Genomic DNA, 57,671 nt, shown 5'->3' with positions numbered 1-57,671 from the left:
TCACACCAGTCACTTAGAGGAAATGTTGCCTGAAGTTGTGCCTTATCTATTTTTATCCGAAGGGACGAAATTCATTATCGACCGGGACGGGTATGAGGACGTTTGGACGAACGAGGCAGAATAGAAAAACGCCCTGAAAGCCTCTCAAGGCGTTTTAGCATAGACGGAGATATTTACTGTTAAGTTATAGTGCGACACTAAAATAATAAGCATCGCAATATTTCACATTATCTAAAATAAAATCACAGCCTATCGTGCAGCATTCAACGGAATTTCAGGATCCGGTTCGTGAGTCATACGATTACGTAAATCACGACGAATAATTTCAATGGACCAGAACCAAATGAGGTGACCTACAATCTCAGACACATGTTCATACCAAGGGAGAACAAACAGAGATGGCGTAAGCCCCATCAATGGGAATGAGATCATGTGGACAAATAATTGAGCCAGCGCGCCCGCCAGCAAGCCTTGCCATAATTTTATTTTAGGAAATACTTCTGCAACAACGCAGTAACCTACAGCAAAAACAATAGAGAAAATAATATGCGTCACACCAACCCAATTGAATACGTGGCCAGCAAAGGTATAAACCGCTGCATTAGGGTCAACGACGCCAAGCCAATCGCGTAAAAAAATGTAGGGTGGGTTAAGAAAATTACGAGAGCAGTCAATGTGATCGGCAGCTCTAATCAGTGATTCAGGTACGCAAGCACTACTAAACATATCCGTAGGGCTACGTGGAGGAAGCGGATTTTCAGCGCCCCACTTAACAAAAGATGAAACAATACCAGCAATCAAACCAATAAAAGCGGCTAATCCATAGCGTCTCCGGGATGGAGATGTTTGTTCAAAAAAGTTCATTTTTTTACCAATCTAACCATTAAAGGTTATATTCTTACATAGGTATTATGGACTGATAAAGAGGTTAATTGGTCTATCGGGTAATCTCTCTAGTATATTTTGTTATTAGGAACGCGGTTTTAAATTTTATAAAAATAAAAAGAAGACACCATGCGTTGGTTTTTTGTGAAATTTTTACTCAATAATTTAAAAACCAGATTCTTTAACGCATCAAAAATACCCAGCCAAAATAGAAAAATGAATAATAACTCACCGATAATATTACCAATAAGAAATAGACTGGTTATTTTTTTGTGAAAGCATAACAGTTTAATAACGTATTCTTTCACACAGCATCACACAAAAGCTCTATCCGGATTTTTCACTCATATCCGCGAAAACAGATATTCCATTGCTATAGTGCGACGAAATGAGGCACGCCAAAAACCTCATCCAGGCTGATTCCTTATTCTGGTCTGAGCCAATCTGGGCGCTGATGCGCCTCACGCCAGAATAGTGCGGCTATTCCCCAGGGCGTTCCATCCTGATGGCGTAATTGCAGACCACGCCACCGTAAATCGGAAATGTCTGGCCATTTTTCTTGATGCGGATTCCAGTATAATGATGGGCAATCCCCTGCTGAGACACATTTTCAAGAAACTGCTGTCGGGCTGGCTGCAAATCGGCCTCAGCACTCAGTCGGGAAGGCAACGCCAGCATTTCCGTTTCTGTGTAGCCAAAACAATCGAGCGCAAAGTGATTGGCATAGATAAAGCGAGGTTCATCCCCTGTTCCTTGTGCTAGCAGACTATAAGGAGCTTGTTCATGCAGCCATCGATAACGGTCGGCCAAACCAGTAGGGGAAGGCAGTGAAGTACCGTTCAATGCCAGATAACATGAATCAATCTTCTCAAGTAATGTAAGCAACATCGCTTCTCCTTAACGGTTTCTTCGTCATGAATGGCGCCCAGCCGTTGATGCGCATCAACCAGCACATCGATCAAGGGTAGTAATAAAAACCGATACCACCACCAAGATTCCAAAGAAAACCCGTCATCATCAGCGCAGCTAAAAGCCTTTCACATATATATTTTTATGGAATTGAAAATCTACTTTTATTCTTTTACATGCATAAGGCCGCCCTCTAGAGTAGCGAAAAGACCGCCGAGTATGGCTTCATGTCATTGGTAAAGGACACAAGGAATGGAAAAAAATCATCCGCAAGTTACGACTCTCGCTGCAGGGTTACTCTCGTTACTTTTTGCACTCAATCCTGGCGCTTATGCTGCACAAAGCGGTGAAAAACCGGTGTCTGGCGGTATCCTGAATGTCGGGCTGGGCAGCGATACGCCGATTATCGACCCGCACATTACGGCCTACGGCGTAACGGCGCTGATTGCGCGTAACGTGGTGGATTCACTGGTTGGACAGGCGGAAGATAACCGCTTTACGCCCTGGTTGGCGGAAAGCTGGAAAATTAACGACAACAACACCGAATACACTTTCCATCTGCGTAAGGATGTGACGTTCAGCGATGGCACCAAGCTGGATGCCGCAGCGGTGAAATACAACATCGAGCGTATTCTCGATCCGAAAACCACCTCCAGCTACGCGAAATCGCTGTTAGGCCCTATCGACAAGATTTCTACGCCGGATGACTACACGATTGTGCTCCACTATAGCTCTCCGTTTGCGGCACTGTTGCAGGGGCTGAGCCTGCCGTATCTGGGCATTCAATCACCGACTTACCTGAAGAACACACCAAATACCAGTAATACCGTGGTCGGCTCCGGGCCGTTTATTCTCGACTCCTTTGTAAAAGGCAGCGGCAGCAAGCTGACGAAACGCCCTGATTACAACTGGGGACCGGGTTATGCCAAACACACAGGCCCAGCTTATCTGGATGGTCTGGTGTTCAAGTATCTGCCGGAATCGTCGGTTCGCCTTGGCGCACTGAGCAGCGGCCAGATTCAGGCTATTGACGCCGTGCCGCCAGCCAATTTTCCGACGGTGAAGCGCAATCCGAAGCTGGAAGTGATCACCTATGAGAACCCGGGCGTTAACCGCGTGCTCTACCTCAATACCACCAAAGGCCCCTTCCAGGATGTCGCGGTGCGTAAGGCATTCCAGAGCGCCGTAGATACCAACGCAGCGGTGAAAGTTGCGTTCTTTGGTACGCTGAAAGCCGCCGATAACGTTCTCGGCCCAGCCACGTTGTACTACGATCCGAGCGTCGCATCCCGCTGGGGCTTCGATGTGAAAAAAGCCAATGAACTGCTGGATAACGCAGGCTGGAAACAGAAAGACGGCGAAGGCTTCCGAACCAAAGATGGCAAGCGCCTGAGCGTCAGCTTCGTGTACGCTTCAACCAACGTTGAAGCTGCGGATGTCGCACTGTTCCAGGCGGTGCAATATCAGGTGAAGCAGGCGGGCTTTGAAGTCAAACTGACACCGGTTGATGCGGGTGAATTTACTACGCGCACCAATGCCAATGAGTACGATATCGCCTCCAACTTCTTCGTGCGTGCGGAGCCGGATATTCTGCGTACCGTCTTCGATTCGGCCTATGCGCCACCGAATGGCAACAACTTTACGCGCATTAGCGTGCTGGATGACAAGCTGAGAAAAGCCATCGGTGCAGGCGAAGCGGAACGCAAACAGCTCTATAGCGAAATACAGCGTGAGGTCATCGATCAGGCGTATGTGGTTCCATTGTACATTCCCGCCTACCAACTCGCCCTGTCCAAACAGGTACAGGGCATAAGCTGGGCTACCAACGCAAAACCGAACTTCTATGATGTCTGGATTAAACGTTAATCTGTACGCGTTAGGTAAACGTCTCTTCACCATTTTGGCTGTGCTCTGGGGCGCAGCCACATTGACGTTTATTGCCGTCAAACTGATCCCCGGCGATCCCGTTGCCATTCTTAGCGGCGGCGATAACGTGGTGGATGAAGCCTATCGCGCCGTACTCATCAAACAATTCGGGCTCGACCAACCGCTGTGGGTACAATATCTGCGCTACTGCGGACAGGCGCTACAGGGTGATTTTGGCGTCAGCTATCTCTATCGTCTGCCAGTCGGCAGCGTAATTAGCGATGCGATGCATGAAACCCTGCCGCTGGCGCTCGGCGGCTTGATTCTGGCGTTGTTCCTTGCGATTACCAGCGCACTGCTGACCGCAGGGCGTTATGGTGCGCTGCGTACCACCGTTTCCTGGCTGGAACTGACGCTGCTTAGCACACCGGTCTACTGGATTGGGATCGTACTGCTGAGCCTGTTCAGCTTTCGTCTGCAATGGTTTCCGGTCACGGGCAACGACGGCGTGATGTCGCTGGTGTTGCCGGTTATCACGCTGAGTCTGCCGATTGCCGCCATTCTGAGTCAGGTGCTGCGTGACGGTCTGGAAGAGGCGCTCTCCCAACCGTTTTCGTTAACCGTACGCACACGCGGCGTCAGTGAAATCCGACTGCGTTTCCGCCACGGTCTACGCCATGCGGCGCTGGCAGCCTCAACGCTGACTGGCACGCTGCTGGCAAGCGTACTTGGCGGCTCCGTGTTGACTGAAACCGTCTTTGGCCGCGCGGGTATCGGGCAGGTCACGTTGAGCGCGATTGAAAACCGCGACATGCCGCTGGTGCTGGGCGTCGTGATGCTGTCCGCGTTCCTGTTCGTCGTCATCAACCTGCTGGTGGATGCGCTGTATCTCATCATCGATCCCCGCTTACGCAAGAAGGCGAGCGCCCATGAGTAGTGAACCGATGCCCTTTACGCAGACGCCCTCAAGAAAAACCTATCGCAGCCCGTGGCTGAGCACCGCAACGCTATTGCCTGCCGCTATCGTTTTCCTGCTGGCGCTGGCGGTCTTTTTTCCTTCGCTGTTTACCAGCCGTACCGCCGATGAAATGGATATGGGAGCGGTATTTCAGCCACCGAACGCCACCTATTGGTTCGGCACCGATCAGCTGGGACGCGATATTTTTTCCCGCATCGTTCACGGCACTTCCTTGTCGCTGGGCATCGGCGTCGGCGCAATGCTGATCGCCTGCTTCGGCGGCGTGCTATTTGGCACCCTATCGGTGCTCGCGCCGCTGCGTATCCGTCAGGTTCTGGTGCGCCTGTTGGACATCATGCTGGCGTTTCCCGATCTGCTGCTGGCGTTACTGGTGATCGCCGTACTGGGACGCGGCCCGGAAAACACCATGCTAGCCGTTGGGCTGGCGGGGATTGCAGGCTATGCGCGTTTAATTCGTTCTCAGGTGCTACAAGTCAGGCTATCCGGCTATGTCGAGCACGCGATTGCGCTGGGCGAGCACCCGCTGTATATCGTTTTCCGCCATATCATTCCCAATACGCTGCGCCCGTTGTTGATTGTCGCTACCATCGGCGTTGGCCACGCGGTGCTGTCCGCCTCGGCGCTGAGTTTTCTGGGCTTGGGCGTTGTGCCACCGACTGCCGAATGGGGCGCGCTACTGGCTGACGGACGTAACTTCCTTGATATCGCGCCCTGGGTCAGCCTGCTGCCCGCCAGCGTCGTTGCGCTATCGGTGATTTCTATCACGCTGCTCGGGCGTCGTTTACAGACCATTTTGGCAAAAGGAGAGGCACGATGAGCCTGAATACACTTCCTCACCCCGCTCATGCCGCTTCAGAAGCCCCCGCAAAGACGCCGCTGCTGCGTGTAGACGGCCTGAGCGTCACCTTTCCCAGCCCTTTCGGCCCCATTCGTTCGGTTAAAAACCTCTCTTTTCAGGTCAATGCCGGAGAAATTCTGGCGCTGGTCGGCGAATCGGGTTCAGGGAAATCCGTCACCGCTCGCACGCTCGTGGGTCTGGCCGGTGAAGTCGTTGACATACAGGCAAACGCGATTGAACTCACGCGCCATGACGGCAGTCTGTGTGATTTACGCTATCTGACCGACCGCGACTGGCGGGCGATTCGTGGCCGTGAAATCGGCTTTGTTTTACAGGATGCGCTGGTGTCTCTCGACCCGCTGCGCAAGATAGGGCAGGAAGTCGCCGAACCGATTCTGACCCACCGCCTGCTGCCCCGCCAGCAGGTTCCCGCGCGCGTCGCCGAACTCCTGACAAAAGCAGGTATTCCCGACCCAGAGAACCGCGCCGCCCAGTATCCGCATGAGCTATCCGGCGGCCTGCGCCAGCGAGCGCTTATTGCTTCCGCGTTGGCAGCCGGCCCACAGTTGCTGATTGCCGATGAACCCACTACCGCGCTGGATGCCACAGTGCAAAAGCAGGTGCTGAAAGTCTTCACCGCCTTGGCGCAGGCAGGACACGGCGTGTTACTGATCACCCACGATCTTGCTGTCGTCGCAGATGTTGCGGATCGCGTCATCGTGATGCAGAACGGATCGTTGGTTGAAGGCGGTGAGGCACGACAAATCCTGTCAGCACCGACGCATCCCTACACCCGCAAATTGCTGGCAGCGATCCCAACGGCTTCTACGCGTGGAAAGTGGCTGGCTGGCGTCGATCCCTTACAGAATGGCATTGCTCCCTCAGCCGCGTCTCTGGCGACAACGCACACTGACGATACCATCGCCCTGACGGCGGATCGCATTGCAGTGTCGTTCAAACGGCCGGACGGCAGCAGGATGCAGGCCGTCAATCAGGTGTCTCTCCAGATCAAACGCGGTGAAACGCTGGGTATCGTCGGGGAATCCGGCTCGGGTAAAACCACGCTGGGCAAAGTCATTCTGGCGCTGCAAAAACCAGACAGCGGCGAAGTCCGACTGGCGGACCATGCCTGGAGCGCTTTAACAGAGCGCGAGCGCCGACCGCTACGCGCACGCATTCAGACGATCACACAGGATCCGCTTAGCTCGTTCGATCCGCAATTTACCGTCGCCCAGATTTTGAACCAGCCGCTGCGCCTGCGCCGCGATCTGAGCGACGACGAGAAACAGCGCCGCATTCTGACGCTACTGGAATACGTTGGCCTGACGCCCGACCTGCTGAGCCGCCGCCCAAGAGCGCTGTCCGGCGGGCAACGCCAGCGCGTTTCCATCGCACAGGCGCTGGCTTCAGAACCTGAGATACTGATCTGCGACGAACCGGTATCAGCGCTGGACGTCACAACACAAGCACAGGTACTGGACTTACTCGTCGCGTTGCAACGCCAACTGGGGCTGACAATGTTGTTTATTTCTCACGATCTGGGCGTGGTACAGCACATGAGCCACCGCATCGCGGTGATGAAAGACGGGGATATCGTAGAAACGGGGCCGGTCGAGCAGATCTTCAATCAACCGCTGCACCCTTACACGCGCCTGTTGCTTTCAACGGTGGCGGAGTAGCGCTGTTGAAGAAAGATTGGGTGGTTAAAAACGCGGCGACATTGTACAATGATAAGTACATATCAGGAGGTACAAATGCGTACAATTAGCTACAGTGAAGCCCGACAAAATCTATCGGCGACCATGATGAAAACGGTCGAAGACCGTGCTCCTATTCTTATCACTCGACAGAATGGTGAAGCCTGCGTGCTGATGTCTTTGGAAGAGTATAACTCTCTAGAAGAAACCGCGTATTTACTGCGTTCACCAGCCAATGCCAAAAGACTGATGAACTCAATCGAGAGCCTTAAGGCTGGCCATGGCGAAGAAAGAGATATCATTGAGTGAAACTAATCTGGTCAGAAGAAGCATGGGAAGACTACCTGTACTGGCAGGACATCGATAAGCGGATGGTCAAAAAGATCAATGAATTAATAAAAGAAACGCGCAGAACACCTTTTGAGGGAAAAGGAAAACCAGAGCCACTTAAACATAACCTTGCTGGTTTCTGGTCGCGCCGTATCACCGAAGAACATCGTTTGGTTTATGCCATCACCGATGACGCCATGATGATCGCTGCCTGCCGCTACCACTATTAACCCGCCATTAATTCATCGCACCCAATAGCTAAAAAGCGCCGTCACTCCACATTCAGGAAGCGCTGACGATAGGCACTGGGAGAAACGCCAAACGCCTGATGGAACACCACAGAGAAGTAGTTGCTGTCTTCAAAGCCGCACAGCGCGGCAACGTCGCCAATGGTTTGCAGGTCATAACGCAGCAACTCCATCGCCTTACAGAGCCGTAACTGGCGCAGGTAGTGTGGCACGCTCATGCCGGTTTGTTCTTTAAAGCGTGAACGTAAACTGCGAGCGCTGAAGTGGTGCTGTTCGCAGAAGGCTTCAAAGCGAAACGGCGTCGCAATGCTGGCACGCAACGCATTCATCAACATATCCAACTGGTGCGCATCAGCCAGTTGTGGATTATCCGGCGTGTGGCGATAGCGCGCCGCCAGCAGCGCAATCTGCAACAGCAGCGCTTCACTCAGTTGCAGCGACAGCGCATCAGACTTCATACACTCCTGCCTCAGCGCATCCACCTTCTCACGAAGGGTATCCATGCCTTCCGAGCCTAAGCACCAGTGACGCTGGCTTTGTGGGCGTTCCCCACTCGGCAGCAGCATCTGCCAATCAGCAGATAGCGTCAGGCGATTGCGGATATAGAGGATGTTGTCCAGCTCAAGCTCGTGGACGGATTCATAGCTGTGACGATCGTGTGCGGAAACATAGAACATATCGCCACGGGTAATGCGGTAAGGCACATCGTTCCAGAGGTGCAGGCCATTGCCACGCCAGACAATCACCAGTTCGTCAAAATCATGATGATGCAGCGGAAACACCGGCTGCGGATGCCGCTCGGCCACCATCACGGCATTCTTGTCGGTGAGGAAATAGTCTTCAGTCTGTAATTTCAAACCCCGTACTGCTGTCGCCATTCCCTCACCCGCCGTTGCCGTTACCTACTCTTCACGAGAAAACGCCTGATGGCGTAGTGACTTAGGCGCCTGCGAGAATGCCTTGCGGAATTGCGTCGAGAAGTGATTGCTGTCGCTAAATCCACAGGCGTGCGCAATGGTAGTGATCGAGTCATCACTCTGCTGCAACCGCCGACGCGCCTCCAGTAATCTTAACCGATTCAGATAGCGTTGTGGCGTCATACCTGTGTGTTGTTTGAGCTGGCGATGCAGCGTGCGCAGCGGCAGTGAGAACTGATCGGCCAGGCTGCCCCAGTTCACCTCTTCACTGTAGTTGTTTTGCAACCAACCCAGCAGCGCCTGTACTCCCTGACGTTCAGATCCATTGCTCTGGGTCTGGAAACACTGCTGACGCAACTGCACCAGAATATGCAGAAACAGGCTCTCGCTGGCGGCAATCGCCTCCGGCGCATCGCTCTGCGCTAATTCAGCCAGGCTGTTCAACGACTGCTTCAACTGCTGCATCCCCGCCGCATTCACTTGCCACTGCCCCTGCCACTCGCCGTTCGGGCCATACGGCAAGAAGGCGGCGATGTCGGAAAGGAAACGAAACCCGCGCGGCGAACGGTACAGCATATTAGTCAGGCACAACCCTTCCACATCTTCAAACAGATGCCTGTCGTTATCGCGAACAAAGAACACCGAACCGCTGCACAGCGCATAAGGCTGATCGTTAAACACATGGACGCCAGCGCCCTGTTCCACCAGCACAATTTCCCAGAAATCATGGTAGTGCTCAGGAAACGCCGTTTGCGGGGTGCGTGGTTCTACCGCAACCGTTACGGCACGCGAAGTAAAAAAATCATCACCACGAAGTAACGTCATTTCAGTTCTCCATTCGGCCTCTGGCAAAAATGCGGCCTTTGAAAAAGAGTAGTCATAAGCCACAAAACCAGCCTTCAAATACCGTCACCCACGCGCCATCTGACTGCTCTTTTTTTAAGATCTCACCGCCCAATTGATTGAAGTGTGGTAAGGATCACACCGCTTTCCCCCTGATTTTTCCGTGGTTATTCCCTGAATAATTTCCCAGATTGTGAGCCCTTTCACGGTCAGCTTTGTCATTTTGCCAGCCGCCTGTTGTTGATGGCACTCATCGGAAGGTGGCTGCGGTGACCGCTCTTTACACTGCAACACATCCAACAATAAGGAGTGCGGCTATGGCGGTGAAGAATATCGTGGCGGTGGATTTAGGGGCATCCAGTGGTCGGGTCATGCTGGCAACCTTGCATACCGCAACGCAGCATCTGACGCTGAAAGAAATTCACCGTTTCAGCAATACGCTGGTGTTTCAGGACAACCACCACCAGTGGGATCTCGCCGCACTGGAACGCGATATCCTCATGGGATTACACCAAATCGATGCTATGGGTATCGCGCCTGATAGCATTGGAATCGACAGTTGGGGCGTGGACTATGTGCTACTCGATAAGGACGGGCAACGTGTTGACCTCCCCTATTCCTATCGCGACCACCGCACCGACGGCGTGATGGCTACCGTCACTGCCGAGCTGGGGCGTGAGGCGATCTATCAGCGTACCGGCATTCAATTCCTGCCGTTTAATACGCTGTACCAGCTTAAAACCCTGTGCAATGCGCCGTCTGAGAATCTGAATCAGGTGGCACACCTGTTGATGATCCCCGACTATTTTCATTATCGCCTCACGGGGAATCTGGTCTGCGAATACACCAACGCCAGTACAACCCAACTGCTTAATCTGGAAAGGAAAACCTGGGACGGCACGCTGCTGGATTATCTGGGCGTACCACGCCGCTGGTTGAGCGACCCCGTGCAGCCGGGACACGTCGTAGGAAATTGGGTAGCACCGAGCGGACGACAGATTCCCGTCACCGCCGTCGCCACGCATGATACCGCCAGCGCGGTGGTCGGCGCGCCGTTGCAAAGCCGCGACAGCGCTTATCTCAGCTCCGGCACCTGGTCGCTGATGGGCATTGAGAGCGACACACCGTTTAACAGTCCACAGGCGCTGGCCGCCAATATCACCAACGAAGGCGGCGTGAATGGCACCTATCGGGTGCTGAAAAACATCATGGGCCTGTGGCTGTTACAGCGGGTCTGCCAGGAATGTGACATCAAGGATTTAGGCGCGCTGATTCAGTCCGCCGCCGCTCTGCCTGCCTTCGACAGCCTGATTAACCCGAATGACGAGTGCTTTATCAATCCGCCGTCTATGCATCAGGCAATCCGCGACTATTGCCGTGAGCACGGCCAGCCCGTCCCCCAAAGCGATGCCGAGCTGGCACGCTGTATCTTCGACAGCCTCGCGCTGCTCTACCGCCAGGTGGTGCTGGAACTGGGCGAACTGCGGCACGCACCAATCCGCCAATTGCACATTGTCGGCGGCGGCAGCCAGAACGCTTTCCTGAACCAACTGTGCGCCGATGTGTGCCAGATTCCGGTTCTGGCCGGGCCGGTCGAAGCCTCGACGCTTGGCAATATCGGCTGCCAACTGATGGCGCTGGGCGCCGTCGCTGACCTTGCCGCTTTCCGGCACATGCTGACTCATAACTTCCCTCTGCATCGCTATAACCCGCGTGCGGAGAGTGATTTTGCCGGGCACTGGCGTCGTTTTCAGGCGCTCAGCCAGCCAGAAACCGCCCCAAAGGGCAAAAAGGAGACCACGCAATGAGCACACCGATTGAAACCGCCTGGCAGTTGGCAAAAGCGCGTTATGCCAGCCTGAATATTGACGTAGAGGCCGCGCTGGAACAGCTCGATCAGATTCCGGTATCAATGCACTGCTGGCAAGGTGACGATGTGGCCGGATTCGAAAACACCGGTGGGCCGCTGACCGGTGGCATTCAGGCCACCGGCAACTACCCCGGCAAAGCGAGCACGCCAGATGAACTGCGTGCCGATCTGGAACAGGCCTTTGCGCTGATCCCTGGCCCCAAACGGCTGAACCTGCACGCCATCTATCTGGAATCCGCACAGCCCGTCGCCCGTAACAAGATTGCCCCCGAGCATTTCCGCACCTGGGTTGAGTGGGCTAAACGCCACCAGCTCGGGCTGGATTTTAACCCGACCTGCTTTTCGCATCCGCTGAGCGCAGACGGTTTTACCCTGTCGCACCCGGACGAAAAAGTACGTCGCTTCTGGATTGAACACTGTCAGGCCAGCCGCCGGATTTCTGCCTACTTCGGTCGCGAACTCGGTACGCCGTCAGTCATGAACATCTGGGTGCCGGACGGCATGAAAGATTTAACCATCGATCGTCTGGCGTTCCGCCAACGGCTACTCAGCGCACTGGATGAGATCATCGCTGAGCCGCTCGATCCGGCACACCATATCGACGCGGTGGAAAGTAAGCTGTTCGGAATCGGCGCAGAAAGCTTTACCGTCGGCTCCAATGAATTCTACCTCGGCTACGCGGCCAGTCGCGGCACCGCGCTCTGCCTGGATGCCGGACACTTCCACCCCACCGAAGTGATTTCCGACAAGATCTCCAGCGCCATTCTCTACGTCCCCCGCCTGCTGCTGCACGTCAGCCGCCCGGTACGCTGGGACAGCGATCATGTGGTGCTGCTGGACGACGAAACGCAGGCCATCGCCCACGAAATCGTGCGCCATAAGCTGCTTAACCGCGTGCATATCGGGCTCGATTTCTTTGATGCCTCAATCAACCGCATCGCCGCCTGGGTCATCGGCACCCGCAATATGAAGAAAGCCCTGCTGCGCGCGCTGCTGGAACCGACAGAAACGCTGCGCACACTGGAACAAAACGGCGATTACACCGCGCGTCTGGCGCTGCTGGAAGAGCAGAAATCACTGCCGTGGCAGGCCGTGTGGGAACACTACTGCCAGCGTCATGACGTACTTCCGGGCAGCGAATGGCTGCAACAGGTGCGTCAGTATGAAGAAACCATCCTCACTCAACGTCAAGGGTAAGATTATGCAAGCAATTCTCTCTTCCTGGTTTGTACAGGGAATGATTAAAGCCACCAGCGACATGTGGCTCAAAGGCTGGGACGAACGTAACGGCGGTAACGTCAGCCTGCGCCTGACGGCTGAGGATGTGACACCTTATGAAAGCGACTTCTACCCGCAGCCGCGCCATGAGGCGCTATCACAACCGATGCCCGAACTGGCTGATTGCTGGTTTATCGTCACGGGTTCCGGCAAATTTTTCCGCAACGTTCAACTCGACCCGGCGGATTCACTGGTGGTATTGCAGGTTGATAGCGACGGCAAAGGCTACCGTATTTTCTGGGGGCTCACCAACGGTGGCCTGCCGACCTCTGAACTGGCCTCGCATTTCCAGTCGCACATTGTACGCATGGGCGTGACCCACGGGCACGACCGCGTCATCATGCACTGCCATGCGACCAATCTGATCGCCCTGAGCTATGTGCTGGAGCTGGATACCGCGACGTTTACCCGTGAACTGTGGGAGGGCAGCACGGAGTGTCTGGTCGTCTTCCCGGACGGCGTGGGCATTGTGCCGTGGATGGTGCCGGGCACCGACGCCATTGGCGATGCTACCTCTGAGCAAATGAAGCGTCATTCGCTGGTGCTGTGGCCCTTCCACGGCATTTTCGGCACAGGTCCGACGCTGGACGACGCCTTCGGCCTGATCGATACCGCAGAAAAATCCGCCGAAGTCATGGTGAAAGTCAGATCGATGGGCGGTAAGAAGCAGACGATCTCGACCGAAGAGCTGATCGCACTGGGTAAACGTTTTGGCGTCACCCCCATGGAAGCCGCGCTGCGCGTGTAGTGAGTTTTAAGCATAAATTATTTTCAGCATAAAATGACCTTCAACCTCAAACCGCCACGGCCTCACGTCGTGGCGTTCTGCTAACGATTACAGGGGACTCATCCATGTTGCGTAAGGCTTTTGTGATGTCGGTTTTTCCTGACTGCCACGATGAATACCAACATCGCCACAACCCTATCTGGCCGGAACTGGCCGAAGTGCTGAAAAACCACGGCGCGCACCACTACAGTATTTTTCTGGATAAACAGCGCAATCTGCTGTTCGGCTATGTGGAAGTCGAATCCGAAGCACGCTGGGAAGCGATTGCACAAACGGAAGTCTGCCAGCGCTGGTGGAAGCACATGAGCGACGTCATGCCCTCCAATCCCGATAACAGCCCGGTCAGAGATGCGCTGGAACCGGTGTTCTATCTGGACTAAGGCATACTTTGTGAGCCTCATCGTGCAGCGGTAATGATATTACCGCTGTGTCGTTATGATAGAAGAGATCAAAAAGAAATAATTTGTCATTTAATTAATGGGTTTCGTTACATATAGTTATTAGCTTTAGTAAGCACATAAATATTTATTGATTATTGATGGCAGTCACATTTTATTTCCCCTATTTGTGAATGCTTTACTTCTCACATTAAAAATAAGAACATTTATTAAAACAATGTTTAACAACCACCCGCTCAATTTAAAATAAAATAGTTAAAAATAAAAAATAATCAGAACTTACTATCGATGAAATGAAGTTTTTTATTATTAAATTCCGTTTCATCACTCCACTCTCTTTATCGAATTACGTATTATAAAGATCTTATTTTATTTGCCGTTATCACTATTACCTTCTCTCTAATAATCAATAAGAATAGCGATGAAATTCTCTCAACTCACAGTGTTCTCCAAGTTATTACTCGGGTTTTCCGTCCTGGTAGCCATGATGCTGCTATTAGGTGTGGTCTCACTACTCCAGCTTAGCGTTAATAACAGTCGTATTGTTGAATTAAGCAGCAACAGCCTGCCTGGCGTGCGATATAGTTTGGAAATGCGTGGCACATTGTCTGAAACGCGTTTGCAGCAAATACAGTATATCGACTCCAAAACCCCTGAAGAGCGCGAAGGCCATCGCAAAGAATTACTGCAAAACGCCGATGCCTTCCTGGCTGCACTGAAGAACTACCAAACCGTTGCGAATAGCGAGGATAAAAAAGCGCTGATTAAAGTGATTGGCGATAATTTCTCCGGTTTTAACTCGGTCAACGCCACGCTAATTGATACCGTGAACCGGGGCGATCTGGCTGAAGCGAGTAAAATCAGCGGCGCAAGCTCCTCTAAGTATCGTAGTCAATTAATGAAAGATCTGGCCAAGCTGGTGGATATGGAAGTGGCGACGGCAAAAGATATCGTCGCCAGCGCCGATTCGACGTATAGGACGTCGCAATACTATGTTTGGGGATTGCTGCTGCTCGCTCTGCTGACGACCGCCGTTATCGCCACCATTATCTCACGCAATATTTCACGCCAGCTCGGCGGCGACCCGAATTACGCACAAGAAATCATGACCGAGATTGCCTCCGGTAATCTCACAACGGAAATCAAACTGCGCCAAGGGGATAACAGCAGCCTGCTGGCTTCCATCAACTACATGAACCAACAGTTGATGGGCATCGTGCATACCATCATGAGCGGCAGTGAATCCATCTCGCTGGCATCCAGCGAGATTGCTCAGGGTAACAGTGACCTGTCGCAGCGTACCGAAGAGCAGGCAGCCTCGCTGATTCAGGCATCGGCGAATATGCAGCAGCTAACGCACACCGTGCGCCAGAATGCGGATAACGCCAAGGAAGCTAGCCAGTTGGCACAGCAAACCTCGGAAACCGCTTCTCAGGGTGGGCTTATCGTGGACGATATGCTCAAACGGATGCATGAGATCTCCGACAGTTCACAGAAGATCGTCGATATTATAGCCGTGATCGAAGGGATCGCTTTCCAGACCAATATCCTTGCCCTGAACGCCGCAGTGGAAGCCGCCAGAGCGGGCAGCGAAGGAAAAGGTTTTGCCGTCGTCGCGGGCGAAGTTCGGACACTGGCACAGAAGAGCGCCAACGCCGCCAAAGAGATCAAAACGTTGATCGAAGGCACCGTCGAGAAAATTACCGATGGCTCTGCGCGAGCAGACAAAGCCAGCCAGGCGATGTCGGAGATTGTGCTGTCAGTGAAAAAGGTCACCGATATCGTGGCGGAGATTTCTCAAGCCTCCAACGAGCAGCATATCGGCATTAAAGAGATTAGCGTGGCGGTAGAACAAATGGACCGCGTCACCCAGCAGAACGCAGCGCTGGTTGAAGAATCCGCCACGGCGGCGCACGCCATGACGGAACAGGGCGAACAACTGCGTGATGCGGTTCGTTTCTTTAAAGTGAATCAAGACGCTATGCTGAGAATTCATTAATTCCCCTCTGCCCCGCTGGCTACCCGGCGGGGCACACATGCTTTCAGCGCCCGCCTTTTCACACTTCGCACCGACGAACGGCGCGATACCCGCTGTTCGTCGGCAAACACACTCAATTTGTCTCATGAACAAACGTTGACGTTCGGTTTAGGCAAAAGGAGTTATTGTTGCACCACTAAACTACGTATGCTGTTTTTACGTCACGGTTTCTACGTACTCTACGTATCCTGCATCGTCAACTGACGACTATTTCGCTATCTCGCCGCACGGCGATAAGGAGACAACATGGACGAACACCCTAGATGGCCCGGTAAACCGCATCCGCTAGAATAAGGATCGTCTTCTTCCCCGACCTCTCTGTTCTCTCCGCCTGCGCCGTTTACCTCCCTTAATACCTTTATTTTTCTCCGCTTTACGTCCCTTTATTCGGGATGCGCGCTCGTGCGTGGCGGACAGGCAACATTAAGAGAGCAGCATCATGACCGATATGATCACGCAAACGGGGTATCGCCGCGCCCGTAAAACCCCCACGGCCACTTTTGCGATTGCCCGTGAGGCGCAAAACAGCCTCGATCAAACGCTGGCTAACCTGAATACCCATCTGCACGGCTTAAGCCATGATGACGTCATTGAACGTCAGCAAACCTATGGCGAAAACCGCGTCGCCCATGAGAAAGCACCACACGCGCTGGTACAGTTAGCCGCCGCGTTTAATAACCCGTTTATTTACGTGCTGACCGCGCTGGCCGCTATCAGCTTTTTCACCGATTACTGGCTGCCGCTGCGCCATAACGAAGAGACATCACTCACCGGCGTGATCATCATTCTGGTGATGGTGAGCCTGAGCGGCCTGCTGCGCTTCTGGCAGGAATTTCGCACCAATAAAGCAGCAGAAGCGCTGAAATCCATGGTGCGGACAACGGCTACCGTACTGCGCCGCCCTCACGCCAGCGCCAACGCCGTCATGCAGGAAATCCCGCTTCAGCAGTTGGTGCCCGGCGATATTCTGCTGCTTTCCGCTGGCGATATGGTGCCTGCGGATGTGCGGCTGGTGGAATCACGCGATCTGTTCGTCAGTCAGGCGGTACTAACCGGTGAATCACTGCCGATCGAAAAATACGACGTGTTCAGCGATATCAGTGCCAAAGGCTGCCAGCCCACAAGCTGCGTCGGCGAAAGCGATCTGCTGTCGTTATCCAACATCTGCCTGATGGGAACCAACATTTCCAGCGGCACGGCAACGGCCATCGTCGTGGCGACCGGTAGCCATACTTACTTTGGCTCGCTGGCGAAATCCATCGTCGGCACCCGTTCCCAAACTGCCTTCGATCGCGGCGTCAACAGCGTAAGCTGGCTGCTGATCCGTTTTATGGTCGTGATGGTGCCCGTCGTGCTGCTGATCAACGGCTTCACCAAAGGCGACTGGATGGACGCCAGTCTGTTTGCGCTGGCGGTCGCGGTTGGCCTGACACCGGAAATGCTGCCGATGATCGTCTCGTCCAATCTGGCAAAAGGCGCGATTGCCATGGCACGGCGCAAAGTCGTGGTCAAACGCCTGAACGCGATTCAGAATTTTGGCGCGATGGATGTACTGTGCACCGATAAAACCGGTACGTTAACGCAGGATCGCATCATCCTTGAGCATCACCTGAATACGCAGGGTCAGGCCGATGAGAGCGTGCTGCAACTCGCCTGGCTCAACAGCGCGCATCAGAGCGGCATGAAAAACCTGATGGATCAGGCGATCATGCAGTTTGGCCGCCATAACCCCGCCATCGCCGCGCTGGGCCGCTATCGCAAAATCGATGAGCTGCCGTTTGATTTTATTCGCCGCCGCCTCTCCATCATCGTTGCGGATGAACACAACCAGCAACGCCTGATTTGCAAAGGCGCGGTAGAAGAAATGCTGTCTGTCGCCACACACGTGAATGAAAACGGACAGCGGTATGAACTGGACGATGAACGCCGTAATACGCTGAAAACGCTGGCGGAAAGCTACAATCAGCAAGGGTTTCGCGTGTTGATGATCGGCACCCGTGAGCTGAGTCCGGTGGGCAGCACGCTGCCACTCAGCGCCGAGGATGAACGCGGCCTGACCCTCTGCGGCCTGCTGACGTTCCTCGATCCGCCGAAAGAAAGTGCCTCTGCCGCCCTTCGTGCCCTGCATGAAAATGGTGTGACGGTTAAAGTCCTGACGGGCGATAACGCGATCATTACCAGCAAGATCTGCCGCGACGTCGGGCTGGAACCGGGCGACGTACTGGAGGGGAATGCGATCGATGCGCTCAGCGATGAGCAGCTTGGCGTATTGGTGGAACAGCGCACCATTTTTGCCCGGCTGACGCCGCTGCAAAAATCTCGCGTACTGAAGGCGCTGCAAGGCAATGATCATACGGTCGGCTTTTTAGGTGACGGTATCAACGATGCGCCCGCCCTGCGCGATGCCGATATCGGGATTTCTGTCGATACCGGCACGGATATCGCCAAGGAATCGGCTGATATCATTCTGCTGGAAAAGAATCTAATGGTGCTGGAGGAAGGCGTTATCAAAGGGCGTGAGACGTTCGGGAATATCATCAAATACCTGAACATGACCGCCAGTTCTAACTTCGGCAACGTGTTTTCGGTGCTGGTCGCCAGTGCCTTTATTCCGTTCCTGCCGATGCTGGCGATCCATCTGCTGATTCAAAACCTGATGTATGACATCTCCCAACTGTCGCTGCCGTGGGACAAAATGGATAAAGAGTTCCTGCGTAAACCACGCAAATGGGATGCTAAAAATATCGGTCGCTTCATGCTGTGTATCGGGCCGACGTCATCGATTTTTGACATCACCACCTACGCGTTGATGTGGTTCGTGTTTGCCGCTAACAGCGTAGAACATCAGGCACTGTTCCAGTCAGGCTGGTTCGTTGAGGGATTACTGTCACAAACGCTGGTGGTGCATATGCTGCGTACCCAGAAGATCCCGTTTATTCAGAGTACAGCGGCGCTGCCAGTGATGTTGATGACAGGATTGGTGATGGCGATGGGCATCTATCTACCGTTCTCACCACTAGGGCCGCTGGTCGGGTTACAGCCGCTACCGTGGGAATACTTCCCCTGGCTGGTCGCCACGCTGATTGGCTACTGCACCGTCGCTCAGTTGGTCAAACGCGCCTACATCCGCCGCTTTGGCCAATGGTTCTGATCCCTTCTTGACGTTTTCACGGCGGGTGCGCTGTCGCCCGCCGTACGTACTCAAACAAAGGCTGATGATAAAGGCATATTACATACCAAAACCATCGTTTGATGCCGTACACAATCAGGCATGATAGAGGAGCATTCGATCTGTCACGATCATTTGATATTTCACACTACGGACAATAGAAAATCGGTAAAAGGAGTTCAATGATGATACCCGCACGACTAAGGAAAGCCTTATTACTCACCCTGGCTTTGGCCTCCGCGGCCACCTTCAACGCAGTGAGCGCCATAGCAAACTCAGCTTCAGCAGCGAGTGTAGAGGCGACGGGCCTCGTTGATAGCATTACCTTTGGTGATACGGCGTCAGAAAGCGGTCACGGCCTCAATGGAGAAAACAGCCAAATCCTCTCAGGCGCACTGGGCGAATCAGCCCGTAAATTACTCCCTTTCCAGCAAACAGGTATCTACGGCGGCAGCCTGACATTTACCATGCAGGTCGATCCACTGCGTCGCAATTATGTTTCTGTCAAACTGTGGGGGGAAGACGACGGCAACATTAATACGGGCCGTCTCTACCTTTATATGATCAAAGACGGTGTCGAATATCAAATAGGCTATCGTCATGAAGGCGACTATGCACCGCTCAGCGTCGCTCACTGGCATAAGCCGCTACCGGGGCGTTTTTTCTACTCTACGACGCTACTGCCTTATGCTATGACCAGAGGCAGCACGTCCGTCACGCTGAAAATCGTCTCCACTGGACGGCTCTATCCCTTCGGTTCCGGCGGGCCTGAATCTACCAGCCCTTATCAGTATGCGATGAACCAGCCAAGCCGAGGTATTTATCGCGCCTACACGCATGTTGACCCCTTCCTTAACGTCGCGGGAGAAAAACAGGGTAGCGAGCCAGCCGTAACGACACGCCCTTCACCAGGCGATGACATTCTCGGCACAAATGGTCGGTTTCGTACTGCGGTGAATAACCGGATTAAGGCGCTTCTCAATAAATCAGCAACTACCGATGCATTATCTGGGGGAGATTTACGCTATCTGGCGCGCGCCTGGTCTGTTCCCGAACTCGCGGGTTATAAAAATTCGGCTGTCGTTGAAAAAGTCATCGCAACACTTGATGCCTACGCGACGCAGTATTATGCCGACCCCAATCTGGCGACAAAAAACTGGGGCGGTAATTACGGCGATTTAGGACAGGCGATCTACTACCTTAACGATGCTTTCACATCTGCGCAGCTTAATGCTGCCGTCAACTACGGCAGTGTGGGTAATAAATCGCGCCGTCTCGCCTGGGCAGACATGCTGTTCGCCAGCCGTGAATTTGGCCGCCAGAAAGATCGCAGAACCTTGACGAACCAATCACTGATCGCCAGCACCAATATTTATTTCGCGAATAAAGGGATGCTGACATTAGGCGATTCACGCGCCTTTGCAGAGAACATTGCGCAGCGTTATATCAAAGAAGCTGCAGGCATGTTGCCCTGGACAGGGAATGATCTTAACGGACCGGAAGAAGGCGGACAAAAACCATACGGAAGCCATTATTATCAGGTGACCAACAAAGGTCAGACGCGCGAATGGGGCTATCTCGGTGCAGGCTATGGTGAAGTTCAATCGTACCTTGCCGAGTATTATCGCGTGACAGGCAATGAAGATTTTCGTAAACAGATGATCAAAATGGCTAATGCGCGTGCGCCTTTCCGTCGCCCAGCGATTGAAATAAGTAACGGCGCCAATTACCGTTCGGTGGAAGCCATCGGCCTGCTAGCCTGGCGCGGCGCACACGAGAGTGACGGTAATTTCGCGGGCTATCTCGCTTACGTCGATACCCTCAATACCAATGAACGCGCCAAAGGACTGCGCGTTGCTGCTGCCAGCAAAGATGCAACACTGATTGGGTATGCTAAACAGATGCTGGAGGACAATCAGTTCTTTGCCAACCTAGACGGCGCAGAGTCTGCCTTTGAAGCGCTGGATGTTTTTGCCGATTATCAGACGATCAAAGCCGCAAGCAACAGTGGTGCGCGTCTGCCAATGAGCGAAGGCCAGCCGGATTTTGCCTGGGCGGACGAAGAGAACGCCATCGTAGCCGTCAAAAAAGGTAATGAGCGCCTGTGGCTGACGACATATTGGCAGGCCAAAGCAGGAACCGGCATCAACGGGCTGGCGCGTTTCCATTTCAGCACTCCGGGCTATGATCAGTATGGTGTACTGGAAACCACCCCGATCTTTCGTTCAACGGCGAGCTATACACGCCCTAACCGCATCGACATGCCGGAGAAAACACCCTATACGCCTCCCAATCCGCCGACTAACGCCTATGCTGGTGAAATCCTGCCGCTCGGCATTAAACCTGAAGAGGCATCCAACGATGAACCTTTCCGAGGCAAGGCCGATTTCTATGCCGCACGTTTCGGCCACTATCTCATTGGTATTAATGCCAGCGCCGACAACCGCTACGCCCTGAAAACACCAGTCGGCTTTAAGGGCGCGGAAGATCTGGTATCACAGCGAACGCTGTCCGGTAACGTGACCGTCGATCCACGCTCTACCGTTGTGCTCTACCTGAATGACACCCGTGATGCCAAGGCCGTACCCAGCACGCCACTGCATCTGGGGTCACAGAATACCAACGGTGTAAACGCATTATTCTGGACACCATCATCAGGCAGCCAGAACTATAAAGTGATGCGATCCACCAGCGAGAACGGGACTTATAAGGCAATTGCCACCGTCACGGATAACAGCTATAGCGATCGCTCTGGCGGCGCGTCTGGTCGTTACTATTACCGGATCGTGGCCACCAACAGCAATGGAGAAAGTACTCCTTCAATGTCAGCTCACCCCTGATAGTTTTTCTATCTGCATGCGCGTAGCCCTGATTCTTTGGGGCTATGCCGCATTAACCTTTCGGTTATCCGTTACTCCGCTCGCATTCAGATCCAATCAAAATCGCTCAGTCACCGCTCGCCACATCCTGTATTCGTCACGCAAATACCCATATTGAGTTATTAAAGAGTTAGATAACGAGGTAGTACCATAGCCTAATAGTGAAATCTTCTTGTGAAAGAAGTCCAACCAGAGTAGACACACTTTTTTTATGGATGACATCTCATCAATGCTAAATCATTGCTTCATATCGCCGAAACTAAAATAAACCCCTGTCTACTTTTGCACACTGCACATGTCAGGAACGGACGACTTGCAGGTTATGGAGCACACCTATGAAATCCCTTCATCACATCTCGATCCGTAGTAAGTTCATTCTTGCCCTTCTTCCTCCTATCCTTGCCCTGCTGTGGTTCAGCTTTTCCGGCGTGATGGAACGCCGCAGCACCGAAAATGAAATGATCCGGATGGGGAAACTCATTACGCTGGCACGCGATGCAGGCGAGTTCGCCCACCAGCTACAGCGTGAACGCGGCTTGAGCGCAGGTTATTTTGGTAGTCAGGGGAAAAAATTCGGCTCAGAGCTCGCCACACAGCGGCAGGACACCGACAGGGCACAGCAGCAATTTCAACAAACGGCCACGAATCTCAGCGACAACGAACTCGGTCATGATGTAAGTGGAGAGATCGGTAAAATTGCGCAGAAAATGCAGCAGCTTGGCGAGTTTCGTCGCAATATCGACAGCATGTCGATCTCTGTCACTCAGGCGCTCGGCTACTATTCCGAGTCCGTCGGCTATCTGCTGAATATTGTCGGGGATATGACACATCTGGTCAGCGACGGCGGCATTGCACAGCGCCTGGCGGCCTATTACAACCTGCTGAATGTGAAAGAGCAGGCAGGGCTCGAACGCGCCGTGCTCTCCAACACCTTTTCCGCTAACAGCTTTGCCGCGGGTATGTTCGAGCGACTGAACCAAATGGTCGGCCGGGGAGATGCCTACACCACCGCCTATAACATGTTCGCCAATGCCGACCTACGCAGCGCTTTTGAACAGGCTCTCAACAACCCTGCTGCCCAGAACGCGCTCCAGATGCGCAACAAGGCGTTAGCCTCCCCCGGCGGCAACTTTGGCATTGATGCCGGCCAGTGGTTTAATCAGCAAACGGTAAAAATCGATGAACTGAAAAAAGTTGAGCAGCTCGCCACCCAAGACCTTACTACTCAGGTTAATGCCTTAGCCGCCGATGCCCGCCGCTCCTGGATTAGTTATCTAGCTGGTGCGCTGATTTCTCTGCTCATGGCGCTCGGTCTTGCCTCCATGATTATGCGCAGCATCAACGAACAACTTCAGCAAACGCTGACCACCATTCGTGAAATGGGTGGGGATCTTACACGCCGTCTACGCGTGCCGGGCAACGACGAGCTTTCTCAACTGAATCAGGCGTATAACGCCTCGTTGGAAAACATCGCCGATATGGTGGTGAGTATTAAGCACAGCTCGCAGACCATCGGACGTGCCAGTAGCGAGATCGCTAACGGTAATCAGGATCTGGCGCAGCGCACGGAAGAGCAGTCCGCATCGCTGGTGCAAACCGCCAGCAGCATGGAAGAGATTACCGTTACGGTAAAACAAACCGCTGACTTTGCCGGACAAGCGCGTCAGTTAACGACAGAGGTGGACGATCAGGCTCGCCGCGTCGGAACCATTACCGAATCTGCCAGCGGCGCGATGGAAAAAATTCAGGACGCCAGCCAGCGCGTGAACGCCGTCGTTACCGCCATTGATGCCATTGCCTTTCAGACCAACCTGCTGGCGCTGAACGCAGCGGTCGAGGCCGCGCGAGCAGGCCAACATGGCCGTGGGTTCTCCGTCGTTGCGGCGGAAGTTCGTCAACTGTCACAACGCAGTGCAGATGAAGCAGGCAAAATCCGCGCGCTCATCGCCGACAGTATTGCCAGCGTCAGCGAAGGAACAAAACTGGTGAACCAATCGAACCGGGGGATTAACGATATCGTCGTCGGCACGCGTAAAGTGCGCGATCTGGTGAATGAAATCGCCGTCGCCGCCGATGAACAGTCACTGGGTATCGCACAAATTAACGAAGCGCTCAGCCAACTGGAGATGGTCACGCAGCAGAATGCGACGCTGGTTTCTCAGGCTTCCGTTGCCAGCCAACTGCTGGATGAGCAGGCGATTGAAATGGAATCGCTGGTCAGCCGCTTCAAGGTTGACGACAACGCACCACAGCAGACGTTACAACAAACGTTACAACAACCTTTACCGCAAGCGCGGTTATCAAGGTAGGGAAACGAGAGCGAAATTCATGGCTATCACGGCGGTGAATGCCTCGCGCAGGTGAAACGCGCTGCTGGCCGCCAGCCACATCGCCCGTGGAAAACAGAGGCAGAACATCTCCTCAATCCCAGCAACGGCCTTTGCTTGCCCAACCAGCATGACAAAGCCTTTGATATGGGTACTCATCAGCTTCAATGATTCGCTGGAAATGCTGCTTTCTCCACGAATCAAAAAGCTGAAAAGCACCACCAGCGATGTTAACTTTGCTCAGTATGAAGGCAAACAAATCCATCTGCCAGACGCCTACCCACCCGATCTGGCACAGATGACGTATCGTCGTGAGCATATTTTTTGGGGCAGGGGGTCAATACGCTATATTACTAACGAAATCGGGTAGTTAAGTTTAATTTATGGACTATGAATTGCTTTGAAAATAAGGATTTAAATACATGCGTATCCGCTTCCCACCCAAACTGGTTCCAGGAGATCTGATTGCTATAACTGCGCCATCATCTGGGGTCCCTCAGCATTTGCATCCTCGACTGGAACTTGCCATAAAAAACCTGAAGGAAAAAGGATTTAGAGTCCGTGAAGGGGAGTGCTTACGCACCCAGCATAAAAATAAAAGTGCCAGTAAAACATCACGGGCGAAGGAGCTGATGTGTTATCTAACCGACCCAGAAGTCAAGGCTGTTATGCCACCATGGGGAGGTGATCTGGCCATCGAATTACTTGATCTCTTAGATTTCAATCTGTTAGCGAAAACCGAGCCTAAATGGTTTGTTGGCTTTTCAGATCTCAGTACATTTCATTTCCCATTGACTACACTTTCTAGTTGGTCAACGGTACATGGACCTAATCTCATGGATCTTGGTGCCAAAGAGTTAGATCTCACCACACAAGCCATATGGGATATTTTGGAGAGCGACCGGGGAACAGTAGTTAAACAATACGCATCAACTGCGTTTCAAATTGATGAAAATCAATGGGTTACCACAGCCGATGCAGGTTTTAATCTGACGCAAAAGACAAGGTGGAAGCACCTTGATGGCACCACTTCTTCTGCCCATTTTCAGGGACGCCTGATTGGTGGATGCCTGGACATCATATCAAGGTTAGCGGGTACCCCATTCGGTAACCTATCTTTGTTTAGGGCACAGCATCACGACGAAGGGGTCATTCTGTATTTTGAAAACGTGGAAATGAACCCCTGTGAGCTAACGCGAGCATTATTTAGTTTACGCTTACAGGGTTGGTTCAATGACTTGAAAGGTGTTCTGATAGGCAGAAGTGCAGCACCCGACGTAAGTGACCCCACACAACAACATTATTTAGACGCTTTACGTTCTGCTCTCGGGGATCTCACTATTCCTGTGCTGTATGATGTGGACATTGGCCATATTCCCCCTCAAATGTCACTCGTCAACGGTGCAAAAGCGGACGTAGTATTCACTGAAAATAGCGGCTCTATCACTCAGTTACTGTAAGTGAAAAGATGGGCATCGTCATAGCAACGACGTTGCACAGTATGAAGGCAAACAAATCCATCTGCCAGATGCCTACCCACCCGATCTGGCGAAGATGGCGTATCGTCACGAGCGTATTTTTTGGGGTAAAGAGGTTATCGGTAAGATGCCGATAGCTTGCGGGAGGTATGTAATATACGCAGGATATGCACTTCGTTTATCTCTCGCTTGAGTGCATAAATAATGATGAAGGGGAATCGCGTCAGGACCAATTTTCGCCGTTCCCCCGATTTTCCGATATCAAGACCGGCTTCTGGCGTGGCTTCGAGCAACGATACCGATGAGATAAATTTTTCATCCACCGCATTCGCAACATCCAACCCCGCCTCTTTATACAGATAGCGGTATATTCCTTCGCGATCTGCCAGTGCCTGCTTCTCCCACCGGACCTTAAATATCACAGCTCACCCCGCGCCGCTCGCGCTTTCAATGCCTCCATTCTCTGGCTGGCGTCCTCATTACTGACGAGCTCACCTTCACCCGCATCATACCGCGAAAACGCCTCCTGAATCTGCGCTTCAAGCCATTCATCACCTGCGTTGCGCTGATACTGACGCTCTTCTTCTGCCAATTCCTCTGCACGCTGTCGCATCAACTCCGTCAGGCTCACTTGATGACGATCAGCAGCCTGCATCGCGAGTTGCTTGGTTTCTGCATCGATTCTGAAATGGATGGTACTCATTTCCGCCCCCGTGGTGTCAATTGTGTTGTCAATTTACGCGATCCTCTCCACTTTTTCCTGTACTTTTTTCATACGAAAATCAGCCGTACAAAAACAAGGCAATATAGGGACTGTCACGCGAGATGACGTGTGGATGTTCGTCCAACAACATCCGTAAACGCGCCTGCTGTCGGGTACTCGGCATTATGCCCGAACGGTTAAACCGCTGTATCCAGTACGCAATGCCAGCCTGCGTTAGCGCCACATTATCTGGTTTAACGTTTTCCAGCAGGAACACGAGCCAATCCCATTTGTTGAGCTTGTGCGCTAAAAAGTAATACACCTCAACGTGTTCTCTGGAAGATGCACTTTCCATACAGTGCTGAAGTTCCGGCAGCGATAGCGGTATTTTCTGCTGGTAAAACAGCTTACACGCGACCTTCACAATAGCTAGCGAGGGATGCAGTAGAGCGGCCAACAGTTGCTCACGCGCATCGTCACCCGTACGCAGAATAAGAATGCGCAGAGCGCTGTAATAAAGGCTGGGATAGCGCTCGTCCAGATTGCGCTCCGCCAGCGCCACAATGCCTTCATAGCGATGCTCATCTAGCCCCCAGAGCGTGATTTTTCGCACTGTGACGGTACTCGCCCGATCCAGTGCCACAAGATAATGCGCAACCGGATCGTCGTTTCGTTCGCGCAGCAGCGCTGAGGCTCGTTGACGCACCAATGCGTTCTTATCAAACAACAGATCAATCAACAGCGACGCAGACACAGGAAACCCCGTGTCTATCACATACTGCAACGCTACCTGCTTGATGAGTGCGAACGTGTCCTTCAACAGAATGGTCATCACGTCATGATCGACATCCTTGTCAGCACTCAGCAAATACCGCGCCGCGTTCGCTCTGACTAATGGATCGCGATGCCGCATCGTCTGGCTAAAGATTTGCTTCAACGGAAATAACTTACGTTCAACCAGAATATCCAGTGATAATCTGGCGACGGTTTTGTCTTCCGCAGACAACCCCGCCAGTAGCGACGACGCATGCGCCTCCTCAGCCAGAAAGCTCACGATCTCACCCACCAGCGGCTGATGATCTTCTCGCTGGCACTGCAACAGCCAGAAAATGGCAGGCAAATTGGCGACAAAAGACGCGGTGTTATTCGGCGTTAACAGCAGCCTCACGCTCTGTTTAGCTGCCCGGCGCACCGGTTCTGCCCAATCGTTTACTCGTTCAATCAACGCGGGTAATGCCGAGACCTCGCCCATAAACCCCAGACACAGCGCCGCACGCTGCCGAATATGCCCGTTATAGTGGCGCGTGAGCACTATCAGGCGTGATGCAGAACCCTGAGCATCAGCCTGCGCGGGCCGATAGTAATTGTCTGGCGAAGCCACCAGTTTTTCCAACTGTTGCAGTAGTAAATTGTACGATGCCATATTCCCTGCCCTCTTCTTATCCTTTCACACACACCACCTGACGCAGCGTATGTACAATTTCCACCAGCGATGACTGTGCCGCCATCACCTTATCGATATCTTTGTACGCCATCGGGATTTCATCGATAACGTCGCTGTCTTTTCTGCACTCGACGTGTGCCGTCGCGCGAATCTGGTCTTCCACGGTGAAGCGTTTCTTCGCCGCAGTACGGCTCATGGTTCTCCCCGCACCGTGGCTACAGGAACAGAAGCTCTCTTCGTTCCCCAGCCCACGCACGATAAAGCTCTTCGCGCCCATCGATCCTGGAATGATCCCCATCTGGCCTTTCTGCGCCGACACCGCCCCTTTACGGGTGATCAGCACCGATTCACCAAAGTGTGTTTCGCGCTGCACGTAGTTATGGTGGCAGTTCACGCCTTCCTGCTGCGTGGTAAACGGCTTCGTCACAATACGAGACAGCGCCGCCAGCGTATGCGACATCATCACTTCACGGTTATGACGGGCAAAATCCTGCGCCCATTCCACCGCTTCGATGTAATCGTCAAAGTGCAGACTGCCTTCCTCGAAATACGCCAGATTACGGTCCGGCAGGTTCGCAATGTGCTGCTGCATATCGTCCTGTGCCAGCTTGATGAACAGCGACCCAATCGCATTCCCTACGCCACGCGACCCGCTGTGCAACATCACCCAGACGCGATCCACTTCATCCAGACAGATTTCAATAAAGTGGTTACCCGTTCCTAACGTTCCTAAATGCTGATAGTTGTTGGTTTTCAGCAACTGCGGATATTTATCCGTCAAACGTTTAAAACGCGGTTCCAGCAGCGACCAGTGCGCATCCACCGTCTGCGGCGGGTTCTGCCAGGAACCGACATCACGTTTGGAACGCGTCACGCTACGTCCGTGCGGCACCGCCTGTTCAATCGCGCTACGTAGCCCCATCAGGTTATCCGGCAGGTCGCTGGCAACCAGTGACGTACGCACCGCAATCATCCCACAGCCGATATCTACTCCCACTGCGGCGGGGATAATCGCGCCACGCGTGGGGATCACGCTACCAATCGTCGATCCTTTTCCCAGATGCACATCCGGCATCACCGCCAGATGTTTAAAAATGAACGGCATTTTGGCCGTATTCAGCAGTTGGTCGCGGGCTTCCGGTTCCACAGGCACGCCCTGCGTCCACATTTTTACTGGTGCGCTATTCACGGGCGACATCATGTCGTAATCCTGCGTTTTCATCTCTTCCATTTTCATTCTCTTTGTTTGTCGTTGTTCACTATAGATATTGCCAAAGGCGTGCCAATTTTCTGAAATAGACAAAATAAAAATATAACCAATTGATAGTTAATAGATAAAAAACGAAAAACGCAAACTGGCAACGAAACAAAAGAACAGGTAAATTTATCCTATCGGATAATAATTTATAACAAGGTATAGCATGAAGCGTTGCGTCGTCATTGGTGTGCTGGGCACCACGTTGGACAAACGAGGTAAACGGGAGAATCGCTGGACAAAATGGCGGCCTACCGTCGGCCTATGCCAGCAGCCGGATTTTCCGGTCGATCGACTGGAGCTGCTGCATCAGTCACGCAACGAGGGGATGGCACAGCAGGTGGCAGAGGATATCGCCGTGGTGTCACCCGCTACGCAGGTCACGCTTCAGACCGTTGAGTTACGCGATCCGTGGAATTTGGAAGAGGTCTACAGCGCCTTTCTGGACTTTGCGAGCCGCTACCCATTCGATACTGAGAACGAAGAGTATTTCGTTCACATCACCACCGGCACCCACGTCGTGCAGATTTGCTGGTTCCTGCTGACCGAAGCCCGCTATCTGCCCGCCAAGCTGCTGCAAACCGCTCCAGGGGAGAAGGCGGATCGCCCCGCACCGCAGGGCATCTATGCCGTTATCGATCTGGATCTTAGCCGCTACGCGACACTCACCAGCCGTTTTCAGCATGAGCAACAGCGCTCTGTCTCGTTCCTGAAATCGGGTATAGAAACGCGCAACAGCACGTTCAACGCGCTGATCGACCAGATTGAACGCGTCGCGTTGCGCTCTACCGCGCCGATGCTCCTGACCGGCCCGACCGGTGCGGGAAAATCCTTTCTGGCCCAACGCATCTATCAGTTACGTCAATCTCGCCATCTGGTCAGCGGTCAGTTTGTTGCGGTTAACTGTGCCACGCTGCGCGGCGACAATGCGATGTCGACATTATTCGGTCATGTGAAAGGCGCATTTACCGGCGCATTACAAGCAAGAACGGGGCTCTTACGTGAAGCGGACGGCGGGATGCTGTTTTTGGATGAAATCGCCGAACTGGGGCTGGATGAACAGGCCATGCTGCTTAAAGCTATTGAAGAAAAACGCTTTTTACCGTTTGGTTCGGATAAAGAAGTCAGCAGCGATTTCCAACTGATTGCTGGCACGCACCGCAACCTGCGCGAGTGGATCGCTCAGGGCAAATTCCGTGAAGATCTCTACGCCCGTATCAACATGTGGACGTTTCCTCTGCCGGGGCTGGCGGAGCGTCGGGAAGATATCGAACCGAACATTGACTACGAACTCCACCGCTTCACACGAGATAACCAAACGCAGATCCGCTTCGATAAAGACGCGCGACAGCGCTACCTCGCCTTCGCCTGCTCACCACAGGCCGCGTGGCGCGGCAACTTCCGCGAACTTGGTTCGTCCATCGCCCGTATGGCGACGCTGGCAGAACAAGGACGTATCACAACCGAACTGGTAGAAGAGGAAATCACTCGCCTGCGATCCAACTGGCAGAGCGATTCCCCAGCACTACCGCCCGAACTCGCCAACATCGACCTCTTCGAACAGCGCCAGCTTGAAACCGTACTCGACGTCTGCCGTACCGCCAATTCGCTCTCCGAAGCTGGCCGCCGCCTGTTCGCCGTCTCACGCCAGCAAAAACAAAAGCCCAACGACGCCGATCGGCTGCGTAAATATCTGGCACGTTTTGGGCTGAGCTGGGAGGAGTTGAAGCGGGTATAAATTCATCATAAATTTATACCTTAACGTGCAGGCTACGATATAATTACTCTGTTACCCTCAGATAACTGCAAGACGAAAGTATTCGCTATCACCCAATAGCAGGAGTCTATCGCTTATAGCCATTTTTACTATAACTAATTGTTTTAATTAAGGTATGTGATATGAAAACCACAATGTCTCAGAAGTCGGCCCGTGAAGGCCTTGGCAACCCTGAACTGTTCCAGGGGGGCGTTTATGTAACGAAAAACGGCTCCGCAGCACTCTTCGTGCAAACAGCGGCGGAACGGGAAGCAGAACTGCTGGAGAGAGAAAGAGAAAGACAATCTAACGCACTCTTGAAGCTGGTGATGACGGCCAAGAAAGAAATTAAAAACGGTCAGGGAATGTCCGCAGAGGAAGCCCTACAAAAATTACGTGAAGCGCGAACGTAAAACAAGGAGTCAACTTGGCCAGTTCGTACACCATTAAAGTCGCGCCTGCGGCTGTCTGGTCTTTGCAGGATGCTGAGTCTTATAAATCTCACTATATTGGCATTGAACAAGCCGCTACGTGGTCTGAATCCCTGTTCTTAACATCCATACAGGCTATTTCTCAAGATCCTACCCGCTACAGACATAACGCAATATTATCCGATAAGGGAATCGCACTCCGTGAACGCCTCTCGATAGAAGATGATTTTCGCTGTTTATATGATGTTGATGAAGAGCATCGCGTCATAGAGATCCTGCTTTTTGTCAGCATGAAACAGGACCTTGAGAAAATGCTTTATCGCTATCATGTGTTGAGCTGACTAATTCCGAATCAGTAAACAGAACACTTTCTATCCAGTAAACTTGACGAAATATCTAAAATATTAGATATTTTATTTACTGAGATAAGGAGAGATAAGTATTATGGCGTTAAAATTCTACGAAAGTCCGTTTCATGTAACGCATGACGCTGAGATTGCCAGCAAGATGGCAATGAAAATGGATTTATCGATCATGATCACCAATTTAATCAAAGAGAAAGGCTGGACACAAAAAGAAGCAGCGGAAAAACTGGGTATCAGCCAGTCGCGCGTATCAGAACTGAAAAATGCCAAGATTGAGCTTTTCACTATTGACGCCATGTTCGACATGCTGGATGCACTCGGTTTCCGCGCGAAGATGTCGATGCCAAGCCTACATCAGGCATCAATCGCGATAACTGAAATCGAATCAGCAGGCTAACGTTTTTTGCATGATTGTTCCCTTCAATGCGTTTCCACATTCTTGTAAGAGTCATCTTATCAGCGCCCACAGGCAGCGTAGTCGCCTCATTTTAGGGGAAACACAGGGGGAGGTTCCCGCAGGGAGGCCTCACCCCTGTGGTCGCCCCGTGTATCGCGGTTTGCCAGCGACGAGGCTTTCCGCCCATTTCTGCGAGCTTCATTCCAAAACCTGCTGTAATTCCACTGTAAATCCATCCACCCTATTCCACGTTTTTCGCCGTTGGAATACAGTCTCTGTGCTGCGGCAACATCCGCAGCCGGGCTTGGAACCCCGAACCTCTCAAGACTGAAAAACACTTTGTTTTTTCAGGGGCTGCGTGCACACTCTTTACGGTGACGCAGGCAGGGCAACCGCAAGGTTGACCGGTCTTCTTGAGAGCCGGGGTTCCAATCCTGTCTGTGTCACCACCCGAATTTGGAACCTTGTGTGGTGGCGGACTTACATATCTCAAGGAAAAAATGACCATGACGGACACTCACGCCACACCCGCTGACAGCACCATTACCATTTTCCGCGATCTGATCGCCAGCCTGCCTTTCGCGCAGTTAGATGACGTTCAGCTCTGCGACCTCGGCGCAATTGCCGCCGAATCGGTCGAAGGCCTGTGCCTCGGCCTGCATTACCTCGGCGACACACTGCAAAATGACGTTGAACTGCCACAGGAAAGCCTCAGCCAGCTCGGCGCTTGCCTCAACGCCACCGCACACCTGATTCCGGCGCTGCTGGAAATGTGTGAACAGGCTGAACGTCACGTACGAACCGTCACGACAGTGAGCGACGCACCTCTTACCACACAGTAAAAACAATACGTTATAACTGGAAAGATTGGCCTTAGCCAAACTTTTATGCTGCTACTGAGACAGTTTCGTGCGCGATAATGTCGTCATTTTCATGCGACTTCGTAGCACGCGCCCGACACGGGACGGCTCACACGCCGCTCGCCCCGTGACCCCAGGCTTTCGGCGGAAATTATGCCGCTGACGCGGTACCTTCGTCGGTATCTGACTTAGCGGACCGCTTGCGACACGTTCCCTACGTGGCGCAAGCTTTCGCCGCGTCCTGCGGCTCATCCGAAGCCAGCTATCTCCTCAGCATAATTTTTTACGCCGGATAACAGCAAAACCTGCAATCATCCTGTATTTATGTATAAAAACATCACGAACAAGAGGGAGGAATACAACCGACGCACTAGCCATCACATCATGTCATTCATTTCACCTTCAGATCCGCTAAAGCTAGAAATAAGAAAAAATTAATCAGTGATACAACCTGTATTTTTTCTGAAGTTAGCCGACTATTCTGACATCAGTTAGCGAGGTCGTAGTCAGCGAGATGAGATAGACTAACGCTTCATATTTCGACGACATTCACCTTGCAGCGTAGGCAAACTCACATGGTTAAACGCACAGTGTCCGCCAATAAATCGATCGATATGTACGCCGTCTATGTCTTTGTAACAATGGCGGAAGCAGGAAGCATGACGGCAGCCGCCGCGCGGCTAGGCCTGACACCCTCTGCCATTTCGCAGACGATTCGGTTATTGGAAGAAGATTTCGGCGTCAAATTGGTTAACCGGGCTCGTCGCCCCTTTGTCCTGACGCCCTACGGCATTGCGTTGAAAAACCGAGGAGAAATCCTGACGGAGGAGATCGCAAACCTGAAGGCACAGGTGCTGGAAGCAGGAAAAGGGATTAAACCCGACTTGCGTATCGGCCTAGTGGATTCATTCGCGATCACTTGCGGTTCAGTGTTTACCAAGAGTTTGATGAAGAGTTCGTCGCAGTTGTTGATTCGTACCGGACTCAGTCCGCAGCAGGGTGAAGCGCTAATGCGCCGCGAGCTGGATATGATCGTCACCAGCGACCCATTGATCGACAGCGATAGCGTGGTGCGTCACCAGCTGTTTTCCGAAGGCTATTTCATTATCACGCCGCCGGATTACCGCAAACGCATCAAAACCGTCGAGGACATCCGCGAGCTTTCCGCCGCACTGCCGCTGGTGCGTTTTAACCGGAACTCGCAGATTGGGATGCAGATTGAGCGCTACCTGCGCCGCATCGATGTCCGCGTACCGAACATGCTCGAATTTGATAACGCGGATACCTTAACGTCGATGGTAGCGGCAGGCATCGGGTGGGCGGTAACGACCCCGCTGAGTTTCCTGCAATCCGTTGCGCACTCCCGCGAAGTGCTAACGCATATGCCGGAACAACTGAATATCAAGCGCTCGCTGTATATTGTCGGGCACCGTGATGAATACAGCGCGTTCTTTGAAGAAGCGTGTGATGTCACACATGACATTATCAAAACCGTATTTATTCCGAAATTGAAAACGCTGAACCGTGGAATAGAAAAGCTGGTTGAGATCAACCCGGATAATATGGAATAACAGTTAGGTATAACTATTCACGATTGGGAGACAAAACATAAATGGAGGAATATATCCACCACTAGCTATTTAACGATGCTAATTCCATGTTCGTCTCCCTGAGAACGCTTTTTAGTCATGATTTTATACAAATCGTGCGGGGTTCGTGTTACCTGAAAACCAAAAAGCAGGAAAGACAAACCCTAAAAAATCATAGTCTTAATATTGAAAACGATGCTATGTACATCGAACAAGAAAAAAGGAAGAAGATCCATGTCAACGAATATCCGTATTGAAGAAGACCTGTTAGGTACCCGCGAAGTCCCTGCCGATGCCTATTATGGTATCCATACGCTGCGCGCGATTGAGAACTTTTATATTAGCAATAGCACCATCAGCGATATTCCAGAATTCGTCCGCGCCATGGTGATGGTAAAAAAAGCCGCCGCGCTGGCGAATAAAGAACTGCAAACCATCCCGCGCAACATTGCCAACACGATTCTGCAAGCCTGTGATGAAGTGCTGAATAACGGTAAATGTCTGGATCAGTTCCCTGTCGATGTCTATCAGGGCGGCGCAGGCACATCAGTCAACATGAACACCAACGAAGTGCTGGCGAATATCGGTCTGGAACTGATGGGTCACCAGAAAGGTGAATACCAATACCTGAACCCGAACGACCACCTGAACAAATGCCAGTCTACCAACGATGCCTACCCGACCGGCTTTCGCATCGCAGTGTACACCTCCATCCTGAAACTGGTCGAAGCAATTACTCAACTGAGCGATGGCTTTGAGCGCAAAGCAAAAGAGTTTGAAAACATCCTGAAAATGGGTCGTACCCAGTTGCAAGATGCCGTACCGATGACTCTCGGCCAAGAATTTCACGCGTTCAACGTGCTGCTGAAAGAAGAAAACCGCAACCTGCTGCGCACGGCCGAACTGCTGCTGGAAGTGAACCTGGGCGCGACCGCCATCGGTACACGTCTGAACACCCCGGATGAATACCAGAAACTGGCCGTTCAACATCTGGCAAAAGTCAGCGGCCTGCCTTGCGTACCAGCGGAAGACCTGATCGAAGCCACTTCCGACTGTGGTGCGTACGTAATGATGCACAGCGCCCTGAAACGTGTGGCGGTAAAACTGTCGAAGATCTGTAACGACCTGCGCCTGCTGTCTTCCGGCCCGCGCACTGGCCTGAACGAAATCAACCTGCCGGAATTGCAGGCGGGCTCGTCCATCATGCCAGCCAAAGTTAACCCTGTGGTACCGGAAGTCGTGAATCAGGTGTGCTTCAAAGTCATCGGCAACGATACCTGCGTCACCATGGCGGCAGAAGCCGGTCAGCTACAGCTGAACGTGATGGAACCCGTTATCGGACAAGCCATGTTCGAATCCATCCAGATTCTGTCCAGCGCCTGCTACAACCTGCTGGAAAAATGCGTCGACGGCATCACCGCGAACAAAGATGTGTGTGAAGCTTACGTCTTCAACTCTATCGGTATCGTGACTTACCTGAACCCGTTCATTGGTCACCACAACGGCGATATCGTCGGGAAAATCTGTGCCGAAACCGGTAAGAGCGTACGCGAAGTGGTGCTGGAGCGTGGTCTGCTGACCGAAGAACAGCTGGATGATATTTTCTCCATCCAGAACCTGATGCACCCAGCCTATAAAGCCAAACGCTACACCGACGAAAACGAAGCCGTGTAATTTTTGTTTTGCGTCACGCTGGCCCGGAGGATATCCGGGCCTTTTCCTGCTAATTATTCATTGAAAAATAATCATCGTTATTCTCATAACGCCCCTATTCCACTGGCATTATTTCCCTTTCACGCTTTTTTCCAATTTAACCTCTTATATTATTTGAATAATTGAGAATTTAGACCAAAACTAAATCATCTCCGGAAATAATAGAAATCACGCGGCTTGTTTACTTCAGCGCGAGATCTATTTCTTTATCCTACACAGGCTTCGCTTTTTAGCAGGCTTACTCCTACCACTTTGGCGGCATTTGGGTAAAAGGATGATTTCATCAGGCATGCCACGAGTAACACACAGCAAAAAACGATTTCTGGCTTATTTCCCCGCTGCGCTATTGCTATTGCTATTGCAGTGCTGGTCGCCCACGGCATTTGGGCAGCCCCTCTCATTTAATCAGGCCTGGGTACGCCTGCTGCAAAGCGATGATGGCATTGCCGCTGAGCACGCCGGAGTCGATCGCGCTCAGTCCCTGAAAGAGTCTGCCAAAGGTCTCTATTGGCCGCAGGTCAACGTGGGCGCAAGCTATACGCGCCTCGATAAACCTGTTGAGCTGGATGCGCGCGACTTAAACCCGCTGTCGAATCACCGGGACATCTTTGCCGCACTCAATCAGTTGATTAATATCAGCGGCAATCCCTTCGTCACCCGCTTCACAGAACAAAATGTGGTCACCAGCTCCGTTCAGGTCGTCTGGCCGTTATTCACCGGAGGCCGAATTGATGCCGCGCAGTCAATTCGGGCCGCGCAGGTGAATGAGGCAGAGCAGATGCTGATTGTCCGCACGCTGGCGCAGTTTGAGGCGCTGGCACAGACTTACTACGGCGTGGTGATGGCACATCAGGTGATGAAGACGCGTCAGGATATCGAGAAAGGTATGGCGCAACACTATGATCACGCCCGTAAGCTGGAAGCGCAGGGGCAGATCGCCCGGGTCGAGGTGCTGTCCGCCCAATCCGCTTATGACATGGCGCGCATAGAAACACAAAAAGCGCGGCGAAATATGGAGACCACCGAAATGGTCTTCGCGAAGTTGATCAAGACAGAAGGTGCCACCCCCTCTTCTTCGCTGTTCATCAATAAAACGCTGCCCGAACTGCCTGCGTTGGTGAAACAAACGCTCAACACCCACCCCGGTCTCAAGGTGCTTTCTGCCAAGCGCGATCAGGCCAAAGATCTTATCCGTATTGAGCGTGCCAAATACGCACCTGACGTGTTCTTATTCGGCAATTATCAGCTCTATGAACAGGACACGCTGGCCGCCAGAACCACACCGGACTGGATGGTGGGCGTCGGCGTTTCCGTCCCGCTCATCAGCCGTGAAGGCCGTTCCGACAATATTGCCGCTGCGAAAAGCGCAGAAATGCAGGTTAACTATCTGGAAGCCGATATGCGGCAAAATCTTGAAATCATGGTCGAGAGTACATGGCGAGAAGCCCGACTGGCGCTGGAAGAATTCAACTCCCTGTCTTCGACAGAAAAACTGGCCGAAGAGAACGTCCGGTTGCGCAACAAGGCATTTACGCAAGGGATGTCTACCTCGCTAGACGTGGTGGATGCGCTAAACCAACTGGCCGGTGCCAAAACACAACGCGCCTCCGCAGCTTATCGTTACGTGGTTTCCATCGCCAGATTAATGGCCATTTCCGGCCAGATAAACCGCTTTGCTGACTACCAGACCCACTACGCCATACAGGTGACGCCATGACCCAACCCCACCAGCCCGCTTCACGTTCAACACGCAAATGGCTTCTTCAGGCCATCCTGCTGATTGTGGTTGTCTGGATAGCGTATCGCTTCTGGCTCGCCTACCAGCCCGAACCGATACGCTTACAGGGGCAAATCGAAGCACAGCAGTATTCCGTGTCGTCAAAAGTGGCTGGCCGTATCGCAGACGTGCCGGTACAAAAAGGCCAGCAGCTTGACGTGGGCGATCTCGTCTTCACGCTCCTGACACCGGAACTGGACGCAAAGCTGGAGCAGGCAAAAGCTGGCGAAGCCGCGGCGGGCGCGGTGGCGCTAGAGGCCAAGAAAGGCGCACGTGAGCAGCAGATCGCCGCTGCCAAAGATCAGTGGCAAAAAGCCAAAGCCGGTTCCGAGCTAAGCCATAAGACCTACCTGCGCGTGCAGAATCTCTATCAGGAAGGAGTACTGCCGCTGCAAAAGCGGGATGAAGCCAAAGCCTCCTGGGATGCCGCACGCTATACCGAAGGGATGGCGTGGCAGGAATATCAAATGGCGCAGGAAGGCACACGGAAAGAAACCCAGGTAGCCGCAGAGGAAAAAGCCCGTATGGCCGCCGGTTCCGTGGCCGAGGTGGAAGCCTATCTGGCAGAGGCGCGCGTTGTTAGCCCGCACACGGGAGAGGTCAGCAATGTGTTGCTGCGCAGCGGCGAAATTGCGCCACAGGGCTTTCCTGTGGTTACGCTACTGGACATGAGCGACATCTGGATCCAACTGGCGGTACGCGAGGATCTCCTTGAGCGCTTTGCGATGGGCACCGAGTTTGAGGCACGTATTCCGGCGCTGAACAACCAGACATTCCGGTTCAAGGTGTCCTACATCTCCGTCATGGGGGATTTCGCCACGTGGCGTGCAACGGATACCCGACAAGGGTTTGATATGCGAACATTCGAAGTAGAAGCGCGTCCGATTCAACCGATTAACGGGCTACGCGTCGGCATGAGCGCACTGGTAGAAATGTGATGATGCGCGAATGGAGGGCGCTGTGGCGCGATCGCTGGGGGATGGCGCTAGCGCTCTGGCTGCCGCTTATCACCATGCTGATGACCTGGTGGACACTATCCGGGGCGATTGTCCGCGAACTCCCCATCGGCTTGGTTGATCTGGACAACAGCACGATGTCGCGCCAGTTTGCCAGAGAACTGCATGCTTCCCCCTCTTTCAACCTGAACCATCAGTTCCCGTCAGTGGCAGAAGGCTCAGCCTCATTGCGTGGCGGCGAGATCTATGCGCTGGTGGCCATCCCACGCCACTTTGAGCGTGATATCCGGCAGGGAACATCACCGACCATCACCGCCTGGAATAACGGGCAATTCGTTTTGGTTGCGAAAGTTATCAACAGCTCGCTGGCGCTGGTGGCGGGAACATTCAACGGACAGATCGCCGTGATGCAGGCACTGGCTCAGGGGGCAGCCGTTCCTGAAGCCAAAGGACTGGCGGTGCCGATCGGCGGACAGATTACCGCGCTGTTTAACCAAAACGCCAACTACGCCCAGTTTTTGCTGAACGCGATTATTCCCTCGATCTGGTCGATTCTACTCGCGCTCTACGGCCTGAATACGCTGGCTCGGGAAGATCGGCACGGAGCACTCTGGGTGCCGGAGAACCACACTGCGGCCATCGGTGCTAAATTCCTGACGCACTGGCTGATAGGCTGGACGTGGGGCGGCTTATGGAGCTACGGGCTGTATAGCCTGCTTGATTACCCACTCAGCGGCTCAGCGCTGCTGCTCTTCGTCGCGATCGGTGTGACGGCTGGTGCCTGCGTGGCACTGGGCATGGCCTTCTATGCGCTGATTCGCGATCCGGCACGTGCCGTTTCCATTGTCGGCGCGTTAATGGCTCCCGGACTGGCATTTATGGGTATCACCTTTCCGGCGGCAGCAATGGAGACATTCGCCACATTCTGGCGACAGTTGCTGCCCGTCGCTCACTATGGCGATATCGCGATTGCCATCACCAGCTACGGCGCAGGGGTCATTCAGATCGCGCATGCATTGGTAGCGCTCGCCCTATTCTGGCTGCTACTACCGCTGACTCTCTGGCGCTACCGACCCCGTGACAAGGAGGTAGCATGCTGACCTTCGCCACCCTCATCTGGTTTGAGCTGCGCAGCTTACTGCGCGATCCAACCATCTTGCTCACGCTGTTCGGCGGGATTCTGCTCTATTCCTTTCTCTATCCGCGACCTTACCTCGCCCAGACGCCACGCGAACTGCCGGTAGTGCTGGTTGATGAAGATGGCACTCAGCTCTCACGCCGTCTGGCGTTTATGGCTAACGCCACGCCGGAGGTACGGCTGGTGGCGCAGCGCAACACGCTGGATGAAGCCAAAGCGCTGCTGCTGCACGGCGAAGCAAAAGGGATTCTCTATATTCCGCGCCATTTCTACCGCGATATCATGCAGGGAAAAAGCGTCACGGTAAGCTATTCAGCCGATGCCAGCTACTTCCTGATCTACGGCGCGATCGCACAGTCTCTGGCGACGGTCGGTGGTACCGTAGGCGCGCAGGTTAAAGTCGCACGGCTGTTGGCTCAGGGGGAAGGCATACCCGCAGCAAGCTCACAGTGGCAGGCAACCTCGCTGAATGCCGTGCCGGTATTTAACCCCACCATGGGCTATGTCGATTACGTGGTTCCCGGCGTTTTCATGTTGATACTGCACCAAATTTTGCTGATGGGATGCGGCCTGCTCGGTGCTGGACAAAATCAGCGCACACGATCTGGCGAGGTGCGCTACTGGCAATATGCCACACCGTGGCGTTTGCTGCTGGCACGTACACTGGTTGTGGGCAGTGCCTATTTGCTCTCGCTGCTCTACATGCTCGGCTTTTGTCTTGACGCCTATGGCATCGCGCGTGAAGCCAGCATGAGCCAACTGCTGTTGTTTGCGCTGCCCTTTTTGCTCTCAACGCTATGGCTCGGTGTGGTGCTGGGGGCGGCCTTTACGCGCAAAGATCTCCCCAGTCAGGCGGTGCTGCTCTCTTCCATTCCGATTGTCTTTCTTTCTGGCTTCATCTGGCCCGTGGAAATGATCCCCGCGCCTCTGAACTTGCTGGCACAGTGGGTACCTGCCGTCTTCACGATTCAGGGAATATTGCGTCTTAATCAGATGGGTGCCGACTTTGCCCAGATCGGCGCATTCTGGTGGCATTTATGGCTGTTGGCTGCCCTATACGGCCTGCTGGCCTGGGGGATGTTAGGGTATCGACAACGGCAATATCGCAGAGAACATCAGGCCGCGCGTCGCTGGCTGGCACATAATTGAACATTAAAAACAAATGCCCCGACAGATTCGCCGGGACCAGAGGCTTACTGTTTTGCTGACCACACAAAAGGAACCGAATTACGCAGCGAAACATTAACCGTTTCGCTGTGGTTCATGCCCTTATATTCATGCACTTCTGCTGACGTCCCTGCACTAATGACATCTTCCGCAAAGTGACGCTGCATCTTCGTCGGTACGTTAATGTCGCTAGTCCCAATCCCAATGAAGACCGGTTGGTTAACCTTGAGTGTGTTGTAGCGCAAATTCGCGGTTTGGCTGTCCAGTAATCCTTGTATCGCAGGCTTCAGGCTATTCTTCGCATTCAGCCCCTCGGCCATTACCTTCTGCGTCAGTTCACCGATACACATCTTACGTGCGTCAGCGACAACGGCCGCAGCTTTCGGTGTGAAATAATCATCAACCTTAAGCTCTTTATTGATATCGGCCGCCGAGAGATAGATATACATCACATAAGGGATTTTCGGATCGCCGCCCTCTCCGCTTTCCCCAGCAAAAAGCTCTGCCGCAGAGGTTTTGTCGTCAAAATAGGGTGTACCAGTCAATACGGTCGAGGCGATATGCAAACTCGGCGCATAATCCGGTTGGTAGCCTGCTGTCGCAAAGGCCGCATGCGCCCCCTGTGACTGGCCGACAAGCGTTAACTGATTACGTAGCGGGAATGTACTCAGAGACGCTTTTACGCTATCCAACACGCTCCATGCCTCACCGCGTGAATTGAGATAGTGATGCAGCCCATCCGATCCCAGCCCCGCATAATCTGGTGCCACAATGGCAAACCCCAACGATAACCAGGTATTTAAATACTGCGCATCCCGTGCTGAACGTGGATTGAGAGACGGCGCGCAAGAGCTCGCCACACCTATCGTTCCATGCGTCCACACGACGACAGGCCAACCGCCTTCTGGCGCCTCACCTTTGGGGATAAAAACAGCACCGGTATCGTCACGTGGACTTTTGCCATCCACACCACTTCGAGAATGATACTGGATCCGATACTGCTCAGCGGCCTCCATGAGGCCATACTCCTCACCCAACGGCACTTTTTTTAATAGTGTGCCAGGCGCCTTCGTGTCTGCGAAAGAAAACGGTGCCACCACACTGGCTGATATAATGAGGCATAACGCTAAGGGGTATTGTTTTATTTTAGGCAAAGGAAACATGACATCTCTCCAGAGTTATTTAATTACGCATCGCTCTAAAAGATAGTCCAACTCTGCATTCCTTGACGGGATAAAGTTATTTTTTATTAATAAATTCAATAGATAACTAACTCTTAGCCAAAGAAGATTAATCTTGTGGCGATATGGATATTAACGAGGTCAGGTTGATAGTCAGCTATTAACAGGAAGAATCCACCAAATAACAACAGTGGCTCCCGAAGCCCGCCATATAATACGTGTTCGGAAGCCGCTAAAGAGAAGCATATTACTCGTCGAAGAACCAGTAGCCTTGATTAACCAGACCGGTTAGCTCAGCCACGAATGCCGGATTCTCCAGCGCCTCGCCCAGCTCTTTTTTACCAAGAACGGTGTAACGACATAACGCATCGGCCGCTTTCGGATCGACCGTATCCAGCCGTTCGCTGTTGATGAAGTAGCTATCGCCGACTTCCAGCACTCGTAAACCGCTCAGACGCGTCAGCACATCGCCATCCATCAGCGCCCCCACAATCTCGTCCTGCTCATACGGCGGTTCTGCCGGCGCGATATCCAGCTCATGGCGTGGCGTCGTCACAAAGCGGCCAAACCACTCTTTAAGTGCTTCCGGCTGATTAATTACATCGATCATCATCTCGCGCAGACGATCAAACTCATAGTCTTCAACCCGGCCTGGATGCTCCCGACAGGTCAAATCCGGGTCGCTATAGTGTTCACCGCCGAGATCGTTCTCCAACACGTAGTCAGCAAAGCTGCTGATTAAATCTCTGCCGTTCGGCCCACGGAACCCCACGGAGTAGTTGAGCGCGGTTTCGTGCGTAAAGCCATCGTGCGGGAAACCCGGTGGAATATAGAGAATGTCGCCCGGCTCAAGATCTTCATCAATGATCGGCGGGAAAGGATCAACATGCAGCAGCGCAGGGTGCGGGCAGAACTGGCGCATCGGCAGCTTATCCCCTACGCGCCAGCGGCGACTACCCATCCCCTGAATGATAAAAACATCATACTGATCGATATGCGGGCCAACACCGCCCCCCGGCACAGAAAAGGAGATCATCAGATCGTCCAAACGCCAATCCGGCAACACGCGGAACGGACGCACGAGTTCAGCCGACGGCGCATGCCAGTGATTCACCGCCTGAGCCAACAGCGACCAGCCGGTTTCCCCCAGATTATCAAAATGCTCAAACGGCCCGTTGCTGGCCTGCCACTGACCATTTTTATGACTGACCAGACGGCTATCGACCTCCGCCTCCATCGCCAACCCCGCCAGTTCATCCGGCGTAATCGGGTCAATAAAATTCGGGAAAGCGTTCTTTAATACAACAGGCTGTTTTTGCCAGTATTTTTCTAAGAATTCTGGCCAGTTAAGATTAAGTTGGTAAGCCATGCGTCCACACCAGTGAGAAGAGAAACGGGCCTGATTATAAAGAAGGCCACGCCTTATCTACTTTGTCATGGGTCAATGGGCGGATAACTATCATACGGCCTGCATATTCTTCTTTATTAGATAGTGCCTTAACATGCCTTCTTCAGGAAAATCGGGTAACGACATTTGCCGTTGATAGCCTTGCTTTTCATAGAAAGGAAGCGCCTGAAAGCTAAAGGTATCCACAAGCGCATGGCGGCACCCAAGACGTATCGCCTCCTGTTCCGCAGCTTTCACCAACGCGCTACCGAGCTTCAGGCCTCTGGATTCTTCGCTCACCCACAAATAATCAATACACAGCCATAACCCTTTACGCATTGCGATCAACCCACCAAGCAGAGTCCCGGCACTATTTCGGTGAAAAATCCCGATTTGCCCAAAGGAGGCAGGATTAATAAACCGATGGTTGTAGCTTCTCAGGCCTGCAAAAAGTTCCTCCCGATCGCTCTCGGTAATATCGTGCGTCACGATTAATTCCACTCGTCCTCCCAGCTCACGTTTATTAAAAAGGCATAGTGATACAAATAACGTCCAGCAAACATACCGTTTCAGCGCTGTTCTTATCAGTGAAGGATGAACCGATCGCCTTTGAGGCAGAGAGGCTATCACAACGAAATGGGGGAATTAAGCAGGGGATAACGGATAGTACGTCACCCTATCCGTTATCCCCATATCACACAGATATAGGCGTGAAATGAAAGAAAAGTGGGGAGTTACCCTCAACGGCGAGACTCACTTAATATTTTGACGGCGAGGGTTGTCAGAACGCCGCCCATAATCCAGCGTTGGATTAGCGCAAAGGATGGCCGTTTCGTGAGAAAATGCGCGATGGTTCCGGCAGAGATCGCGATTACGGCGTTAACTGAGACGCTAATGATGATTTGTGTCATACCGAGGGCTAACGACTGTGTTAAAACGCTACCATGAGCGGGATTGATAAACTGTGGCAATAACGATAAATACATCACAGCAATCTTTGGATTTAATAAATTGGTTAGGAACCCCATCATGAACAGTTTACGCGCGCTATCCTTGGGCAAATCGTTAACCTGAAAGGGTGATCTTCCGTTCGGACGTATTGCCTGCCATGCCAGCCATAGTAGATAAATAGCACCAGCGATTCGGATCGCATCGTAAGCATAAGGAACAGCCATCACTAATGCTGTTATACCAAACGCTGCACAGATCATGTAAAAAACAAAACCCAGAGCGACACCGCCGAGCGAAATCAGTCCAGCAGCACGTCCCTGACAAATAGAACGTGAAATAAGGTATATCATATTGGGTCCTGGCGTAAGCACCATCCCAAGCGCGATTAGCGAGAATGCAAAAAGGCTATTTATTTCTGGCATATTCCCTCCGGTTAACGACAAACCCATACCCGATTAATTCTAAGCGACTGACCTCAGTACCTGAAAATTGCCTGTTCAGGCGTGATTTCAATGACTATTCATTGAGAATGATCGTCAGGCTCTACAAAATCAAGCTGTTTCAATGATATTGGATATCATTGCTTACCCCACCTTATCTCTTTTCCCTTACTGCTTTGCTGCCACGCAACATCTCTGAATCATCACAATAATGGCTTGGCGAGGTTTCAACAGGATGCTTAGGGTGCCAGTCAGGCATGCGTTCCCGATCAATGGTTTTGGCTGATATGTCGGCATCTATTTGCACGACGTTCACGAGAGCATTCAATGTGGGAGGAAGGGTAAAATTATTATTTTACAGGTAGATATGGACGATTTTGGACATAAAAAAAGCCACCCTGAGGTGACTTGATTTTCATACGTTGGTGCGAAGGCCGGACTCGAAAATTATTATATTTATATGATTTTGATTGATTTTAAAATTTAAACCCATGTAACCGACCACCAAATTGACCCCGTCAGGTCTTATGAAAAGCTAACTTGGTCAATTTTTATAGCAGATATGAGGGAGGTTATCGCCCAGATAAGATGGGGGATAAGCCCCCATCTTACAAAAGAGACCAATATATAACTGATGCTTAACAACGAGAAACTGATATGAATGCTACGCTAACCGATAAATTAGGTGTGCAGCGAGTAAGTTATCCGTGTTCAGAGTTTTATTAAGCCATAGCATCAAGTTCTGCCTGCGTGGTGTACAAACCCTTATGGGTTCCGCTAATAATCGAATTTAGGGATTCCCTTAACATCTTATATTTGTCATTTGTTTCAAAGTCAGCTGATGTTAGGTGAGTAAATAAGTTATATGGTTTATCTTTTGAGGGTGACTCATTGAGATAAAAACCTTCAAAATCAGGATTGTGAACAACCGTTTTAACTCGACCGTTTGTTGCATCCGCTAGTGATCTTATGTTCAAGTTAATTGTCCACATACCATTGGATGCTCCATCTTTTCTAAGCTTTGTATCTAGATCATGAATTGCTATAGCATTTGCATTGAACTGGTCAAATATTTTTATAAATGTAGGGATGTTTGCTTTTCCTCTACAATTAATAACGCAATAGTTTCCTTCAAGGCCACTTTTTTCAATGATGTACTGATAAGCCAAATATTCAGTATCACCCTCGACTAATATCGCATTAGGATAAAAGAAAAATTCATTAACTGTAGGGCAACAACGATTTAGCATCTTTAGATTGTCTCTTTCATCAGGGCTAAAATGTGCTTTATCAGTCTGAAAGTAGAAAGTACCCTGTTGATTATTTGATACTTTGATTAGTGTAGTTTGGTCTTGTGTGAGGTCAATAAATACTGGAGAATGTGTAGTGCATATAACTTGCCATCCTTCTAGATCTGCTAACGCATAAATAGCTTTTCGGGCAGCTCTAATTATAGATGGATGCAAGTTTATTTCTGGTTCATCAATCAGTAATACTTTTGGTGTTTCGTTTTGAATTAGTTTTGTCCCCTTTTTATACATTCCCTCGCTACATAGAGCATTTACCGCAGACCATAAGAAAGCTCTTTTTAAGCCTGTTCCTTGATGCTCCAATGATGATGGATGATTATTTGTTTTCACAAAGAACTTACTACCATCCTTAATCGCATCTTCTGCTTTGAACTTGCCTACGCCGGTTTCAAAGCTAACAGTAGCACCTAGAAATAATTTATTTAACTCCAACTCTATTTTACTGCTTAATTGCCCAATACTTCCAGATAGTTCTTTATCTACTTCCTTAGCAAGTTTTTCTATTTCTGCAACAATTCCGGCAACCTTACTTTTATCATCTTTTAATTTTTGAGCAGCATTTTTTGATGCTAAATCTTTTACCACCTTTTCTAGAGCATCATAGCCATCATTTGGATTTAATCGTACTGGAATTGGCAATCTGCTTTGCAGTAATGTGTTCCATCCACCAGCCCCTCCTTTCTTCCAATCATTTGTTTTGTTGCTAAAACTATATTTGACTCCATTTTCTTCTGGAGTTTCCCAACGGATTTGAAACTTTGCACAATTACCAAATTCCGGATCTTTTTGTAAATGCCATTCTTGCCCTAAAGTATCAATATCTGTCTGAGTGACATCATTGAAAACGCCTGTAATTATCACTGGTGTATTTGCATTCCGACCATGAAAATGATCTAAGCTTAATGCGCTTCCCATCGAAACATAGGCTTCATATGCATCCAGAATCGTAGACTTACAACTGTTATTTGGCCCAACTAATACAACGATGTTGTCGATGAGTATTTTTACTTCACCCTTGATTCCTTTAAAGTTAGAGATCAGTAATGCAGATAGTTTCATAATAACACTCTTATTGATAATTGATAAAATTTAACGTTACACCAGCGGTGTTAACGTCCCAGAGATAAAAATAAATATATTTCCAGCAATAGCATTAATTACCATTCACTCTCTTGTTACTAAGAATTTCAAGTGTGTGATTACAATATTTTGCGGCACCTTCAATATCAGGGAAAAGCGTTCCATGATGAATATTCATTATGCGAAGATGCTTCAGTATTGACATCCTTTCTGATTCAGGGATATTTATTTTTATCAAATATGGAGCATCATTAGGTAAAGTTTCCCTAACCCAATTGACCAAACTATATTTTAACGGTTGCCGAGTAAATAACCCTGTTTGAGCTATGAGTCTTGGGTTTTCGTCGGAAATAGGATCTATTACCTTAAAATGATACTTTTTATCTTTTCCATCGTTAAATTCTTTTATTTTATCAAGAACAAAAGGGCAAAGATTCAGTGCCCAAATAGAACGAAAACCACTATCAGATACTGCTGAATTTTCAAAAGCAAAAAATACTGCAACATATAATGACCTAGACCAATCAAGTAAAGGTGTAGCTAAACCATAATGCTGCCCAATAGACCATAATTCCTCATCATTAAGGTTTAAGTCTTTTTTAACTCCCGATCGAGCTCGAATGGAGTGTACAAATTCTTTTAAAAGAAAATCATATGTTGAGTCGAGATCAATACCTTTCGGGTTTAACCTTGTTAGCAATCTATCTAAAGTTGTTTCAAGCTCCCAATTTGGGCTTGCGTGCCCACGAAACACAAATCCCATATCATCAGCGAAGTACTGGTTGTCAGTAAGAAATTGCTTCCATGTATCATAAGTATGAGTGACAAAAGGGTTATTATTCATACTGAATTCCTGACATTGCTAATGTTCATACAGTGGAAATCCGTATTTAAACACAGAAAATTCAAAAATTTCATGTATACGATATTACTTCTAAATTTTATAAATTACAATGAGCCCCCCCTCCATCGAGCAAAAAGGAAAATGATAATCACTATAAAGCTCAATTCCTAATTATAAGCATGATAATAAATAAAATCCGTAGTATCTGCTATCGACGTATATTCTGATATAAAGAATTTTTTCTGAATTTCCTGCGTTAGAAAAAATGTGTAAGTTATTCTTCAATTCTAACCAGTTTCTAATATATACTACTTTTTCCTTTCAGGACTATTTATGAAATCATACGAATTATTTCATAAATATAAAAACCATTAACCATATTATAATAAATACCTTATAATATATTGCTATCAAGCACCATAATAAATATTTTATTTAAAATTAACAAATTAAGCTTATCTACTCTTAAAAAAATAACGTAAAAGCACTGTTAAAAATCCAAATAAAACCACTTAACATATTAATTTTTTAATTTAAAGACAAAAAATAGCCATTCATTTTACATAAAAAACACTAATCACTCGACACATAAATTTAATAGCAAAAAAAAAAAAAAAAAAAAAAAAAATTAAATAATAGATTTTTATTATTAATAATCGAATGTATTGATCGACAAGTTGGAGATCTGATGGATACCATTCAGCAACTTTTAAACTGGTCATCAATTCTCGGCAGATAGTAAATCTATCACAGATGGAGTGATTTGCACTAAGTGCTCTGTCCAATTAATGCCCCACACCCAAATTATCATCTCAAGAAAACCGCACAACTCAATCAAACCAACACCTTCAACCCATGTTTCCGCACCACGGTAAGCAGTTTCAGCGACAACCCACTAGGACGTTTTACGCCGCTTTCCCATTTCTGTACCGTCGAAACACTGGTATTCAGGTATCTGGCGAAAACGGGCTGGCTGACATTCAGCTTTTCACGCAGTGCCTTAATCTCAATGGGCTGAAGATCGTCCACGCTATTGAGACACGCTTTGTCAAAGTTGCGCATCGTTTCCTGTGGGATAGCATCGACGCTGAATAATCCAGAAGCCGCGCTGTGGATAGCCTCAAATGCAGGGCTTTTGGATTTATTTTTTGCGGTCATGGCAAATCTCCACCCGTTCTTCACTCTTGATCACCGCCTCAATAGCTTCATATAACTCGCTATCCTTGATGGCGTGGGATTTAGCCGCTTTAGTGAACCATTTGGTTTTGAATACACGCATCAGGCTGACATCCTGCAACCTTAACTATAGCACTTAGTGCTAGATTATTCGCTCTTCTGGCAGAGTAAAATCGCTTGAAGCCTGCAACGTTCTGTCGTATTTTTGACCATGAAAAACTGCTGTCGATGACAGCCACCAATGTTTCCAGTATCGGGATGATACGAGTGACCTGTGAGAAACGCCTTCGGGTGGTCACACTGCCAAAGTCATAGGAATGGAGCGTGGTCTGAGACTGACGCCTTCGGGCGACCACACGATATCCTTCTGTAACCTGAAAGGAAGGGAGCGCGATTAAAAGCGTGGTAAATCTGCTTAACTTCTGAAAGCAGATGTCGTCAGAGCCGCTATGAGCATGACGATGAAGCTCACTTTTACTTCAAGCCCAACATTGCTGTGGGCTTCACTATACCCAGCCAGAGAGCGGTTTACATACCGTAGGAGACTGGCCGTAGCTGCAACGTTTATCGTTGTGGTGATTTCACTTCATAGGCGGCTTAAACAGCGCTTACCTTCGTAAGTTCGCGTTATCGCGTAACTTCGATTTTACTCGTCTCAATGATTTGCGTCTGCGCGTGTGAACGTGCTGGCTGCGCGTTGCTATGCCGTCAGGCATCTGCTAAGCGTCTGCCGGCAACGTCTGCACCGGCGTCACTTTTTCCGTGTCAACGGATGAAAGTGACGCCGCAGCCGAAGACCCCATCAGCCCCTGAGACATGCACCTCAACCGCCGCGTCATGAATCTGACACACCCGTTTGTGCCGGACTGATCGCTTTTTTTACAGGAGATTGAACCGATACCGAGGCAGGCCTAACCGCCTGAGAGGAAATCCTGCAACCGCAGGCGGCCGCACCGAGTGCCTAGCCGACACCTCCCAAAACCTCAACTGCTGTTCGCTCTGGCGCACAGGTATCGTTCAAGGCAGGTCAATTGCGATTGTTTCTGCCCTTTCCCATGCGCCAGAGAAAAGCATCCAGTTGAATTATGAGAGGTAAGTTGCATGAGTAAATTAAGTCGTGAAATGACCACGCTGGCGAAACAGGCTGGCGGGAGCTACAAGACGGTTCATGATCGTATCCGCATCATGGACAGGCTGTGCCGTCACCTTCTGGCGCTGAATATTCAGGTGCGTGACGTTAAGTATCTCAAAGCCAGACATATCGAAAGCTATGTCGCCGAACGGCTGTCACAGCGGATTGCCCTTCGTACCCTGCACAACGAAATGGCAGCGTTGCGCACGGTGTTTAAGCAGGGAGGACGGGAAAAGCTCGCCGTTTCTGATCGCCTGACCAACAACGCATTAGGGCTGAGTGGCGCAAGCCGTGCCGGGACAAAATTCGCTATCCCGGATGAGCGCTATCAGGCCGTTCTGCTTGCAGCGCAACAGCGTGATAAAGGGCTGGCCTGCGCACTTCAGCTTGCCCGATTGCTGGGGCTGCGCTCCCAAGAAGCGGTGCAGTGCGCCAGTTCGCTGACGACATGGGAAAAGCAACTTGAGCGCCGTCAACAGACGCTGACCGTGGTATTTGGCACCAAAGGCGGCAGGCCGCGCGAAACCCGGATTATCGATCGCGAAGCGATTCAACGGGCTGTAAACGAGGCGCTAAAGGTGGCCGAGGCGCGTAACGGCAGGCTGATCGATAAACCCGACCTGAAAACCGCCATGAACTTCTGGCGCACGCAGACCACCCGCTTAGGGCTGACCGGCCACTATTCCCCACACAGCCTGCGCTACGCATGGGCGCAGGATGCCATGCGTTATTACCTGTCACAGGGCTTTTCCCGCAGTGAAGCCAGAGCATTAACCTCTATGGATCTCGGCCACGGTGATGGTCGGGGGCGCTATGTCGAGCGGGTTTACACCCGGAAGGAGGATTGAACATGACGGATAACACGTTGATTCGCTTATCGGGTGTGATGAAAAAAACCGGTCTCAAGAAATCATGGATTTACCTGCTGATGAAGCAGGGGGACTTCCCTCAGACGGTCAAAATCGGTGCCCGCTCAGTAGCGTGGGTGGAAAGTGAGGTGAATGACTGGATCGCGGCACGTATCAGCCAGCGCGGGGAGGCTAAACCATGATGCATTGTTATTTTTTTCTGGCGGGCGATTTACGATATACTGCTGATGCTGCGGCAAAATCCGCAGCCGGAATTGGCGTTCCGAACAAATGTCTGGTGCCTGAATATGCGTGTTATGCGCATTGCTGTTCAGGCACGCATCGAGCCGTACCTGCAATGGTGGCTCGTGCGGGGGCTCCGCAAGGAGCGCCGGTAGCCAGACTGTCCGGTAACGCCAACCCCGTACGGGCTACCACCCTTGAGGTTGGCGTCTCTGGTGGTAGCTGTCTAAGAAGCTACAGTCTGGAGGCTGCCTTATGGCTACGATCCTTCCCTTTCTCTACCCGCAATCTTTCTTTTTTTCTGCGGGGGTACATCATGTATGACCCCACTCCCCTGACGTTAGAAGAACTCGTCGATCACTGTCGGGCGCTAGCCTATGCCATCATTGAACTGGACAACGCGCTCGCGAAAGAGCTGCTGATCTTTATCCTGTGGGAACGTCTGAACCAGTTGAATGACACGCTGCAAGCGGAGGTGGCTGACGATGAGTAAATTCGTTTCAGACATTACCGCACAGTCGCGCCACCGCTGGCGTACCATTCTGTCCGCGCTGGCGATTCCGATGCCTTCCGGCGGTAAACATGGCGCTTGTCCTGCCTGCGGCGGCAAAGATCGCTTCCGCTTTGACGACAAGGAAGGACGGGGAACGTGGTTTTGCAATCAATGCGGTCATGGTGATGGCCTTGATCTGGTCGCACGGGTGAAAAACTGTGACCTGTCAGATGCCGCAAAACAGGTGGCCGCGCTGACACTCCCTGCCTCAACTGCGCCAGCCAGGGAAAAAGCCACTGAGCGCCCACCGCTGGCCGATAAAATCAAGCAGATGCTGACCCATTCAAGGAACGGCGAAAGCGCCTACCTGAAAGCCAAAGGATTCTCTATCGTCCATGCCCGCCTGACCGCACAGCAAAAAATGCGTATCGGCGGCGTGCTGTTTGATGAGGGAAGCCTGCTGCTGAAATTGCATCGCGTTTCCGGTGAACTGATCGGCGCACAGTTGATCAACGACAACGGAGAAAAACGCCTTCTGCCCGGTTCACAATTGAAAGGCGCTTTCATCGCCGTGCATTACCCGAAAGAGCCGGACACCATCGTGATCACTGAAGGGTACGCCACCGGCCTGACCATCAGCCAGATCACTACAGCGGCGGTGGTTGCGGCGGTATCGGCCAATAACCTGATGAACGTCGCCCACGCGCTGCGTGGCTGGTATCCCGATGCCACTATTATTCTGGCGGGCGATCATGACCTGCATGCCGACGGTTCAACCAATATCGGTAAGGAACAGGCTGAAAAAGCCGCGCTCGCGGTGGACGGCTGGGTGTCGTTACCGCCCACCACAACGCTCTGTGACTGGGATGATTACCGTCAGCAATATGGGCTTGAGTCCACCAAATCCGCGTTCAACAAACAACGCTATCAGCCCGACACGATGTATACGCCTTTAGTCCGCACCGATTCCGCTACACCGGCCTTCAACACCGCCTTACCCCTGCGCAAAGGCTCTGACGGTTTTGATACGCGGCAGGACTACCTGATTAAAGGCTATCTGCCGAGTTCCTCCGTGGCCAGCGCTTACGGTGCCAGCGGCTCGTATAAGTCTTTTCTGGCGGTATCGTGGGGATGCCATATCGCCACCGGAAAACCGTGGGCAGGCAAGCCGGTGACACAGGGTGCGGTGATTTATGTTGTTGGTGAAGGTGGGATTGGCGTTCCCCGCCGTATCCGGGCATGGGAGCAGACGCTTAACGGCGGTAGCCCGATTGATGCACTGTATCGTGTTGATTGCCCGATTTTTCCAGCCAGTCCGGAGAGCGTACAGCAGGTGATACGCGCCGCCCGCGATGTGAAAGTCGCCTCCGGTATGCCGGTTCGTCTGATCATTCTGGATACGCTCGCCCGCTGTTTTGGCGGCTCAGATGAGAACGCGGCTAAAGACATGGGCGCATTCATTCAGGGATGTGACGCGATTAAAGCAGCAACACAGGCTACGGTGCTGATTATCCATCATTCCGGTAAAGATCAGGACAAAGGGGCGCGTGGATCCAGCGCCTTCCGTGCTGCGCTGGACGTGGAATTTAACGTCAGGCGTGAAGGTGACGGCGGCGCGTTGATCCTCAGTTGCACCAAGATGAAGGATGCGGAAGAACCACCGCGTCGTGCCTATGACCTGAATGCCGTCGATCTGTACGTGGATGATGATGGCGACCAGATCACCTCGCTGGTGCTGAACGATGAAGGCCGTGAAGTCAGAGAGGATGAGGCTGCCAGCGATCCCGATTTAGCCGGTATCCCACGGCTGACGGAAAATCATTTTGCGCTGTGGCAGGCTATTCGCTCACGCACAGCCAACGGTGAAGGCTGCACCCGCTCATTAGTACGGGATGATATGCGGGCAATGGGCTTTGATGTAAACAAGAAGTTTACCCGCTGGCTGGACAAGCTGGAAAAGGATGGCCTGATCGCCTTTGAGGGTGAGCGAATTACGCCACTATCGCAACGAAATAAGGTGGGGGATTAAACGGGGGAAAGTGGGGGCGAACGGATAATGAGTCCCTCTATCCGGCATTTTCCCCCACTTCCCACGCATATATAGGCGCGAAGTGGGGGAATAACTTAACTTACTAATAAATAATCATTTTTAACAGAGCCATAAAAATTAGGTGGGGGAAGCCGTGATCCCTGAGTAAGTGGGGGAAAGGTGGGGGATGTTTATGATCGCTTTCCCTAGTCACTCACCGTTCTGTGGCTACCCCTGCCTGAAAGGTGAATTGCTTCAAGACGTTCTTCAATATCCTATTTACGGTGCAATTCTTGTAACCGACCACACTGTTGTCGCATACCGTCAAAAACACATTCCGCAAGCTCTGGTGGGAATGACTCAGGCAGCAACGAAGATACACGTTCAATAACCTCAGGTGTCCTAGATATAATATCATCCATCATGGCTTCAACCTGTCGTCTACCCAGACCAGTTAATTCACCATGATTGACCCAATGCCGCCGTTGAATTCTGTACAGATGGTAATAATTACTACTACCCCGAACAGCCATTGCCAGCTTGCACTTCTGCCAGGAAATCTGGTTATTACGCGGACCAATGACCGGCCATGCCGATAAAACATCATAAAGCGGCGTAAGGTGATAGCGACCTTGTGGCTCAATAGCGATACTGAAATTTTTGGCGTGCCCATCAGTAGCCGCTATCAGCCAGAAAATAATTTGCGCCCTGAAAAACTGCGCTTTGTCCTGCTCAGCCTGTTCCGAATGACTCAGTATGGTCATAATATCGGAAATCCCCGGCCCACCATCAGACTGGTATTTTCGTAGCGGGGAAACACCCAGAGCCTGACACATATCCTCTTGTGGCAAGCGAATGATCCATTGCTGATCGCTTGACCATCTTCTGTCAAAACGCTCAACAACCAATACTTTCTGATCTTCAAACTGCGCAATCTGTGTTTTTGCAACAGGAATTCCATATTCCTTAAGGATCAAAGAACACAGCCATTCATTTTCAACCGACGTACTCATATCCGCTTGCATATTACCCACTAGCCCGAGTGGTAACTTGAAAATATGCGTCGTAGGGGTACTCCCTTCTGGCAAACACCATTGCCTTTCATGCCAGAGTAAAGCCGTTTTTTCCTGCGCACCGGCAATCGATAAACGTAAATCGTCAGTATCATCCTGCCGACCTGGCAGCAATGCCGCTGTTGTATTACGCAATATAGTGGCGATCTCAGCTTCACAAAGTGGGCGATACTTTACGGAAAAGAGATCTGTAGGCTCTTCATTACCATTCAGCAACTGTATCGCACCAACACAGTCTCTCCCCAGCTCAGCCAACAGATCAAAAGGCTCAAGGCTATCAGCGTGGTAACGCGTTGCTAAACGCCTGCGTATACCTTCGCTGTCAGGCAATAAATTATCAAAATAGTCGCGTACCACATTGCCACGCCAAAGCTGATTACCGGGGGTGAAAAGCAAAGAAAGTGATAAAGGTCTTCCCTGTTCATCAGCGATCCATTCGGGAAGATATTGCAACTTATCTTCGCCTCGGGTCTTTTCCCAGAATCCCACTTGAATTCCATTCATCCATATTGCTAAACGCTGTTGTGTTCGAGGCATAGTGTCACCATTTTTCCCGTCTGGCGGGTGAGCCTATTGACTTTTCTGGCTCTTCCATTGTTGAGGATGACATAGAGAAATGTACTCTTGGTCCAGAAGACAGCACCACCTCAACCCCCAGAACGGTGAGCACTTTAAACAAGCGCTCAATACTGGCACTTCCGGGGTTTGCTTCCAAACGGGCATAGGTTTGTTGTGTTACACCTAACCTTTCAGACACGTCTTTTTGCGTCAGCCCCTTAGCTTTGCGAAAGCCAACCAGCAATGGGCGCAACTGATTCAAGGTTTTCAACGGATAGACTGTATTCATAAGGCACTTACCCTTACTTTAGATACTTATACATACTATAGGCTGTTTTTGCATGATACACCCTATAAGCTGTAAGAATAAAATACAGCATATAAGCTGTAAAGTGATAAAACAGCTTATAGATTGTAATAAAGATAATATTCTAATGATGGAAGACGATCTGGCGGAAATGATACTTGGGAACTACGAGCAGCAGAAAAAATCATCCACATAAGAAAAATGAGCGCTAGCCCCTCCCAAAAAAGGGGCTGGTGCGGAGCTTAATGCATAGGCTTTAGATACAGGATACGCCCCGTATTTCTATCGATTATGCTTGCTTCAGTCTGGCGATAAACACCTGCATATCAGAGCAATTTACAACACGCCCAGCATCAACATCAGCAAGCCCCTGTAAGACCCTCTGATGACGCTGTTCTGCCTTCTCAATCAGAGAAGTGAGCGCTCCCGCTAGTTTTTTCGTTTTTTTCATCGCTAAGACCCTAATGAATCAAACATTTTTAAACTCATACGGCACCACATACTCATCCCGATTGGCATCCAGATAATCCGCCCACCATTGCAGCATTAGCGTGCGCTCATCCAGATGTTCCGCTTTGTGGATGTAGGCAGCACGAACGCCGTTGCGTTCCTGATGACTCATTTGCCGTTCCACCGCATCCCGCGACCACTGGCCGCGCTACAGGCCATGGTGCGAAAGCCGTGTCCGCAAATCTCTGTAGTGGTGTCATAGCCCATGGTTCGTAATGCATTGTTGACGGTGTTTTCACTCATCGGTTTGGTTGGTCGATGATCGCCGGGGAAAATCAGTTCATGAGCACCGCTGATGGCCTTAATCTGTTCCAGCGGCGCTAAAGCCTGTCGGGATAACGGCACCAGATGTTCAGAGCGCATCTTTGCGCCGCGCTGCGAATGTTTCACGCCGGGGATTGCTTCTCGTTCGGCCGGTATCGTCCACATAGCGCGTTTAAAGTCGATTTCCGGCCAGCGGGCCGTAGCTCGCTGGAGCGGATAAAAACGCACAGCGTGAGTTTTAACGCCAGTCTGGTTAACGCCCGCCCTTTGTGGCGTTCTATCCTTGTCAGAAAATCCGGCAGTTTATTCAGTTTCAGGGCTGGCCGATGGGTAGCTTTTGGTGCGGCTATCGCCCCGGAGAGGTCTTGCGTCTGCTCTTTTTCTTCTTCACGCTTTTCCGTTGGGTGGATACCCTCCAACAGCAGCAATCGTATCTCATCACGCTTCTCTCTGGCCTTCGCCAGCGAGATCAGCGGATAGGCACCGAACGCAATCCGGCTTTCCTTACCTTCAAAGCGGTATTTGAGATACCAGCGCGTAGAGCCGTTAGGACTCACC

The 57,671-nt window shown here is 51.4% G+C and carries 51 protein-coding genes and 3 pseudogenes (2 of these 54 only partly in view); 34 read left to right on the top strand and 20 right to left on the bottom strand.

The window, feature by feature from the left end; genetic code table 11:
• A protein-coding gene (locus LCF41_RS02390; RefSeq protein WP_225086728.1) for an immunity protein Imm33 domain-containing protein crosses the window boundary here: on the top strand, positions 1-124 show its 3' portion. 224 nt of this gene lie to the left of the window's left edge; the window shows 124 of its 348 coding nt (coding positions 225-348); its start codon lies off the left edge, out of view; its stop codon occupies positions 122-124.
• A 125-nt stretch (positions 125-249) separates the two neighbouring features.
• Here LCF41_RS02390 and LCF41_RS02385 read toward each other — a convergent pair whose 3' ends face one another.
• Positions 250-864 carry a YagU family protein gene (locus tag LCF41_RS02385; protein ID WP_225086727.1) on the bottom strand — a complete coding sequence of 205 codons (615 nt, stop codon included), beginning with the start codon at positions 862-864 and terminating at the stop codon, positions 250-252.
• Between the two features lie 501 nt (positions 865-1,365).
• Positions 1,366-1,773 (bottom strand): MEKHLA domain-containing protein, encoded by a 408-nt coding sequence (locus LCF41_RS02380; RefSeq protein WP_225086726.1) that lies wholly within the window; start codon positions 1,771-1,773, stop codon positions 1,366-1,368.
• Between the two features lie 273 nt (positions 1,774-2,046).
• On the opposite strand from LCF41_RS02380, the gene LCF41_RS02375 reads away from it, so the two are divergent.
• The 6 genes from LCF41_RS02375 (at position 2,047) to LCF41_RS02350 (ending at position 7,734) form a co-directional block, all read left to right on the top strand.
• Positions 2,047-3,660 (top strand): ABC transporter substrate-binding protein, encoded by a 1,614-nt coding sequence (locus LCF41_RS02375; RefSeq protein ID WP_225086725.1) that lies wholly within the window; start codon positions 2,047-2,049, stop codon positions 3,658-3,660.
• Positions 3,638-4,597, top strand: a complete 960-nt coding sequence (locus LCF41_RS02370) for an ABC transporter permease (protein ID WP_012773138.1) — start codon at positions 3,638-3,640, stop codon at positions 4,595-4,597. Before LCF41_RS02375 ends, LCF41_RS02370 begins: the two co-directional genes overlap by 23 nt.
• A complete protein-coding gene (locus tag LCF41_RS02365) occupies positions 4,590-5,456 on the top strand; it encodes an ABC transporter permease (protein ID WP_225086724.1) in 867 nt (288 codons plus the stop codon). The genes LCF41_RS02370 and LCF41_RS02365 overlap by 8 nt, the downstream gene beginning before the upstream one ends.
• Positions 5,453-7,156, top strand: a complete 1,704-nt coding sequence (locus LCF41_RS02360; protein WP_225086723.1) for a dipeptide ABC transporter ATP-binding protein — start codon at positions 5,453-5,455, stop codon at positions 7,154-7,156. Before LCF41_RS02365 ends, LCF41_RS02360 begins: the two co-directional genes overlap by 4 nt.
• 75 nt (positions 7,157-7,231) lie before the next feature.
• Complete coding sequence (yefM, locus tag LCF41_RS02355; protein WP_225086722.1) at positions 7,232-7,483, top strand: YoeB-YefM toxin-antitoxin system antitoxin YefM; 252 nt, start codon at positions 7,232-7,234, stop codon at positions 7,481-7,483.
• A complete protein-coding gene (locus tag LCF41_RS02350) occupies positions 7,480-7,734 on the top strand; it encodes a Txe/YoeB family addiction module toxin (RefSeq protein WP_039282578.1) in 255 nt (84 codons plus the stop codon). Before yefM ends, LCF41_RS02350 begins: the two co-directional genes overlap by 4 nt.
• A gap of 41 nt (positions 7,735-7,775) precedes the next feature.
• On the opposite strand, the gene LCF41_RS02345 is transcribed toward LCF41_RS02350, so the two are convergent.
• The gene (locus LCF41_RS02345) at positions 7,776-8,630 is read right to left on the bottom strand and encodes a helix-turn-helix domain-containing protein (protein WP_225086721.1); all 855 of its coding nucleotides are present in this window, start codon (positions 8,628-8,630) and stop codon (positions 7,776-7,778) included.
• A 24-nt stretch (positions 8,631-8,654) separates the two neighbouring features.
• The gene (gene rhaS, locus LCF41_RS02340) at positions 8,655-9,494 is read right to left on the bottom strand and encodes an HTH-type transcriptional activator RhaS (RefSeq protein ID WP_225086720.1); all 840 of its coding nucleotides are present in this window, start codon (positions 9,492-9,494) and stop codon (positions 8,655-8,657) included.
• 335 nt (positions 9,495-9,829) lie between these two features.
• Here rhaS and rhaB point away from each other — a divergent pair, with 335 nt between their 5' ends.
• The 11 genes from rhaB to LCF41_RS02290 all read left to right on the top strand — a co-directional run bounded on the left by rhaB (position 9,830) and on the right by LCF41_RS02290 (position 25,718).
• The gene (rhaB, locus tag LCF41_RS02335; protein ID WP_225086719.1) at positions 9,830-11,320 is read left to right on the top strand and encodes a rhamnulokinase; all 1,491 of its coding nucleotides are present in this window, start codon (positions 9,830-9,832) and stop codon (positions 11,318-11,320) included.
• A complete protein-coding gene (locus tag LCF41_RS02330; protein WP_225086718.1) occupies positions 11,317-12,579 on the top strand; it encodes an L-rhamnose isomerase in 1,263 nt (420 codons plus the stop codon). Before rhaB ends, LCF41_RS02330 begins: the two co-directional genes overlap by 4 nt.
• Before the next feature lie 4 nt (positions 12,580-12,583).
• Entirely contained in the window at positions 12,584-13,408 is an 825-nt protein-coding gene (gene rhaD / locus LCF41_RS02325; protein WP_225086717.1) for a rhamnulose-1-phosphate aldolase, read from the top strand.
• 104 nt (positions 13,409-13,512) lie between these two features.
• On the top strand, positions 13,513-13,827 hold the full coding sequence (gene rhaM / locus LCF41_RS02320) for an L-rhamnose mutarotase (protein ID WP_225086716.1): 315 nt from the start codon (positions 13,513-13,515) through the stop codon (positions 13,825-13,827).
• Positions 13,828-14,266: 439 nt separating this feature from the next.
• Entirely contained in the window at positions 14,267-15,844 is a 1,578-nt protein-coding gene (locus tag LCF41_RS02315; protein WP_225086715.1) for a methyl-accepting chemotaxis protein, read from the top strand.
• 478 nt (positions 15,845-16,322) lie between these two features.
• The gene (mgtA, locus tag LCF41_RS02310; protein WP_225086714.1) at positions 16,323-19,034 is read left to right on the top strand and encodes a magnesium-translocating P-type ATPase; all 2,712 of its coding nucleotides are present in this window, start codon (positions 16,323-16,325) and stop codon (positions 19,032-19,034) included.
• A 200-nt stretch (positions 19,035-19,234) separates the two neighbouring features.
• The gene (locus LCF41_RS02305; protein WP_225086713.1) at positions 19,235-21,892 is read left to right on the top strand and encodes a fibronectin type III domain-containing protein; all 2,658 of its coding nucleotides are present in this window, start codon (positions 19,235-19,237) and stop codon (positions 21,890-21,892) included.
• 374 nt (positions 21,893-22,266) lie between these two features.
• Positions 22,267-24,240, top strand: a complete 1,974-nt coding sequence (locus LCF41_RS02300) for a methyl-accepting chemotaxis protein (protein ID WP_225086712.1) — start codon at positions 22,267-22,269, stop codon at positions 24,238-24,240.
• 51 nt (positions 24,241-24,291) lie between these two features.
• Positions 24,292-24,429 carry an HNH endonuclease gene (locus tag LCF41_RS22310; RefSeq protein ID WP_317630303.1) on the top strand — a complete coding sequence of 46 codons (138 nt, stop codon included), beginning with the start codon at positions 24,292-24,294 and terminating at the stop codon, positions 24,427-24,429.
• A 10-nt stretch (positions 24,430-24,439) separates the two neighbouring features.
• Positions 24,440-24,628 carry a hypothetical protein gene (locus LCF41_RS22305; RefSeq protein WP_347880953.1) on the top strand — a complete coding sequence of 63 codons (189 nt, stop codon included), beginning with the start codon at positions 24,440-24,442 and terminating at the stop codon, positions 24,626-24,628.
• 52 nt (positions 24,629-24,680) lie between these two features.
• The gene (locus tag LCF41_RS02290; protein ID WP_225086711.1) at positions 24,681-25,718 is read left to right on the top strand and encodes a S66 family peptidase; all 1,038 of its coding nucleotides are present in this window, start codon (positions 24,681-24,683) and stop codon (positions 25,716-25,718) included.
• Between the two features lie 134 nt (positions 25,719-25,852).
• On the opposite strand, the gene LCF41_RS02285 is transcribed toward LCF41_RS02290, so the two are convergent.
• The 4 genes from LCF41_RS02285 to LCF41_RS02270 all read right to left on the bottom strand — a co-directional run bounded on the left by LCF41_RS02285 (position 25,853) and on the right by LCF41_RS02270 (position 29,114).
• The gene (locus LCF41_RS02285) at positions 25,853-26,158 is read right to left on the bottom strand and encodes a type II toxin-antitoxin system RelE/ParE family toxin (RefSeq protein ID WP_225086710.1); all 306 of its coding nucleotides are present in this window, start codon (positions 26,156-26,158) and stop codon (positions 25,853-25,855) included.
• Positions 26,155-26,439, bottom strand: coding sequence for a damage-inducible protein J (locus LCF41_RS02280; RefSeq protein ID WP_225086709.1), 285 nt, complete (start codon positions 26,437-26,439; stop codon positions 26,155-26,157). Before LCF41_RS02280 ends, LCF41_RS02285 begins: the two co-directional genes overlap by 4 nt.
• A 79-nt stretch (positions 26,440-26,518) precedes the next feature.
• A complete protein-coding gene (locus LCF41_RS02275) occupies positions 26,519-27,862 on the bottom strand; it encodes a HEAT repeat domain-containing protein (protein WP_225086708.1) in 1,344 nt (447 codons plus the stop codon).
• A 16-nt stretch (positions 27,863-27,878) separates the two neighbouring features.
• The gene (locus tag LCF41_RS02270; RefSeq protein WP_370463340.1) at positions 27,879-29,114 is read right to left on the bottom strand and encodes an RtcB family protein; all 1,236 of its coding nucleotides are present in this window, start codon (positions 29,112-29,114) and stop codon (positions 27,879-27,881) included.
• Positions 29,115-29,304: 190 nt separating this feature from the next.
• Between LCF41_RS02270 and rtcR the strand changes: the two genes are divergently transcribed.
• The 11 genes from rtcR (at position 29,305) to LCF41_RS02215 (ending at position 41,269) form a co-directional block, all read left to right on the top strand.
• Positions 29,305-30,876, top strand: coding sequence for an RNA repair transcriptional activator RtcR (rtcR, locus tag LCF41_RS02265; protein WP_225086707.1), 1,572 nt, complete (start codon positions 29,305-29,307; stop codon positions 30,874-30,876).
• A gap of 161 nt (positions 30,877-31,037) precedes the next feature.
• The gene (locus LCF41_RS02260; protein ID WP_225086706.1) at positions 31,038-31,307 is read left to right on the top strand and encodes a hypothetical protein; all 270 of its coding nucleotides are present in this window, start codon (positions 31,038-31,040) and stop codon (positions 31,305-31,307) included.
• A gap of 14 nt (positions 31,308-31,321) precedes the next feature.
• On the top strand, positions 31,322-31,666 hold the full coding sequence (locus LCF41_RS02255) for a type II toxin-antitoxin system RelE/ParE family toxin (RefSeq protein ID WP_225086705.1): 345 nt from the start codon (positions 31,322-31,324) through the stop codon (positions 31,664-31,666).
• 103 nt (positions 31,667-31,769) lie between these two features.
• Positions 31,770-32,087 carry a helix-turn-helix domain-containing protein gene (locus LCF41_RS02250; RefSeq protein WP_005971176.1) on the top strand — a complete coding sequence of 106 codons (318 nt, stop codon included), beginning with the start codon at positions 31,770-31,772 and terminating at the stop codon, positions 32,085-32,087.
• A gap of 506 nt (positions 32,088-32,593) precedes the next feature.
• Positions 32,594-32,929 carry a hypothetical protein gene (locus tag LCF41_RS02245; RefSeq protein ID WP_225086704.1) on the top strand — a complete coding sequence of 112 codons (336 nt, stop codon included), beginning with the start codon at positions 32,594-32,596 and terminating at the stop codon, positions 32,927-32,929.
• A gap of 593 nt (positions 32,930-33,522) precedes the next feature.
• Complete coding sequence (locus tag LCF41_RS02240) at positions 33,523-34,518, top strand: LysR family transcriptional regulator (RefSeq protein ID WP_180743139.1); 996 nt, start codon at positions 33,523-33,525, stop codon at positions 34,516-34,518.
• Positions 34,519-34,770: 252 nt separating this feature from the next.
• The gene (gene aspA, locus LCF41_RS02235) at positions 34,771-36,210 is read left to right on the top strand and encodes an aspartate ammonia-lyase (RefSeq protein ID WP_225086703.1); all 1,440 of its coding nucleotides are present in this window, start codon (positions 34,771-34,773) and stop codon (positions 36,208-36,210) included.
• 328 nt (positions 36,211-36,538) lie between these two features.
• Positions 36,539-37,966: a TolC family protein gene (locus LCF41_RS02230; RefSeq protein WP_225086702.1), complete on the top strand. Its 1,428-nt coding sequence runs from the start codon at positions 36,539-36,541 to the stop codon at positions 37,964-37,966.
• Complete coding sequence (locus LCF41_RS02225; protein WP_225086701.1) at positions 37,963-38,964, top strand: HlyD family secretion protein; 1,002 nt, start codon at positions 37,963-37,965, stop codon at positions 38,962-38,964. Before LCF41_RS02230 ends, LCF41_RS02225 begins: the two co-directional genes overlap by 4 nt.
• On the top strand, positions 38,964-40,082 hold the full coding sequence (locus LCF41_RS02220; RefSeq protein WP_225086700.1) for an ABC transporter permease: 1,119 nt from the start codon (positions 38,964-38,966) through the stop codon (positions 40,080-40,082). The genes LCF41_RS02225 and LCF41_RS02220 overlap by 1 nt, the downstream gene beginning before the upstream one ends.
• Positions 40,076-41,269, top strand: coding sequence for an ABC transporter permease (locus LCF41_RS02215; RefSeq protein WP_225086699.1), 1,194 nt, complete (start codon positions 40,076-40,078; stop codon positions 41,267-41,269). The genes LCF41_RS02220 and LCF41_RS02215 overlap by 7 nt, the downstream gene beginning before the upstream one ends.
• Positions 41,270-41,313: 44 nt before the next feature.
• On the opposite strand, the gene LCF41_RS02210 is transcribed toward LCF41_RS02215, so the two are convergent.
• The 8 genes and pseudogenes from LCF41_RS02210 to LCF41_RS02175 form a co-directional block, all read right to left on the bottom strand.
• Positions 41,314-42,450 carry a lipase family protein gene (locus tag LCF41_RS02210; protein ID WP_225086698.1) on the bottom strand — a complete coding sequence of 379 codons (1,137 nt, stop codon included), beginning with the start codon at positions 42,448-42,450 and terminating at the stop codon, positions 41,314-41,316.
• A 265-nt stretch (positions 42,451-42,715) separates the two neighbouring features.
• The gene (locus LCF41_RS02205; protein WP_225086697.1) at positions 42,716-43,837 is read right to left on the bottom strand and encodes a ribosomal protein uL16 3-hydroxylase; all 1,122 of its coding nucleotides are present in this window, start codon (positions 43,835-43,837) and stop codon (positions 42,716-42,718) included.
• 90 nt (positions 43,838-43,927) lie between these two features.
• Entirely contained in the window at positions 43,928-44,356 is a 429-nt protein-coding gene (locus tag LCF41_RS02200; protein ID WP_225086696.1) for a GNAT family N-acetyltransferase, read from the bottom strand.
• Between the two features lie 239 nt (positions 44,357-44,595).
• Positions 44,596-45,228: a LysE family translocator gene (locus LCF41_RS02195; protein ID WP_225086695.1), complete on the bottom strand. Its 633-nt coding sequence runs from the start codon at positions 45,226-45,228 to the stop codon at positions 44,596-44,598.
• A gap of 740 nt (positions 45,229-45,968) precedes the next feature.
• Positions 45,969-47,615 carry an ATP-dependent nuclease gene (locus LCF41_RS02190; RefSeq protein WP_225086694.1) on the bottom strand — a complete coding sequence of 549 codons (1,647 nt, stop codon included), beginning with the start codon at positions 47,613-47,615 and terminating at the stop codon, positions 45,969-45,971.
• Positions 47,616-47,709: 94 nt separating this feature from the next.
• Positions 47,710-48,480 (bottom strand): FRG domain-containing protein, encoded by a 771-nt coding sequence (locus LCF41_RS02185; RefSeq protein WP_225086693.1) that lies wholly within the window; start codon positions 48,478-48,480, stop codon positions 47,710-47,712.
• Between the two features lie 834 nt (positions 48,481-49,314).
• Positions 49,315-49,638 (bottom strand): helix-turn-helix domain-containing protein, encoded by a 324-nt coding sequence (locus LCF41_RS02180; RefSeq protein ID WP_225086692.1) that lies wholly within the window; start codon positions 49,636-49,638, stop codon positions 49,315-49,317.
• 19 nt (positions 49,639-49,657) lie between these two features.
• Positions 49,658-49,759 (bottom strand): annotated as a pseudogene (locus tag LCF41_RS02175) (type II toxin-antitoxin system RelE/ParE family toxin); the annotation flags it as partial.
• 998 nt (positions 49,760-50,757) lie between these two features.
• On the opposite strand from LCF41_RS02175, the gene LCF41_RS02170 reads away from it, so the two are divergent.
• The 5 genes and pseudogenes from LCF41_RS02170 (at position 50,758) to LCF41_RS02150 (ending at position 54,401) form a co-directional block, all read left to right on the top strand.
• Positions 50,758-51,636 carry an integrase domain-containing protein gene (locus LCF41_RS02170; protein WP_225086691.1) on the top strand — a complete coding sequence of 293 codons (879 nt, stop codon included), beginning with the start codon at positions 50,758-50,760 and terminating at the stop codon, positions 51,634-51,636.
• Positions 51,637-51,638: 2 nt separating this feature from the next.
• Entirely contained in the window at positions 51,639-51,839 is a 201-nt protein-coding gene (locus tag LCF41_RS02165; RefSeq protein WP_225086690.1) for a helix-turn-helix transcriptional regulator, read from the top strand.
• Entirely contained in the window at positions 51,836-52,372 is a 537-nt protein-coding gene (locus LCF41_RS02160; protein WP_225086689.1) for an ash family protein, read from the top strand. The genes LCF41_RS02165 and LCF41_RS02160 overlap by 4 nt, the downstream gene beginning before the upstream one ends.
• A pseudogene (locus LCF41_RS02155) lies at positions 52,335-53,201 on the top strand (primase-helicase zinc-binding domain-containing protein); the annotation flags it as partial. The gene LCF41_RS02160 and the pseudogene LCF41_RS02155, both read left to right, overlap by 38 nt.
• 111 nt (positions 53,202-53,312) lie before the next feature.
• Entirely contained in the window at positions 53,313-54,401 is a 1,089-nt protein-coding gene (locus tag LCF41_RS02150) for a helicase RepA family protein (RefSeq protein WP_225088081.1), read from the top strand.
• Between the two features lie 275 nt (positions 54,402-54,676).
• On the opposite strand, the gene LCF41_RS02145 is transcribed toward LCF41_RS02150, so the two are convergent.
• The 4 genes and pseudogenes from LCF41_RS02145 to LCF41_RS02130 form a co-directional block, all read right to left on the bottom strand.
• A complete protein-coding gene (locus LCF41_RS02145) occupies positions 54,677-56,011 on the bottom strand; it encodes a type II toxin-antitoxin system HipA family toxin (protein ID WP_225086688.1) in 1,335 nt (444 codons plus the stop codon).
• A gap of 4 nt (positions 56,012-56,015) precedes the next feature.
• Entirely contained in the window at positions 56,016-56,321 is a 306-nt protein-coding gene (locus tag LCF41_RS02140; protein ID WP_225086687.1) for a helix-turn-helix domain-containing protein, read from the bottom strand.
• A gap of 307 nt (positions 56,322-56,628) precedes the next feature.
• Positions 56,629-56,790, bottom strand: coding sequence for a CopG family transcriptional regulator (locus LCF41_RS02135; RefSeq protein WP_225086686.1), 162 nt, complete (start codon positions 56,788-56,790; stop codon positions 56,629-56,631).
• A gap of 18 nt (positions 56,791-56,808) precedes the next feature.
• Positions 56,809-57,671, bottom strand: a pseudogene (locus LCF41_RS02130) (tyrosine-type recombinase/integrase) (it continues 86 nt past the right edge of the window).

The sequence above is a fragment of the Pectobacterium colocasium genome, assembly GCF_020181655.1.
Classification (GTDB): Bacteria; Pseudomonadota; Gammaproteobacteria; order Enterobacterales; family Enterobacteriaceae; genus Pectobacterium; species Pectobacterium colocasium.
This window is presented reverse-complemented; position numbering and strand designations above follow the sequence as displayed.

What these genes read in the sequence shown, in the direction of transcription:
- LCF41_RS02385 (WP_225086727.1), bottom strand. Translation starts at nt 864, where the DNA reads ATGAACTTTTTTGAACAAACATCTCCATCCCGGAGACGCTATGGATTA.
- LCF41_RS02380 (WP_225086726.1), bottom strand. Translation starts at nt 1,773, where the DNA reads ATGTTGCTTACATTACTTGAGAAGATTGATTCATGTTATCTGGCATTG.
- LCF41_RS02375 (WP_225086725.1), top strand. Translation starts at nt 2,047, where the DNA reads ATGGAAAAAAATCATCCGCAAGTTACGACTCTCGCTGCAGGGTTACTC.
- LCF41_RS02370 (WP_012773138.1), top strand. Translation starts at nt 3,638, where the DNA reads ATGATGTCTGGATTAAACGTTAATCTGTACGCGTTAGGTAAACGTCTC.
- LCF41_RS02365 (WP_225086724.1), top strand. Translation starts at nt 4,590, where the DNA reads ATGAGTAGTGAACCGATGCCCTTTACGCAGACGCCCTCAAGAAAAACC.
- LCF41_RS02360 (WP_225086723.1), top strand. Translation starts at nt 5,453, where the DNA reads ATGAGCCTGAATACACTTCCTCACCCCGCTCATGCCGCTTCAGAAGCC.
- yefM (WP_225086722.1), top strand. Translation starts at nt 7,232, where the DNA reads ATGCGTACAATTAGCTACAGTGAAGCCCGACAAAATCTATCGGCGACC.
- LCF41_RS02345 (WP_225086721.1), bottom strand. Translation starts at nt 8,630, where the DNA reads ATGGCGACAGCAGTACGGGGTTTGAAATTACAGACTGAAGACTATTTC.
- rhaS (WP_225086720.1), bottom strand. Translation starts at nt 9,494, where the DNA reads ATGACGTTACTTCGTGGTGATGATTTTTTTACTTCGCGTGCCGTAACG.
- rhaB (WP_225086719.1), top strand. Translation starts at nt 9,830, where the DNA reads ATGGCGGTGAAGAATATCGTGGCGGTGGATTTAGGGGCATCCAGTGGT.
- LCF41_RS02330 (WP_225086718.1), top strand. Translation starts at nt 11,317, where the DNA reads ATGAGCACACCGATTGAAACCGCCTGGCAGTTGGCAAAAGCGCGTTAT.
- rhaD (WP_225086717.1), top strand. Translation starts at nt 12,584, where the DNA reads ATGCAAGCAATTCTCTCTTCCTGGTTTGTACAGGGAATGATTAAAGCC.
- rhaM (WP_225086716.1), top strand. Translation starts at nt 13,513, where the DNA reads ATGTTGCGTAAGGCTTTTGTGATGTCGGTTTTTCCTGACTGCCACGAT.
- LCF41_RS02315 (WP_225086715.1), top strand. Translation starts at nt 14,267, where the DNA reads ATGAAATTCTCTCAACTCACAGTGTTCTCCAAGTTATTACTCGGGTTT.
- mgtA (WP_225086714.1), top strand. Translation starts at nt 16,323, where the DNA reads ATGACCGATATGATCACGCAAACGGGGTATCGCCGCGCCCGTAAAACC.
- LCF41_RS02305 (WP_225086713.1), top strand. Translation starts at nt 19,235, where the DNA reads ATGATGATACCCGCACGACTAAGGAAAGCCTTATTACTCACCCTGGCT.
- LCF41_RS02300 (WP_225086712.1), top strand. Translation starts at nt 22,267, where the DNA reads ATGAAATCCCTTCATCACATCTCGATCCGTAGTAAGTTCATTCTTGCC.
- LCF41_RS22305 (WP_347880953.1), top strand. Translation starts at nt 24,440, where the DNA reads ATGCTGCTTTCTCCACGAATCAAAAAGCTGAAAAGCACCACCAGCGAT.
- LCF41_RS02290 (WP_225086711.1), top strand. Translation starts at nt 24,681, where the DNA reads ATGCGTATCCGCTTCCCACCCAAACTGGTTCCAGGAGATCTGATTGCT.
- LCF41_RS02280 (WP_225086709.1), bottom strand. Translation starts at nt 26,439, where the DNA reads ATGAGTACCATCCATTTCAGAATCGATGCAGAAACCAAGCAACTCGCG.
- LCF41_RS02275 (WP_225086708.1), bottom strand. Translation starts at nt 27,862, where the DNA reads ATGGCATCGTACAATTTACTACTGCAACAGTTGGAAAAACTGGTGGCT.
- LCF41_RS02270 (WP_370463340.1), bottom strand. Translation starts at nt 29,114, where the DNA reads ATGGAAGAGATGAAAACGCAGGATTACGACATGATGTCGCCCGTGAAT.
- rtcR (WP_225086707.1), top strand. Translation starts at nt 29,305, where the DNA reads ATGAAGCGTTGCGTCGTCATTGGTGTGCTGGGCACCACGTTGGACAAA.
- LCF41_RS02260 (WP_225086706.1), top strand. Translation starts at nt 31,038, where the DNA reads ATGAAAACCACAATGTCTCAGAAGTCGGCCCGTGAAGGCCTTGGCAAC.
- LCF41_RS02250 (WP_005971176.1), top strand. Translation starts at nt 31,770, where the DNA reads ATGGCGTTAAAATTCTACGAAAGTCCGTTTCATGTAACGCATGACGCT.
- LCF41_RS02245 (WP_225086704.1), top strand. Translation starts at nt 32,594, where the DNA reads ATGACGGACACTCACGCCACACCCGCTGACAGCACCATTACCATTTTC.
- LCF41_RS02240 (WP_180743139.1), top strand. Translation starts at nt 33,523, where the DNA reads ATGGTTAAACGCACAGTGTCCGCCAATAAATCGATCGATATGTACGCC.
- aspA (WP_225086703.1), top strand. Translation starts at nt 34,771, where the DNA reads ATGTCAACGAATATCCGTATTGAAGAAGACCTGTTAGGTACCCGCGAA.
- LCF41_RS02230 (WP_225086702.1), top strand. Translation starts at nt 36,539, where the DNA reads ATGCCACGAGTAACACACAGCAAAAAACGATTTCTGGCTTATTTCCCC.
- LCF41_RS02225 (WP_225086701.1), top strand. Translation starts at nt 37,963, where the DNA reads ATGACCCAACCCCACCAGCCCGCTTCACGTTCAACACGCAAATGGCTT.
- LCF41_RS02220 (WP_225086700.1), top strand. Translation starts at nt 38,964, where the DNA reads ATGATGCGCGAATGGAGGGCGCTGTGGCGCGATCGCTGGGGGATGGCG.
- LCF41_RS02215 (WP_225086699.1), top strand. Translation starts at nt 40,076, where the DNA reads ATGCTGACCTTCGCCACCCTCATCTGGTTTGAGCTGCGCAGCTTACTG.
- LCF41_RS02210 (WP_225086698.1), bottom strand. Translation starts at nt 42,450, where the DNA reads ATGTTTCCTTTGCCTAAAATAAAACAATACCCCTTAGCGTTATGCCTC.
- LCF41_RS02205 (WP_225086697.1), bottom strand. Translation starts at nt 43,837, where the DNA reads ATGGCTTACCAACTTAATCTTAACTGGCCAGAATTCTTAGAAAAATAC.
- LCF41_RS02195 (WP_225086695.1), bottom strand. Translation starts at nt 45,228, where the DNA reads ATGCCAGAAATAAATAGCCTTTTTGCATTCTCGCTAATCGCGCTTGGG.
- LCF41_RS02190 (WP_225086694.1), bottom strand. Translation starts at nt 47,615, where the DNA reads ATGAAACTATCTGCATTACTGATCTCTAACTTTAAAGGAATCAAGGGT.
- LCF41_RS02185 (WP_225086693.1), bottom strand. Translation starts at nt 48,480, where the DNA reads ATGAATAATAACCCTTTTGTCACTCATACTTATGATACATGGAAGCAA.
- LCF41_RS02180 (WP_225086692.1), bottom strand. Translation starts at nt 49,638, where the DNA reads ATGACCGCAAAAAATAAATCCAAAAGCCCTGCATTTGAGGCTATCCAC.
- LCF41_RS02170 (WP_225086691.1), top strand. Translation starts at nt 50,758, where the DNA reads ATGAGTAAATTAAGTCGTGAAATGACCACGCTGGCGAAACAGGCTGGC.
- LCF41_RS02165 (WP_225086690.1), top strand. Translation starts at nt 51,639, where the DNA reads ATGACGGATAACACGTTGATTCGCTTATCGGGTGTGATGAAAAAAACC.
- LCF41_RS02160 (WP_225086689.1), top strand. Translation starts at nt 51,836, where the DNA reads ATGATGCATTGTTATTTTTTTCTGGCGGGCGATTTACGATATACTGCT.
- LCF41_RS02150 (WP_225088081.1), top strand. Translation starts at nt 53,313, where the DNA reads ATGTATACGCCTTTAGTCCGCACCGATTCCGCTACACCGGCCTTCAAC.
- LCF41_RS02145 (WP_225086688.1), bottom strand. Translation starts at nt 56,011, where the DNA reads ATGCCTCGAACACAACAGCGTTTAGCAATATGGATGAATGGAATTCAA.
- LCF41_RS02140 (WP_225086687.1), bottom strand. Translation starts at nt 56,321, where the DNA reads ATGAATACAGTCTATCCGTTGAAAACCTTGAATCAGTTGCGCCCATTG.
- LCF41_RS02135 (WP_225086686.1), bottom strand. Translation starts at nt 56,790, where the DNA reads ATGAAAAAAACGAAAAAACTAGCGGGAGCGCTCACTTCTCTGATTGAG.